53 protein-coding genes and 1 tRNA gene (1 of these 54 running past the window's edge) are annotated in these 57671 nt (G+C 39.1%); 26 read left to right on the plus strand and 28 right to left on the minus strand.

All coding sequences use genetic code 11. The features are described 5' to 3' along the window. Nucleotides 1-242: 242 nt before the first annotated feature. Together QNI15_RS25155 and QNI15_RS25160 are read left to right on the plus strand one after the other, a co-directional pair. Nucleotides 243-554: a hypothetical protein gene (locus QNI15_RS25155; protein WP_314000205.1), complete on the plus strand. Its 312-nt coding sequence runs from the start codon at nucleotides 243-245 to the stop codon at nucleotides 552-554. A gap of 39 nt (nucleotides 555-593) precedes the next feature. Beyond that, nucleotides 594-1325: a hypothetical protein gene (locus QNI15_RS25160; protein ID WP_314034340.1), complete on the plus strand. Its 732-nt coding sequence runs from the start codon at nucleotides 594-596 to the stop codon at nucleotides 1323-1325. Between the two features lie 205 nt (nucleotides 1326-1530). On the opposite strand, the gene QNI15_RS25165 is transcribed toward QNI15_RS25160, so the two are convergent. Further along, nucleotides 1531-2037, minus strand: a complete 507-nt coding sequence (locus QNI15_RS25165) for a hypothetical protein (protein WP_314000200.1) — start codon at nucleotides 2035-2037, stop codon at nucleotides 1531-1533. Between the two features lie 484 nt (nucleotides 2038-2521). On the opposite strand from QNI15_RS25165, the gene QNI15_RS25170 reads away from it, so the two are divergent. Beyond that, nucleotides 2522-3094, plus strand: a complete 573-nt coding sequence (locus QNI15_RS25170; RefSeq protein ID WP_314034342.1) for a hypothetical protein — start codon at nucleotides 2522-2524, stop codon at nucleotides 3092-3094. Nucleotides 3095-3109: 15 nt separating this feature from the next. Here QNI15_RS25170 and QNI15_RS25175 read toward each other — a convergent pair whose 3' ends face one another. The 3 genes from QNI15_RS25175 to QNI15_RS25185 all read right to left on the minus strand — a co-directional run bounded on the left by QNI15_RS25175 (nucleotide 3110) and on the right by QNI15_RS25185 (nucleotide 6666). Further along, complete coding sequence (locus QNI15_RS25175) at nucleotides 3110-4969, minus strand: ABC transporter ATP-binding protein (protein WP_314000195.1); 1860 nt, start codon at nucleotides 4967-4969, stop codon at nucleotides 3110-3112. A 156-nt stretch (nucleotides 4970-5125) separates the two neighbouring features. After that, on the minus strand, nucleotides 5126-5524 hold the full coding sequence (locus QNI15_RS25180; protein ID WP_314034343.1) for an NUDIX hydrolase: 399 nt from the start codon (nucleotides 5522-5524) through the stop codon (nucleotides 5126-5128). Nucleotides 5525-5643: 119 nt separating this feature from the next. Next, a complete protein-coding gene (locus tag QNI15_RS25185) occupies nucleotides 5644-6666 on the minus strand; it encodes a hypothetical protein (protein WP_314000191.1) in 1023 nt (340 codons plus the stop codon). Between the two features lie 278 nt (nucleotides 6667-6944). On the opposite strand from QNI15_RS25185, the gene QNI15_RS25190 reads away from it, so the two are divergent. Continuing rightward, nucleotides 6945-8804 carry a M61 family metallopeptidase gene (locus QNI15_RS25190; RefSeq protein ID WP_314034344.1) on the plus strand — a complete coding sequence of 620 codons (1860 nt, stop codon included), beginning with the start codon at nucleotides 6945-6947 and terminating at the stop codon, nucleotides 8802-8804. A gap of 41 nt (nucleotides 8805-8845) precedes the next feature. Here the strand turns inward: QNI15_RS25190 and QNI15_RS25195 are convergent, their stop codons facing one another. Both QNI15_RS25195 and QNI15_RS25200 read right to left on the minus strand, forming a co-directional pair. After that, entirely contained in the window at nucleotides 8846-9517 is a 672-nt protein-coding gene (locus QNI15_RS25195; protein ID WP_314000187.1) for a DUF2306 domain-containing protein, read from the minus strand. A 140-nt stretch (nucleotides 9518-9657) separates the two neighbouring features. Further along, complete coding sequence (locus QNI15_RS25200) at nucleotides 9658-10491, minus strand: LytR/AlgR family response regulator transcription factor (protein WP_314034346.1); 834 nt, start codon at nucleotides 10489-10491, stop codon at nucleotides 9658-9660. A 305-nt stretch (nucleotides 10492-10796) separates the two neighbouring features. On the opposite strand from QNI15_RS25200, the gene QNI15_RS25205 reads away from it, so the two are divergent. Then, on the plus strand, nucleotides 10797-11732 hold the full coding sequence (locus QNI15_RS25205) for an alpha/beta hydrolase (protein WP_314000182.1): 936 nt from the start codon (nucleotides 10797-10799) through the stop codon (nucleotides 11730-11732). A gap of 205 nt (nucleotides 11733-11937) precedes the next feature. Continuing rightward, nucleotides 11938-12951, plus strand: a complete 1014-nt coding sequence (locus QNI15_RS25210) for a hypothetical protein (protein WP_314034348.1) — start codon at nucleotides 11938-11940, stop codon at nucleotides 12949-12951. A 100-nt stretch (nucleotides 12952-13051) separates the two neighbouring features. On the opposite strand, the gene QNI15_RS25215 is transcribed toward QNI15_RS25210, so the two are convergent. Next, nucleotides 13052-14137 (minus strand): fatty acid desaturase family protein, encoded by a 1086-nt coding sequence (locus tag QNI15_RS25215; RefSeq protein WP_314034350.1) that lies wholly within the window; start codon nucleotides 14135-14137, stop codon nucleotides 13052-13054. A 472-nt stretch (nucleotides 14138-14609) separates the two neighbouring features. On the opposite strand from QNI15_RS25215, the gene QNI15_RS25220 reads away from it, so the two are divergent. Both QNI15_RS25220 and QNI15_RS25225 read left to right on the plus strand, forming a co-directional pair. After that, on the plus strand, nucleotides 14610-14876 hold the full coding sequence (locus tag QNI15_RS25220; RefSeq protein WP_314000177.1) for a hypothetical protein: 267 nt from the start codon (nucleotides 14610-14612) through the stop codon (nucleotides 14874-14876). A gap of 71 nt (nucleotides 14877-14947) precedes the next feature. Next, a complete protein-coding gene (locus tag QNI15_RS25225) occupies nucleotides 14948-16117 on the plus strand; it encodes an acyltransferase family protein (protein WP_314000175.1) in 1170 nt (389 codons plus the stop codon). A gap of 53 nt (nucleotides 16118-16170) precedes the next feature. Here the strand turns inward: QNI15_RS25225 and hemE are convergent, their stop codons facing one another. Further along, complete coding sequence (hemE, locus tag QNI15_RS25230; RefSeq protein WP_314000173.1) at nucleotides 16171-17199, minus strand: uroporphyrinogen decarboxylase; 1029 nt, start codon at nucleotides 17197-17199, stop codon at nucleotides 16171-16173. 258 nt (nucleotides 17200-17457) lie between these two features. On the opposite strand from hemE, the gene QNI15_RS25235 reads away from it, so the two are divergent. Continuing rightward, on the plus strand, nucleotides 17458-20541 hold the full coding sequence (locus tag QNI15_RS25235) for a PVC-type heme-binding CxxCH protein (RefSeq protein ID WP_314000171.1): 3084 nt from the start codon (nucleotides 17458-17460) through the stop codon (nucleotides 20539-20541). 152 nt (nucleotides 20542-20693) lie between these two features. Beyond that, the gene (locus QNI15_RS25240) at nucleotides 20694-21821 is read left to right on the plus strand and encodes a glycosyltransferase family 4 protein (RefSeq protein WP_314034352.1); all 1128 of its coding nucleotides are present in this window, start codon (nucleotides 20694-20696) and stop codon (nucleotides 21819-21821) included. Nucleotides 21822-21835: 14 nt separating this feature from the next. On the opposite strand, the gene recF is transcribed toward QNI15_RS25240, so the two are convergent. Continuing rightward, entirely contained in the window at nucleotides 21836-22939 is a 1104-nt protein-coding gene (gene recF / locus QNI15_RS25245) for a DNA replication/repair protein RecF (protein ID WP_314000167.1), read from the minus strand. A 392-nt stretch (nucleotides 22940-23331) separates the two neighbouring features. Here recF and pdhA point away from each other — a divergent pair, with 392 nt between their 5' ends. Further along, complete coding sequence (pdhA, locus tag QNI15_RS25250) at nucleotides 23332-24378, plus strand: pyruvate dehydrogenase (acetyl-transferring) E1 component subunit alpha (RefSeq protein WP_313983810.1); 1047 nt, start codon at nucleotides 23332-23334, stop codon at nucleotides 24376-24378. A gap of 287 nt (nucleotides 24379-24665) precedes the next feature. Further along, nucleotides 24666-26639, plus strand: a complete 1974-nt coding sequence (locus QNI15_RS25255; RefSeq protein ID WP_314034354.1) for an alginate lyase family protein — start codon at nucleotides 24666-24668, stop codon at nucleotides 26637-26639. 36 nt (nucleotides 26640-26675) lie between these two features. Here QNI15_RS25255 and QNI15_RS25260 read toward each other — a convergent pair whose 3' ends face one another. After that, nucleotides 26676-26849: a DUF3606 domain-containing protein gene (locus tag QNI15_RS25260; protein WP_314000163.1), complete on the minus strand. Its 174-nt coding sequence runs from the start codon at nucleotides 26847-26849 to the stop codon at nucleotides 26676-26678. 294 nt (nucleotides 26850-27143) lie between these two features. Between QNI15_RS25260 and QNI15_RS25265 the strand changes: the two genes are divergently transcribed. Together QNI15_RS25265 and QNI15_RS25270 are read left to right on the plus strand one after the other, a co-directional pair. Then, nucleotides 27144-28859: an IlvD/Edd family dehydratase gene (locus QNI15_RS25265; protein ID WP_314000161.1), complete on the plus strand. Its 1716-nt coding sequence runs from the start codon at nucleotides 27144-27146 to the stop codon at nucleotides 28857-28859. A 43-nt stretch (nucleotides 28860-28902) separates the two neighbouring features. Further along, the gene (locus QNI15_RS25270; RefSeq protein WP_314000159.1) at nucleotides 28903-29196 is read left to right on the plus strand and encodes a putative quinol monooxygenase; all 294 of its coding nucleotides are present in this window, start codon (nucleotides 28903-28905) and stop codon (nucleotides 29194-29196) included. Nucleotides 29197-29214: 18 nt separating this feature from the next. On the opposite strand, the gene QNI15_RS25275 is transcribed toward QNI15_RS25270, so the two are convergent. From QNI15_RS25275 to hisG, 5 genes are all read right to left on the minus strand, one after another. Then, entirely contained in the window at nucleotides 29215-31479 is a 2265-nt protein-coding gene (locus tag QNI15_RS25275) for a SulP family inorganic anion transporter (RefSeq protein ID WP_314000157.1), read from the minus strand. Between the two features lie 151 nt (nucleotides 31480-31630). After that, nucleotides 31631-32428 (minus strand): hypothetical protein, encoded by a 798-nt coding sequence (locus tag QNI15_RS25280; RefSeq protein WP_314000156.1) that lies wholly within the window; start codon nucleotides 32426-32428, stop codon nucleotides 31631-31633. Nucleotides 32429-32893: 465 nt separating this feature from the next. After that, a complete protein-coding gene (gene hisD, locus QNI15_RS25285; protein ID WP_314034356.1) occupies nucleotides 32894-34177 on the minus strand; it encodes a histidinol dehydrogenase in 1284 nt (427 codons plus the stop codon). Nucleotides 34178-34223: 46 nt separating this feature from the next. Further along, entirely contained in the window at nucleotides 34224-34784 is a 561-nt protein-coding gene (locus tag QNI15_RS25290; protein ID WP_314034358.1) for a hypothetical protein, read from the minus strand. A gap of 63 nt (nucleotides 34785-34847) precedes the next feature. Beyond that, nucleotides 34848-35708 (minus strand): ATP phosphoribosyltransferase, encoded by an 861-nt coding sequence (gene hisG / locus QNI15_RS25295; protein ID WP_313983467.1) that lies wholly within the window; start codon nucleotides 35706-35708, stop codon nucleotides 34848-34850. Between the two features lie 231 nt (nucleotides 35709-35939). On the opposite strand from hisG, the gene QNI15_RS25300 reads away from it, so the two are divergent. Beyond that, nucleotides 35940-36425, plus strand: coding sequence for a regulatory protein RecX (locus QNI15_RS25300; RefSeq protein ID WP_314034360.1), 486 nt, complete (start codon nucleotides 35940-35942; stop codon nucleotides 36423-36425). 268 nt (nucleotides 36426-36693) lie between these two features. Here the strand turns inward: QNI15_RS25300 and QNI15_RS25305 are convergent, their stop codons facing one another. The 4 genes from QNI15_RS25305 to QNI15_RS25320 form a co-directional block, all read right to left on the minus strand. After that, the gene (locus QNI15_RS25305) at nucleotides 36694-37341 is read right to left on the minus strand and encodes a DUF4230 domain-containing protein (RefSeq protein WP_313983462.1); all 648 of its coding nucleotides are present in this window, start codon (nucleotides 37339-37341) and stop codon (nucleotides 36694-36696) included. Nucleotides 37342-37479: 138 nt separating this feature from the next. Further along, the gene (locus QNI15_RS25310) at nucleotides 37480-37914 is read right to left on the minus strand and encodes a hypothetical protein (protein WP_313983459.1); all 435 of its coding nucleotides are present in this window, start codon (nucleotides 37912-37914) and stop codon (nucleotides 37480-37482) included. Between the two features lie 514 nt (nucleotides 37915-38428). Then, a complete protein-coding gene (locus QNI15_RS25315; protein WP_314034362.1) occupies nucleotides 38429-39013 on the minus strand; it encodes a hypothetical protein in 585 nt (194 codons plus the stop codon). A 64-nt stretch (nucleotides 39014-39077) separates the two neighbouring features. Continuing rightward, nucleotides 39078-40013, minus strand: a complete 936-nt coding sequence (locus tag QNI15_RS25320) for a M90 family metallopeptidase (RefSeq protein ID WP_314034364.1) — start codon at nucleotides 40011-40013, stop codon at nucleotides 39078-39080. 126 nt (nucleotides 40014-40139) lie between these two features. Here QNI15_RS25320 and QNI15_RS25325 point away from each other — a divergent pair, with 126 nt between their 5' ends. The 3 genes from QNI15_RS25325 (at nucleotide 40140) to QNI15_RS25335 (ending at nucleotide 41409) form a co-directional block, all read left to right on the plus strand. Next, the gene (locus tag QNI15_RS25325; RefSeq protein ID WP_314034366.1) at nucleotides 40140-40613 is read left to right on the plus strand and encodes an RNA polymerase sigma factor; all 474 of its coding nucleotides are present in this window, start codon (nucleotides 40140-40142) and stop codon (nucleotides 40611-40613) included. A 4-nt stretch (nucleotides 40614-40617) separates the two neighbouring features. Next, a complete protein-coding gene (locus QNI15_RS25330) occupies nucleotides 40618-41166 on the plus strand; it encodes a hypothetical protein (protein ID WP_314034368.1) in 549 nt (182 codons plus the stop codon). Between the two features lie 93 nt (nucleotides 41167-41259). Then, nucleotides 41260-41409 carry a hypothetical protein gene (locus QNI15_RS25335; protein ID WP_314034370.1) on the plus strand — a complete coding sequence of 50 codons (150 nt, stop codon included), beginning with the start codon at nucleotides 41260-41262 and terminating at the stop codon, nucleotides 41407-41409. Between the two features lie 43 nt (nucleotides 41410-41452). Here the strand turns inward: QNI15_RS25335 and QNI15_RS25340 are convergent. The 5 genes from QNI15_RS25340 to QNI15_RS25360 all read right to left on the minus strand — a co-directional run bounded on the left by QNI15_RS25340 (nucleotide 41453) and on the right by QNI15_RS25360 (nucleotide 45706). After that, nucleotides 41453-41535, minus strand: a tRNA-Leu gene (locus QNI15_RS25340). A 123-nt stretch (nucleotides 41536-41658) separates the two neighbouring features. Next, on the minus strand, nucleotides 41659-42756 hold the full coding sequence (gene ychF / locus QNI15_RS25345) for a redox-regulated ATPase YchF (RefSeq protein WP_314034372.1): 1098 nt from the start codon (nucleotides 42754-42756) through the stop codon (nucleotides 41659-41661). Nucleotides 42757-42829: 73 nt separating this feature from the next. Next, the gene (locus QNI15_RS25350; RefSeq protein ID WP_314034374.1) at nucleotides 42830-43348 is read right to left on the minus strand and encodes a hypothetical protein; all 519 of its coding nucleotides are present in this window, start codon (nucleotides 43346-43348) and stop codon (nucleotides 42830-42832) included. A gap of 95 nt (nucleotides 43349-43443) precedes the next feature. Next, the gene (locus QNI15_RS25355; protein WP_313983378.1) at nucleotides 43444-44367 is read right to left on the minus strand and encodes a PfkB family carbohydrate kinase; all 924 of its coding nucleotides are present in this window, start codon (nucleotides 44365-44367) and stop codon (nucleotides 43444-43446) included. 115 nt (nucleotides 44368-44482) lie between these two features. Then, the gene (locus QNI15_RS25360) at nucleotides 44483-45706 is read right to left on the minus strand and encodes a hypothetical protein (protein ID WP_314034376.1); all 1224 of its coding nucleotides are present in this window, start codon (nucleotides 45704-45706) and stop codon (nucleotides 44483-44485) included. Between the two features lie 173 nt (nucleotides 45707-45879). Here QNI15_RS25360 and QNI15_RS25365 point away from each other — a divergent pair, with 173 nt between their 5' ends. Further along, nucleotides 45880-46254, plus strand: a complete 375-nt coding sequence (locus QNI15_RS25365) for a VOC family protein (RefSeq protein ID WP_314000131.1) — start codon at nucleotides 45880-45882, stop codon at nucleotides 46252-46254. An 81-nt stretch (nucleotides 46255-46335) separates the two neighbouring features. Here the strand turns inward: QNI15_RS25365 and QNI15_RS25370 are convergent, their stop codons facing one another. Continuing rightward, on the minus strand, nucleotides 46336-47802 hold the full coding sequence (locus QNI15_RS25370; RefSeq protein ID WP_314034378.1) for an alpha-L-fucosidase: 1467 nt from the start codon (nucleotides 47800-47802) through the stop codon (nucleotides 46336-46338). Between the two features lie 321 nt (nucleotides 47803-48123). On the opposite strand from QNI15_RS25370, the gene QNI15_RS25375 reads away from it, so the two are divergent. Next, nucleotides 48124-49011, plus strand: a complete 888-nt coding sequence (locus QNI15_RS25375; protein ID WP_314034380.1) for an ATP-grasp domain-containing protein — start codon at nucleotides 48124-48126, stop codon at nucleotides 49009-49011. Here the strand turns inward: QNI15_RS25375 and cydB are convergent. Both cydB and QNI15_RS25385 read right to left on the minus strand, forming a co-directional pair. Beyond that, complete coding sequence (gene cydB, locus QNI15_RS25380; protein WP_314034382.1) at nucleotides 49008-50042, minus strand: cytochrome d ubiquinol oxidase subunit II; 1035 nt, start codon at nucleotides 50040-50042, stop codon at nucleotides 49008-49010. The two genes, QNI15_RS25375 and cydB, sit on opposite strands and share 4 nt — an antisense overlap. Nucleotides 50043-50079: 37 nt before the next feature. Continuing rightward, a complete protein-coding gene (locus QNI15_RS25385; RefSeq protein WP_314034384.1) occupies nucleotides 50080-51459 on the minus strand; it encodes a cytochrome ubiquinol oxidase subunit I in 1380 nt (459 codons plus the stop codon). A gap of 466 nt (nucleotides 51460-51925) precedes the next feature. Between QNI15_RS25385 and QNI15_RS25390 the strand changes: the two genes are divergently transcribed. The 3 genes from QNI15_RS25390 (at nucleotide 51926) to ytxJ (ending at nucleotide 53827) form a co-directional block, all read left to right on the plus strand. Next, a complete protein-coding gene (locus tag QNI15_RS25390) occupies nucleotides 51926-52288 on the plus strand; it encodes a hypothetical protein (RefSeq protein ID WP_313983361.1) in 363 nt (120 codons plus the stop codon). A gap of 81 nt (nucleotides 52289-52369) precedes the next feature. After that, nucleotides 52370-53293: a hypothetical protein gene (locus tag QNI15_RS25395; RefSeq protein ID WP_314034386.1), complete on the plus strand. Its 924-nt coding sequence runs from the start codon at nucleotides 52370-52372 to the stop codon at nucleotides 53291-53293. A gap of 183 nt (nucleotides 53294-53476) precedes the next feature. Beyond that, nucleotides 53477-53827, plus strand: a complete 351-nt coding sequence (gene ytxJ, locus QNI15_RS25400) for a bacillithiol system redox-active protein YtxJ (RefSeq protein WP_314034388.1) — start codon at nucleotides 53477-53479, stop codon at nucleotides 53825-53827. Nucleotides 53828-53877: 50 nt separating this feature from the next. On the opposite strand, the gene QNI15_RS25405 is transcribed toward ytxJ, so the two are convergent. After that, the gene (locus QNI15_RS25405) at nucleotides 53878-54285 is read right to left on the minus strand and encodes an OsmC family protein (protein WP_314034390.1); all 408 of its coding nucleotides are present in this window, start codon (nucleotides 54283-54285) and stop codon (nucleotides 53878-53880) included. Between the two features lie 300 nt (nucleotides 54286-54585). Here QNI15_RS25405 and QNI15_RS25410 point away from each other — a divergent pair, with 300 nt between their 5' ends. From QNI15_RS25410 to QNI15_RS25420, 3 genes are all read left to right on the plus strand, one after another. Beyond that, nucleotides 54586-55311 carry a hypothetical protein gene (locus QNI15_RS25410; RefSeq protein WP_314034392.1) on the plus strand — a complete coding sequence of 242 codons (726 nt, stop codon included), beginning with the start codon at nucleotides 54586-54588 and terminating at the stop codon, nucleotides 55309-55311. 133 nt (nucleotides 55312-55444) lie between these two features. Further along, nucleotides 55445-56323, plus strand: a complete 879-nt coding sequence (gene lipA / locus QNI15_RS25415) for a lipoyl synthase (protein WP_314034394.1) — start codon at nucleotides 55445-55447, stop codon at nucleotides 56321-56323. A 316-nt stretch (nucleotides 56324-56639) separates the two neighbouring features. After that, nucleotides 56640-57671, plus strand: the 5' portion of a protein-coding gene (locus QNI15_RS25420; protein ID WP_314034396.1) for a vWA domain-containing protein. The gene runs 243 nt beyond the window's last position; the window shows 1032 of its 1275 coding nt (coding positions 1-1032); it begins with the start codon at nucleotides 56640-56642; its stop codon lies off the right edge, out of view.

The following is a 57671-nucleotide window of genomic DNA, read 5'->3' on the forward strand; positions in this document are numbered from 1 at the left end:
TCGGCTCTGATTGACAGCCCGTTTTCAGCCGATACAGAATCGCTTCTACTATCTGGGTTAACAATTCTATACTGCATTCTTTCCCTCTGGTGCCTACACTTAAATTTGCAACTATATAGGTGCGTATCGTATCTTTCGAAAGGATTTCCATTTAGAGTGATATTTTTTGGTTCGCATCTCAAAATTCACTCTTTTTCGGGAATCCTTTCCTTTTACTAAACAACTTCTTAGATAAATACTACATGACGTCTAAACAAATAAAAAATATACATTTAACAAGTGCTACAAAGGATAGCCTGTTGGGGTATTTCGATTTCAAAGGAGTACCTGTCTTAGTATTCAGTAATAAGGTGACCCCGTTATTTACTAAAACGAATCAGCAAAAGAAACTTAATTTTGTAGAAGAGATAATGGCAGTACCAACAGATAAAGAGGATGAAAATAAAATATCTCCCCCTCCTTCAAATTTTGAACCTACAATCTGGTATTATACCTTAAAAGTCAGAAAAATCATTTTTAATAAAGTAATCTTGGATACAAGAACACTAGAATAAAGCCAATTTCTGAGAAATAAGTACTTAAGTTGATAAAAAATGGATTATTATGATAGATATAAGAATGGACAATGTATTGAGGTCTGGAGTGAGTTAACAGAAATGCAAACATATTCTGTTGAACAACAAAAACAGATCGTTAACATACTGCAACTGATGTTTGATAGGGTAGAATATAACCTTAGTGCCATTGTTTCCCTTTTACCTGTGTTTGGCTATACATTTCATGATTTTGGAATACCTTCTTATCACGAAGCAACGCCCTATGAAATTGTTCAAAACTCAGGTACAAGAGAAGTTATGGAGTTAAACAATTTACTTAAACCCTATGGCAAACTACCAGTAGTTGTCCAATCGTTTTATAGAAGAATTAAGAGTATAGATCTGCGGGGATCATTTACCAGTTGGCAAGAGGCTCCTTTACTTGATGCGTTATATATTGAACCTGTCAAACATCTTATTTTACTTAATAACCTATCTGAGGGTGGGCTTAATCAGGATGAGGACAACAATTATTATATGCTATTTTCGCTGGATGAGTACATGAAAGAAGGAGTGAGTGGAGATGCATATGCGATATACCTAGATAAAGAAATCAAATTGGATAACTATCTCCTCAATTATCCATTAGAATGTACATTTGTAGAGTACTTACGAGATTGCTTTAAGTGGGGCGGACTGCCTGGACTGGCGAACATACAGGAGAAAGATATTCCCTCTGATATACTTACAGGTATATACTCTATTTCGGAGCGTCTTCTTCCTATTTAAACATGTATGCTGAGCTATACAAATAAGCAACTACTCATTATGGTTCATCCTGATAATACTGTTAACCATCTGTAACAAATAATGCTATATAGTGTGGAATAGAATCTCATAAAACTACTGTCAGAGTTCCTATTCCTACCCATCATGTTTTGGACAGGCTCTTGAAATTCTACTAAACTACAGATTTTGTACTAGCATTTCTATACTACTTGTTCTTTTCTTCTAGTTTGCCTAAGGATTGTCTTCTTATTAATTCTGCAATGCTTGTTCCATTATAGGTATGATCGTCGTACTCAATAAATGTTTCATCTTGATAATTGACTTTTAAGACTATGCTTAAATTCTCTTCGCCGTTTTGTGTGAAGTATATGTTAAGCCAATGTATAGGTCGAATGTTGTCAATGTATTTTGCAGGAGCAGATTGTAATATAGTACAAAAAGTTTCTATCGCTTTTTTATCAACTATTGTAAGTTTTGCATCATGGCTGAAACGCCACTCTTTATCACTCCATTTCCAACTGCCTTCGCGAATCTCGATTTTGCTTATTGACTTTGTGTTTACCAATGGTTTCTTTAAAGTGTCAAACCAGACTTCTCTAAAGTATAAAGTGTAAGAAGCTGTAATCACAAATAGTCCATTTGACACAATAAAAAGAATAATAAGCGTCTTGCGTTGTTTTTTATCAGTAAAAAGTTGTTTCCAGGTTACCATTCACTAAGATTGTTAATGCTAAATGTAGTGATCTTTTTCTAAGGTTTTTATCATTAAAAATATAAAAGCTTTTGTTTATCTTATTGCTCAACATTGTTTATTCAGCGTCAAAAGTAGGCTTTCATAATTAATAAATATCAATAGATTATGCTCAAAAGTTAAAAATAACTTCATAAATATTTAAATTCACATAAACACCTATTATTGACAACCTGGTATTGTTTGGCCAGGAGAATCTGATTGGTTCAACACTGGAAATTAGGAAACACAGGAGCAAGTGTTTGCCCAATGCTGTCAACGTAAAGAAGAAATACTCTAAAACGTACTCTCTTGCTGCCTTTCTGGAGGATTTCTATCGCTCAAAAAATAAAAGAGAAGAGGTAATCTCTTAGGTTGACAGATTTGAGCAGACATTCAATACTGATAACATAAGAAATTTTCGCTATTTTCGCCTTTCTAAAAAACGTTGGCTACAAACAAAACAATGAAATCCCTATCATTTAGTATAATTCCTACCCTTTTACTCCTAATAACCAGTTGTAACCAAAAACAGAATTACCAGTATGATACGTTTACAGTAGACACCACTTTAAGTAAGCAACTTGTTTTTCGCCTTATGGATAATGAATATGAGCTAACAAATCCATTTGATAAAGATACAATACCTCGTAAAACCACTTCTACTGTAACAATAGCAGTACTAAAAGACTCTCACGATCGGATGTATACAATGGACAAGCTAAGATGTAAAGCTAGCCTCAAAAAAGATACCCTGCGGATTACAATCGGGTATGCAGATGGTTTTACTGGAGCAGGTATCAGTATAAGAGCAGCCGGAAATACATTTACTACATTACCGTACCAATTTTATGATGTGATTACTGGCGAGAAAGAACCTATTATCCATATTGAAAAACAAAAACTGATGCTCAATAAAGCAGTCTACCAAGTAGGCGACAGTCTATACGGCCACCTTTACTTACGAACCATAGATACAGACTGCGTCAAAAAATATGCATCAGGCTTTTTCAGAACAGTTGTAACAAAAGAAGAATAAAGGGTAAAATGAATTTTATTGATACCCCCTCGCCTGTAATCTAAATAGCTCAGCATATCGACCATCGACTTGCAGCAGTTCCTCATGACTACCAATCTCCAGTAGTTCGCCATTGTCCAGCACCAGAATCCGATCAGCCATACGAACCGTAGAGAAGCGGTGTGATATCAGTACAGCCGTTTTCCCCTGAGTGAGTTCAGCAAAACGTTGAAACACTTCGTATTCGGCACGGGCATCCAGAGCGGCAGTCGGTTCGTCGAGAATCAGAACCTGTGCATCACGCATGTAGGCACGTCCCAACGCAACTTTCTGCCATTCCCCTCCTGATAACTCCACTCCATCACCGAAGCTACGTCCCAGCATCTGGTCATAACGAGCAGGTAGCTTTTCGATCACATGATTCGCCAGACTTTGCTGTGCTGAGGACTCAATGCGCGACAGGTTTTCTTTGTCTCCGATCTTGCCAATTGCAATGTTGGTTCCCGCAGTCATCTTAAATCGTACAAAGTCCTGAAAAATTACGCCTATATTTTCACGCAAGTCTTTCAGATCATATTCCCGCAGATCGCGGCCATCCAGTAAAATCCGTCCTTCTGTCGGATCATACAGACGCGCCAGCAACTTTACCAGTGTTGTTTTTCCAGCTCCATTCTCCCCTACCAAAGCCAGCTTCTCTCCCGGATGTAAGGTAAAACTCAGGTGTCGGTTTGCCCATCGTTCGGAGTTATGATACCGAAAGCCAACATTCTCAAAAACAAATCCCTGTTGAATTGGTCGGGGGAAAGGCAAGGCTTTCTCAAGAGAAGCAATATTGGGCTTTATATCAAAATATTCAAACAAATCACGTAAATACAGAGCTCCCTGTGATACACTGGAAAATCGGGACAAGATGCCTTCCAACAGACTTCGCAGTTGTCTGAAAGACCCTGCCAGAAAAGTCAGATCCCCGATAGAGATCTTCCCTCCTATAGTCCGCCAGATAATGAGCACATATGCCGAATAATAACCGATTGTTCCAATTCCGGAAAGCAAACTACCCCACGAAGCCCTTCGGATAGACAAACGTTTATTCTGTGTATAAAACTGCCAGGATAGTTCTTTAAACCGATTAATCAGAAAATCGGATAGTCCAAATATCTTTACCTCCTTTGCGGATTCATCACTAGCTCCCATATAGCGTAGATAATCCAGTTCCCGACGTTCAGGAGTCCACCCTCTCACCAGCGAATAACTCTTCTCATTGAAATAGTTCTCACCCAAAAAAGAAGGAATTACAGCCAAGAGCAAAACCACAATCAGCCAGGGATTAAATGCAATCAGTCCACCTGCCAGAAAGAACATCGTAATTGTATCCTGTACCTGTCCAAGCACCTGAGATAACAGTACAGTACGACCAATAGTCTGCTGACGAGCCCTCTCCAACTTGTCATAAAATGTAGGATCTTCAAACTGTTCCAGGTCCAGTGTGGCTGCATGCTCCATAATCTGGACAGAGGTCTTGTTGGCAAACAAATCACCCAGCAAACTATCTATCAAGGCAATGGATCTACCTAAGCCATCTGACAGGATAGCTAGTCCCAGCTCAGCACTGATAAGCCACCATAAATGTTCATGATCTGAACCATGGGATTGTTTGGTCTGAAGAATCACCTCATCAATAATCAACTTTCCAATATAGAGTATTAGTACAGGTATAGCAGCCCGAAAAATACGTAAGATTACATTGGCAATAAATAAAGAGGGAGAGGCATCCCAAACCATGTGAAAGAAAGCAGGCAGGTTGCGTAAAGCACCTAGCCGTTCCCGTAAAGTTACTTTCTCATCAGTTTCATTACCTGGTCTGCCACTACGACCAGTACTAGAGCGAATCGCCATGTATAAAAATCTACTACGTTAAAACCCGATTGGATGTACGAATAATGACACACCATAGGTGTAACAAATTTTCCAGGAAAAAGATCATACACAAAAAAGGTCTGAACAGATGTCCAGACCAGCAAGATATTCTTGACCATTGTACTCTATAAAATATCAGGAAAGCAAATCCTTCTCTTTCAAAAAGTCAAATATAAGTTTATCCACTTCTGAAATTTTGTCCTTATCGCTATAATTTAACCAGGTTATTTCTTCAATTTCAGAGGCAGCACTTATCTCTCCAGTATATTCTGCCATATAACAGGTCATTTGTACCATAGTTCCTTCCGGATGCCCGTGTGCCTGCGCCTGAAATACTCCTACTAATTGCAGCGTATCGTTAGTCAGGTTAATACACAACTCCTCATTGATTTCTCTGCACAAAGCTTCTACATCAGTTTCACCAAGTTCTCTTTTTCCTCCGGGAATATAGTATTTGTCCTTGCCATAGGTTCTGGTAGAAAGGATAGATTTATTTTTTAACTCAATCCAGGCAAGTTTGTCAATTGTTTTCATGTAGTTAACAGGTGAAATAGTTTGATACCAATATAAAGCAAAATAGTAAAAAGACTGTTAGTCAAGTACACGAAAAAAGCCCGACTTGTAGCCAGGCTCCTGTATTAAATAGATAATAATTATTTAATGTCATTTAGTTTTGCTCTTACCTGCTCCACTACCTTCTTTTGTTTTTCAATCTCTTCCTGTGCTTTTTTCTGTTCTTTTAGATTGGCTTCTATTTCTTTAGGGATTCGCTCTCTGTCTGCTGCATTCTTTGCCAGCTTGTTTTGCAGGTCTGTTTTTTGACGACCGTTCTTTTCCTGATCTTTGTGCAGGCTCTCTCCATTTTTGATGGCTTTATCCCTTTCTTTCTCACGTGCCTTCAACTCTTTTTCAGAAGCTTGAATTTCTACAGGCATATCTTTTTTCTTCTTTCCTACATAAACTACCCCAGCTGAATCCAGTGAGGACTTTACAGAAGTCATAACTGTCTGCTGTTTTGTATAGGCATCTGCAGTCTGTTTTTGCTCGTCCTTGTTCAGGAGAATGTCACGAACCAACTGGATAGAATCATTATGATTCTTTACCATCTGCTCATCATAATTGATCTTGTCTTTTTTGTTCTCCTCCAGATCTTTTTGTAAACCTTCTCCTTTGCGCACCAGTTGTTCATTGGTACGAATCCTCTTATCGAGTTCTTTCTGTGCTACTTCCACCTCACGATTCACTTGTTCGCGATACATTCTTACACCAAAGTCGTGCAACAAGTCTACAGCTGAGGAATATTTGGAATGTGCAGGATCTGTAATAAAGGCAGCATCGTCTTTTAAGGAATAGAAAATAGTTGTAGCCCCATCACTACTGGTAACTTTGCTGGTAATAGCTATGGGAGCAAATGAAAGATTTGGCATCTTGCCTACAGCAACGGAATATACATTCTTGCTGCCTTTGGGAGTTTCAACCTTGCCATATTCTTTCAAAAATTCTTTCCAGCCTTTGGTCACATATTTTTCATCAATATACAATACAGTTTGCACGCCTTTTGCTTCATTACTGATAATAAATTCAGTAGCAGGCTTTACTGTAACTGTCTGAGCCTGCACGGTAAACAAGGCACCTAACAAGAGTAAGCTCGTGCTCAGCGTAAAAAAGATTTTCATAGTGGATACATTTAAACGAATAACTATTTTTAGAACATTCAAAAGTATAAATTTTTATTCAGGTTCGTCGTTATTATCATAATATCCGTATATATTTCTGATCACCGCTTATCCGGGGTCACGTCCGTTTATTGCAATGCCTTACTATAAATTATAATTATTCTCTAATTTGCAATATTGCACACAAATTGTACCATTAAAGTCTCTACGTTATCGTTGTAGTATTTTAATTTTTGACAAAACATTCTCATTTTAATCATTTCTTGAATTTGTTCTCAATGAAAAAAATTCTGTTCAGTTGGGTAATGAGCCTGACAATCGTTGTTACGGCATGGGCAGTGGAGCCACCCAAAACTCCTTTTTATCAGTTTACGATTGACCTTACCAAAGTAAAGCAAGATAAGGTAGGTGTTAATCTTATTGTTGCACCCCAAACCAAAAAAGAAGTTATCTACTACCTTCCCAAGATAGTGCCTGGTACTTATGCAAACTATGATTTTGGCCGATTTGTTTCTGAATTTCAGGCAAGAGACAAGCAAGGCAAACCGCTACAAATAGAAAAGGTAGATGAAAACAGCTGGAAGATTAAGCAAGCCAATCTGTTACATCGTATCAGCTATACAGTAGAAGATACTTGGGACACAGATCTTGAAGGTGAGTTTGTATTTGAGCCAGGTGGGACAAACATTGAAGAAGAAAAAAACTTTGTTTTAAATACACATGGCTTCTTTGGCTATCTTGACGACCAGAAACGTGTATCATACGAAGTGAACGTAGTGAAACCTGCAGGTTTTTATGGATCTACACCCTTGAACACATCCAAGGTAACAGGAAATACAGATACATATCTGCTTAATTCATATAATGAACTGGTAGATTCCCCCATGATGTATAACAAACCTGATACTACTATACTGAAGGTTGGAGGAGCAGATATTCTGATTTCTATTTATTCACCCAACAAAGTAGTATCTGCTAAAGAAGTAGGAACAAACATTGGTCCTATGCTGGAAGCGCAAAAGCAGTATCTGGGTGGTAAATTGCCTATTAAGAAATATGCTTTCCTGATTTATCTGTTTGACAAACAACCTAAGTCCGGCAAACTGGGAGCACTGGAACACTCCTATTCTTCTCTATACTGCCTACCTGAATATAGTGCAGCAGAATTGTCTCAGACCATTCGGGATGTGGCTTCACATGAGTTCTTCCATATTCTGGCACCGTTAAGCATTCACTCAGAGCAAATTCACTATTTTGACTTCAACAAACCTCAAATGTCCAAGCATTTGTGGCTCTACGAAGGAATGACTGAATATTTTGCAGGCCATATGCAGGTAAAAGAAGGTTTGATTGATTTGCCTAAATATGCTGAAATGATACGTGATAAGTTTTATGCTGCAGATCAATACAATGATTCTCTTCCGTTTACAACCATGAGCAAAGGCTGTCTGGATGTATACAAAGACCAGTACGACAACGTGTATCAGAAAGGTGCGTTGATAAACCTTTGTCTGGATATCAAATTGCGCCAACTATCAGGTGGGAAGTATGGGGTACAAAACTTAATGGCAGATCTGGCTAAAAACTATGGCAAAGACAAGCCATTCAAAGATGAAGAGTTATTTAGTGTTATTACCAAACTTACCTATCCTGAAATCGAAACATTCTTTAAACGGTATGTGGATGGTCCGGAACGTTTGCCTCTGGAAGAATGCTTTGCTGCTGTAGGTATCACATACAAAGCCAATGGAGGTAAAATCAAAACCATATCTATGGGTAACATAGAAATGGGCTTCAATGCTGCTACCAAACGTCTGGTGATTGCCAGTACCTCGAAGATGAATGATTTTGGCAAAAAAATGGGCTATCAGGAAAAGGATGAAATTGTCTCTATCAATGGCAACAATGTAACTATCGAAAATGTACAGCAGGTATTTACAGAGTTCAGAGAAAAGACCAAAGAAGGAGATAACCTGGAAATGGTAGTAGCTCGTCAAGGTGCAGATGGAAAAGAACAACAGGTGAAGCTACAGGGCAAAGTACAGGCTGTAGAAGTAGAACAAAAACATTTGTTTGAACCAATGGCTAATCCTACACCTGAACAAATTGCTCTACGAAAAGCGTGGATTAATCAATAAGATATAATAAAAGTCCTTGGTGATATCACCAAGGGCTTTTATTATGCTAACTTCATCTTTTTACGATAGTACCGAGTCCAGATACCAATTCCTATTCCTCCTATGACTCCGGGAGCTATCCAGGCTACTAATGGAGGGATAAACTCTACCTTGGAAGCATTTACTACACAAAAGGCTGTTAAGGTTGCCAGATAAGCCCCCATAATACGACCCATGTGTAGGAAAAACCAAGCCATTTTCTCCGGAATGGCCTTCTTGCGGTATACCTGTAGATCATGTGAGGCAATACGAGCATAAAAAACGCCAAAGACTGCATAAAGTATGGCAAAGGATGTATTTCCTCCTGTAAAGTTCCAGACAGCAAGCCCTATCATACATACACCTGCCAGAAGACCTATTCCTGAAATAATCCAATCGCCCAGTGTAGGAAGAATCTCTTTTTTCTGTTTGGTCGCCTGTATACCTGTATAAGTCAGATAAAAGCTGAATATTCCGATAAACGCTAAGAATAGCAGAAATGGACGATATGGTTTAATTATGTAGGTTACCAGAGCCGAAGCAGAAACCATATACATAGCCCATACATAAATACGTCCTGCATTGATATGTAACTTACCTCCTTTTTTAGCAAACATTGGAATCAATCCGACAGTAAGGGCGGTAAAACCTGCCAGAATGTGAATATAAAGTGTTAGTTTTTGCAAAGCTTCCATGTGAACAAAATGTGTTTTTTGGTTTGGTCTCTGCAAAAGTAGAAGGAGGATTGGGAGCCCGCAATAGCAAAGGGATAAGCAGGCAGGCTTTGGGACAATTGACACGAAATGGGACTAAAAACAAGCTTTTGGGACGTTTGTCAAACCTTTTGAAGTACTTCCAGTACTTGTTTGGCATATTTTCGCGCTACAGGTATAGCTTCTTCCTGTCCAGAAAGATGAAGTTTGTATCCTTGTGCATTCCCTGAAATACGTGTTACCTGTTCCAGATTTACAATATACGAACGGTGACATCGGATGATATCCGAAACAGACACCTGTGACTCAAGACGGGTAAGACTACTCCGGATTAGCTCTTTGGTGATTCGTCCCTCTGTTTGTATACACACCGTACAATAATTATCCGCACTTTCTATATATAATAGCTGAGAGGACTTTACTACTAACCGATCTTTTTCATTCTCTGCAATTAATTCCACTACGGAGAATTCTGGATAAACAGGGGAATGTATCTCAACAGGTTTGGAATAATGTCTCAGCCGGACAATGTAATTTGCCAGAACAAAGCCTGTTGTTGGAAAAATACCAATGGAGAAAGTAGTAATAGCGGTAACCAGGAAGTTATGAAACCGGAATGTTGCGGTATCCAGTATCCACATATTATAAAGGTAATTTCCTATGGTAACACTAAGTAGAATAAAAACTACCCAACCTATTTCTTTCCAAACTTTCCAGCTTTTCTCATTAAAAAATGAATTCCATTGCAAACGAATTCCATAAAAATCAATCAACAATACGAGTATTGTTACCAGACCATATCCGGCAATCTTGAGAACCTTGTACTCAGTATTCCATTGGTAAATTCCAAAAGGCTGAAAGAACACTAAAAATCCCGCCACAAACAATCCCGCCAACACAATTCCTATACTATCTCTTTTTGTTACTTCCCGAAAAGGATATGGTTGATTTAACATACATCAGGTACTAGCTAAACAATTTCCACAAAAAACACCACGAAGATAAGGTGAATCAAGGATTCTTACTCATTGATGAAATCACATTGACAAACTTTTAACCTATTCACTAACTTAACGCTCTATGAATCAATGCAATTCAATAGAAAAAATCAGATAACAAGGATTTTTACATTCCACAACTTTAGGACTCTTCTCTCCTATTATATAACAAATTCCAGTTTACTTTTTGATAAACTAAAGGAACCATTGTATCTTTTGCCTCCTATCCTATCTATCAGATCACTTTTATACCTGATGAACGTATGCAACTAAAACATTTTATCAGTTTATCTTTTTTATGTATTGTGACCACTACACTTTTTGCTCAAACTCCTGCTACAACCGTGTCAGCTACAGTTCCTGAACCTATATTACTCTGGCCTGAAGGCGCTCCGGGAGCCTTGGGAGATACTGATGAAGACAAGCCAGCCATTTATCCCTTTCCCGCTCCCAAAGAAACAGCTACCGGGGCAGCAGTGCTAATCTGCCCTGGAGGCGGTTATATTAATCGTGCCATGGAACATGAAGGCTATGACCTTGCCCGTTGGTTTAATCAAATGGGTATTACAGCTTTTGTACTCCGATATCGGGTTAATAATGCAGAACACAAGAAATATGGCTACCCACATGCTTTCCATGATGCTACCAGAGCCATGCGAACCATACGCAGTCGGGCTAAAGAGTGGAGTATCGACCCTGACAAGATTGGGTTAATGGGTTTTTCAGCAGGCGGACACCTGGCATCGATGCTCGGCACACACTTTGATAATGGAAATTCCAAAGCCAAAAATGTGTTAGATAAAACCTCTTCACGTCCCAGCTTCCTAATGCTGATTTATCCGGTTATCTCCTTCACAACTCCTTATACCCACCGTGGATCAAGAGATATGCAGATTGGTCCGGACTTGGATTCAACACTGGCCGAATACATGTCTACCGAAAATCATGTGACCAGCTTTACCCCTCCTACCTTTCTGATGTATACAGATGATGATCCGGTACTGGCAGATAATGCAGTCTTATTCTACATGGGTTTACGTAAAGCGAAAGTCCCTGCCGAACTACATATATATGAAAAGGGTGGACATGGATATGGTATGGCGAATGGTATAGGCAAAGCACCTAACAACCCTATTCTGGCTACATGGACAGACCGTCTCAAAGACTGGCTTAAAAATAGAGGTGTTGTCAAAAAATAGTAAATTCTATAGGAACTGTATTATAAAATGTGAGTAATCAGGCAGTTGCCTGAACTACTCGCATTTTTTTATTTTTCAATAAGATTTCCGAAAAGCACTCGATTGTTATTCTGTCACTTTATAAGGACTATCCGTTTTTCTATCGTATTTTTGACGACTAATTGTCCGATTGCTATTCTCCTACAAAGAGTTTTATATGATAAAAATGTCTGTAAAAACAATCCTCCTGCTAGTAGTTATATTAGCAGCCTCCTGCAAAAAAGATGATGAGTCCATAAAGAAAATTGAACCTACTGTATATGTTGGAGGAGATGGACAATTTGGGAATCATTCTCAGATAAAATACTGGAAAGATGGTTTAGAAGTCCCTATGAGTACAGATGCATATGGAGGTATTAGTCTGTCAATGTTTGTTGATGGCAAAGATGTCTATGTTGCAGGGCAAGGGCTTACAGGTTATAGTTTAGGTGCTAAATATTGGAAAAATCAAACAGCTGTGAACTTAACAGAAGAGCATTCTTCTATTCTTAACGATATAGTAGGAATTGCAAGGGATATTTATGTCTTTAACAAAGATGTATATGTAGCAGGTTATGAATGGAATGGAACGGAGAATGTCGCCGCCTATTGGAAGAACGGAGAATCTGTCCACCTCAGTAGCGACCCACATTCTGAGGCAACCTCAATTTTTGTGACAGAGACAGATGTATATATAGCAGGTAATGAATGGAACGGAAAAAACAGTGTAGCAAGATACTGGAAGAATAGAAAAGTTGTGAACCTAACAGATGAACCTAGCAGTGCTCAAGCTATTACTGTTGTAGATAATAATGTATATGTACTTGTTAACAGCTACGACAAAGGAATCAGTTACTGGAAAAATGGAACTCAGATAAAAGTGACTAGTGGAGAGCCTAAAACCATTGCCTATGATTTTTTTGTGTCAGGCTCTGATGTATATATAGTTGGAGGAGAGTGGAATGGAGAAGATTATTTAGGCAAATACTGGAAGAATGGTGTTGGAACAGATATTAGAGATAAAGATAGTTATGCAATTACAACCTGTATTTATGTACTGGATGACGATATATATATAGGTGGATATTTATCTCCATATGGTAAGCCCGCTACTGCAGTTTACTGGAAAAACGGAGTGATGACTAAATTAACAAATGGTACCAGCTCTTCTTTTGCATCAGACATTTGTGTTATCAAATAATGGTATAACATTATATAGCGACTTACTAAATTAGTTGAGTAAAAAACAAAGCCCTTCCGGATATACCAGAAGGGCTTTGTTTTGCCTTTACAGTTTGTTTTCAAACTAATACAGCTGCAGGCTGTTTTCCCAATTCTTTCATCATGCGTACATGTGAAGCCAGTGCCCCACTCATGGTAGAAAACTCATGATAGGGTAAATTATACTCCTCACAGGTAGCTTTCACAATATGGCTAATTGCTGGATAATGTATGTGGCTAATGCGAGGGAATAAATGGTGCTCTACCTGATAATTCAATCCACCAACAAACCAGGATACGATCTTATTACCTCTAGCAAAGTTTGCAGTTGTACGAATTTGGTGTACAGCCCACTCATTTTCTATCTGAAGAGGTTCTGTACCTGCAAATTCAAATTCTGTATGTTCAACAACGTGAGCTAACTGGAACACTACCGCCAATGTAAGTCCCATAGTGATGTGCATAAAAGTAAATCCGATGGCCCAAGCTTGCCAACCCACTAAATATACAGGAACACCAATATAGAATATAGCATACAGGACTTTGCTTACCCAGAAAATGATATGTTCATTTCTGTCCATTTTCTGAAGTGGAGTGGTAAATACTTTCTGTTTAAAGTATTTATTGAAATCCATCAGAAATATCCAGGCAAACGAACTGATGCCATAGACCAGAAACACATAAAAATGTTGGAAACGATGTGCCGGAACCCAAGTTTGTGTATGACATTGACGCATCAGGGGGCTTTTAGCGATATCATCATCTACCCCATCTACATTGGTGTAGGTATGATGAACAATGTTGTGCTTGAACTTCCAGATAAAAGCGTTGCCTCCTAAAGCATTTAGCGTTAGACCTAAAAGATCATTTACCCACTTCTTGCTTGAATAACTTCCATGGCAGGCATCGTGCATGATATTGAATCCAATACTTGCCAGTACAAACCCCAGCAAAGCACTCAAAGCTATACCTGGTAAAATGGACATTGGAACGGTCAGCAATAGTAAATACAAAAATATTGCAGACGGAATTAGCACTGCCGTTTTTAAGTAAAGCTTCCAGTTTCCGTTTTTTTTAATATTGTTTTCAGAGAAATACTGATCAACAGAAGATTGGAGGGCACGATAGAAACTAGTGTTTTTACGACTGAATGTGACTTTGGGCATGAAACCGAGTTAAACCTGAAAGATAGAGAAGAATTAAATTTTAATAACTAGTGGTTGTTTTGCTAACGCATAAATTACCTACAAGGTATATCTTTATTGCCACATATTTTAAAAAAATCAAAAATTATCTGGCTTATGTTCAAAAAAATCAATTTGGTACTAAAATCTATTGCGGTTATTCTTGACCAATCATACCCAATAACAGGTATCGTACAGAATTTATTGCCCAAATAAAGATATTTTTCTTGTAGCTTATTACCACATTATGCTTTCAGAACTTGTGTATGATTACAGTAAGAGTAAAATACGGAAAAAGAAGGTAAATGGTTTTGGTAACACTCAATTAAATAATTTTATTTATGCGAAATGCAAAACTATAGATGCTAATGTACGTATACTATCAATACCCACTTCAACAGGTGATAAAGATAAAGTATACGTTTTGTGTTAATCAAGTTAAACTCCTCAACTGATGCAGATTCATACACTTACTATCTCCAATACAGAGGGTGGTCTGACAGACCTTCACATTTGCACAGATCCAGGTATGCCAGCAACAGCAGGATTATGGATTACAGATGTGAACTATATAATGCTTGGTAATGATCGATGGCTCGAGTGGAATGAGATCTATGGTCATAGTGAAAAGCAAAAAAGTTTCCTTGCAAAAGTAGAAAAACACTCCTTACAAGACATTACTTCCAATATAAGCATGACATCACCATTGAGAAACCGCTAAAATTTCAGAGAAGATAGGTAGAAAACAAGCTAGAAAGTAGTAAATTTTCGAATTGAAAAAACTTACTATTTATGCAAACCCTTACTTCTACTTCTGAACCTTTAGTAAACAAACCTTCTTCTCCGCGATTTCTCTCTCTGGATGTCTTTCGTGGTATGACTGTTGCCGGAATGATTCTGGTAAACAATCCCGGAAGCTGGGAATATGTATATGCCCCATTAAGACATGCATCCTGGAATGGCTGTACACCTACTGATCTTGTTTTTCCATTTTTTCTCTTTGCAGTAGGCAATGCCCTGAGTTTTGCTATTGGGAAATATGTGTCAGAAGGTACTGGCAAAGTGCTACAAAAGATCTTTACACGTACTCTGCTGATTTTTGGGATAGGACTACTACTTAACTGGTTTCCGTTCTTCAAGTTACAGGATGGAGAATGGGTTTTCAAAACATTTGACAAACTACGGATTTTTGGTGTATTGCAGCGAATTGCACTTGCCTACATGGGCGGAGCATTGGTTGTTGCATTTTTTAAACCCAAACAATCGTTTGCTATAGCTTGCGGGCTCCTGATTGGATACTGGCTTATTTTGCTCGGCTTTGGGGATCTGACGCTGGAAGGAAATGCTGTGCTGAAACTGGACAAATGGTTACTTGGAGAAGATCATTTGTACCATGGGTATTACAGCGAAGTTCTGAAACAAAACATTGCGTTTGATCCGGAAGGATTACTTAGTTTTATACCTGCTATCGCATCTGTGATATTTGGTTTTCTGGTAGGTAGATTCATCAAAGAGAAAGGCAACACATATGAAATGCTTTCCAATCTGTTTGTATTCGGTAGTCTGGCTATATTTATAGCCCTGTGCTGGAATATGGTGTTTCCAATTAACAAACCCATTTGGAGCAGTTCTTATGTATTTCATACAACAGGATTGGCTATGATACTACTGGGAGTTATTATTTATCTGGTTGATCTAAAAGGATACAAAGGATGGACTAACTTCTTTGTGGTCTTTGGTAAAAATCCACTTTTCATTTATGTCTTGTCAGGAATTATTCCCAAACTTATGTCATTGGTTCCTGTTGGAGACACTAATTTGTCCGGGTGGCTTTATAGTGGAATACTCCAACCTATAGCTGGTGATTACAATGGATCTTTACTATTTGCTATTCTAAATGTACTCTTCCTCTGGTTTATAGGTCTGATGCTGGATAGGAAGAAGATTTATATTCGTGTATAAATGATCCAACACATTAGTAATGAAAAAGCCCTGTTTGTAACAGGGCTTTTTCATTAGTGACTATAGGCTTTTACTGTTTCAATGAAACAACGAACTTTATCCGGATCTGTGTCGGGATAAACACCATGTCCCAGATTAGCAATATGACGTTGAGGGCCAAAAGCTTTCAGCATATTCTTTACTTCTTTCTCTATTGTCTGATAGTCTGCATACAATACACATGGATCAAGGTTTCCCTGAAGTGTTTTATCAGGCCCTACCAGTTGCCGAGACTCTGCAGGGTCCATTGTCCAGTCTAGTCCTATGGTATCACATTCTAGCTGGGCTATCTCGGTACGGGCAAACCATGCATCTTTGGCAAAAACCGTTTTTGGAACTTCCTGAATAGCTGCACAAATCTGTTTCAGATAAGGTAGAGAGAAGGTACGGTATTGTTCCGGACTCAGAATGCCTGCCCATGAATCAAAGATTTGTATCAGATCAGCTCCTGCTGTAATCTGCCCTTTCAGGTAAGCAATGGTACTGTCTGTAATCTTTTGAAGCAGTGTATGTGATAATTGAGAATCAGTGTACAACATCCGTTTTGCTTTGGAAAACGTCTTGGAACCACTCCCTTCAATCATATACGCAAATATTGTCCATGGAGCACCTGCAAATCCAATTAATGGGACCCGATTATTCAAGTCACGTTTGGTAATCCGGATGGCTTCCAGTACATATCCCAGATCCGTTTCTGCATCAGACACTTTCAGTCTGTCTACATCAGCCTGAGTCTGTACAGGATTTGGAAACCAGGGTCCTCGTTTCTCTATCATTTCATAGGGCAACCCCATAGCTTCGGGAATCACCAGTATATCAGAAAAAATAATAGCTGCATCTACTCCCAGAATATCTACTGGCTGTATAGTTACTTCTGCTGCAAGTTCTGGAGTAGTAGCCAGGCTAATAAAACTACCTGCTTTTTCACGTACAGCCCGGTATTCGGCCAGTATTCGACCTGCCTGACGCATCAGCCACACAGGAGTACGTTCTGTTTTTTCACCACGGGCCGCCCGTAGTAATAAATCATTTTTCAATGTCATATGGCAAAGGTAATAAGAAGAGCGAATAAGGCAGAATGCGAACAAAAGAAAAAATAGAATCCAACTAGTTATATTCTTTTACCTTCAGACAAGATCTATTATTGTCATATAAACAAGTATTTGCCGATTACTCTTAAACAAATCCCATTAATGCTTTAATATGTACAATAAAATACATTAAATTTACATCTCTTTGTAGAATCCCAGTTCTGATTCTTTGACCTATTATATACTTTTCTGTATCCTTAGTTATCACTTATGAAAATCACCAAAATTCATGGTGTTTCTGCTGGCTTGTTAGGAATGTTGCTGTTTGCAAGTGCCTATCAGACAAATACTACCACCCGACCACCAGAAACTGTACTGGATAGCTTGTATCGCCAGCTAACAGATGAGCAGAAACGACTTCCTGAAAATGCATTACTAGGCCTTAAAATAGCCGATGGCCTGGATGCTACCTTGTTTGCATCGGAACCTACTATCACCAACCCAACCAATATAGATGTAGACGCAAAGGGACGTGTCTGGGTATGTGAAGCGTATAACTACAGGCCTGCCATCAATGGTAATCCTAGTCACAAGGAAGGCGACCGCATTATGATTCTGGAAGACACCAATGGTGATGGGAAATCAGATGTTAGCAAGGTCTTTTACCAGGGACCTGAAATTAATGCGCCACTGGGTATCTGGGTAATGGGTAATAAAGTATTGGTTTCCCAAAGTCCATATGTCTATTTGTTTACAGATGAGAATGGTGATGATAAAGCAGATAAAAAAGAGATTGTTTTTGAAGGCATAAGTGGCGAACAGCACGATCATGGGATGCATGCTTTTGTATTTGGTCCTGATGGAAAATTCTATTTTAACTTTGGAAATGAAGGACAACAGTTAAAGGATAAAGAAAACCGATTTATCAAAGATATAGAAGGCAATGAGATCGCTGTAAAAAACTATAAACAAGGTGTAGTATTTCGCTGTGATCCTGACTTTAAAAATCTGGAGGTACTGGGACAAAATTTCCGGAATAATTATGAAGTAGCCGTAGATTCCTATGGTACTCTCTGGCAATCAGACAATGACGATGATGGAAATAAAGGTGTTCGTATTAATTATGTAATGGAATATGGAAACTATGGTTATACAGATGAAATCACAGGAGCAGGATGGCAAGCCAATCGTACGAATATTGAACCAGAAATCCCTCGCCGTCACTGGCACCTCAATGATCCGGGTGTAGTACCTAATTTATTACAAACAGGTGCTGGCTCTCCTACAGGAATGGTGGTATATGAAGGCACATTACTTCCTGAACCATTCCGCAACCAGATGATTCACTGCGATGCAGGTCCTAATGTAGTTCGTTCGTATCCTGTTTCTAAAGATGGTGCTGGTTATAAAGCATCTATTGTAAATATAATGGAAGGTGTACGAGATCAATGGTTTCGGCCATCTGACGTATGCGTAGCTCCTGATGGTTCATTATTAGTTGCCGACTGGTATGACCCGGGTGTAGGTGGACATCAGGCTGGAGATCAGAATCGTGGACGAATTTTTAGAGTTGCCCCATCCAACACACCCTATAAGATCCCTACTTATAATCTAAGTACAATAGAAGACGCATTGAAAGCATTGGAAAACCCAAACCTTTCTGTGCGCTATCAGGCATGGAATGCTATACATAACATGGGTACCAAGGCAGAAAAAGCACTTTCTAAATATTATAAAGCAAACATTCAGAATCCACGTCTGCAAGCACGTGCATTATGGTTGCTAACCAAGATAGATGGTAAAGGCAAAAAATATGTAGAAACGGCATTAAAAGATGCCAATCCGGATATTCGAATTACAGCCTTACGTGCTGCACGCGAGTTGAAACTGGATATTATACCATATGTAAAACAACTAATCAGTGATCCGGATGCTCAGGTACGCAGAGAATGTGTGATTGCACTCCATCATAACTCCAGTACGGATGCACCTGCTTTATGGGCAAAGCTGGCACAACAATATGATGGAAAAGACCGCTGGTATCTGGAGGCTTTGGGCATTGGTGCGGATAAACAATGGGATAGCTATTTTTCAGCCTGGTTAAAAGTAGCAGGAACAGATGCGGACGTGACCGCAAGTCCTGCCAACCGGGATATTATCTGGCGTGCACGTACAGGGCAGGCTGTACCTCTTCTTGCCAAGCTTGCCTCTGAGTCTTCTACAGATATTAGTCAACGTTTACGTTATTTCCGGGCATTTGACTTCATTCCAGATGTCAATGCCAAATCGATAGCACTGCTGAAAATGCTGGAAGGAAGTAACTCAGACCAGACTCAGGTTAACAAATTAGCACTCAATCACCTGGACCCAGCATCTGTCCGTCGTTCTGAAACAGCAATGAATGCTCTCAGAAATGTACTGACATCCATACAGGGTACACAGGAATATCTGGAACTAGTAAGCAGATATGAATTGGAAGAAGAAAATGATCGCTTACTGAAAATGGCGTTGGAAAAAAATGGGGATCGTCTGGGCAGAGATGCTGCTGGACTACTGCTAAAACAGAATGGCGGCACCAAAGTACGGGAGATCATCAATGGTAAAGATGAAAAACAGGCAGTAGCGATGCTGACTGCTTTACGATCAGTAGGTAGTAAAGAATCCCTCCAAATTCTGGAAGGAACGGCTTTTAACTCTAAAAATTCTTTGTCTCTAAGAAGAGAAGCAGCTGGCCGTATCGGCAATAGCTGGGATGGAGAAGAACGGGTATTGACACTGTTAAAAGAAGGTAAAGTACCTGAAGAACTAAAAGCTTCCCTTGTCAATAGTGTAAGCGGAGCCTGGAGGAAAAGTGTGAGAACTGAAGCAGCCAGCTATCTGGGAAAAACAGCTACAGTACAAAAACATCCTGCACTGGATCAGATGCTGACTATGAAGGGTGATGCGACGAATGGTGTTACCGTATTTAAAAATAATTGTTCGGTTTGCCATCAGGTCAAAGGAGAAGGTATGGACTTTGGACCAAAACTAACTGAGATTGGCAGCAAGTTGCCCAGAGAGGCTCAATATATTTCTATCATGCATCCGGATGCCGGAATCAGCTTTGGTTATGAAGGATATGAGATAAAGCTTAAAGATGGGAGTACCATAGCTGGCATCATTGCCAGCAAAACAGAAACAGATCTCCAACTGAAAATGCCGGGAGGAATAATAAGCAATTATAAGATGGCTAAAGTTGCCTCTATCAAACAAATGGAGAGTTCGATGATGCCCTCAGGACTAGCAGATAATATGACTACACAGGAACTGGTAGATCTAGTTGCTTATCTGGTATCATTAAAGAAAGCAAACTAGTACATAAAACACTATTATCTTTTTTCGATGCCCTGAATAGAACTTTTATTCAGGGCATCGGTCATTTAAGAGAAGGTAACAAGCCATCAGGAAACATCTTATGATAAATTTTATTCATATTTGCAGAGAACTCTAGCCTGTTATGTCTCTATATGATTACTAAGAAACGTATTACCTACATTGTATCTAATATCAACAAAGCATTGGCTTTTGAATGGGTAGTACAGTATCTGAGCAAAGATAAGTTTGAACTGAGTTTTATTTTGCTTAATCCGGGAGATTCTGTCCTGGAACGTTTTCTTATTGAGCACAAAACACCTTTTATTCGCATTTCCTATCATGGAAAAAAAGATTTACCAGGAGCGATATCTCAGATTCGACAATTTTTAAAGAAGAATCAAACAGAGGTAGTGCATTGTCACTTGTTTGATGCAAATGTTGCGGGACTCATTGCAGCCAGATTAACAGGAATAAAGAAACGCATCTTCACCCGTCATCATGCTACATTTCACCACCAATACTTTCCCCGTGCAGTTTGGTATGATCGCTTTATCAACCGGATGGCATCAGATATTATAGCTATTAGCGAGAATGTAAGACATGTACTAATTAAAAAAGAGAAGGTCAACTCTAACAAAATCACGTTAATACATCATGGTTTTGAACTGGAGAAGTTTAGAGAAATATCAGAAGAAAAAGTAAATAAGTTAAAGGATAGATATAAAACACTGGGTAAGTATCCTGTAATTGGAGTAATATCCAGATATTTTGAATTAAAGGGTATTCAATATATTATTCCAGCCTTTAAATCACTGCTTGACTCCTATCCCAATGCACATCTGGTACTAGCTAATGCTACTGGAAATTATAAACAGGAAATCGAACAGTTATTACAAACGCTTCCACCCAATAGCTATACAGAGATACCATTTGAAGAGGATCTGTTTTCTCTCTATCAAACTTTTGACATTTTTATCCATGTATCTATTAATACAGATATTGAAGCATTTGGACAAACCTATGTAGAAGCTTTGGCTGCAGGAATTCCATCTATATTTACACTTTCCGGAGTAGCTGCAGAATTTATTCAAGATGGTAAAAATGCATTGGTAGTTCCTTTTAAAAATAGCGATGCTATTACAGATGCATGTAAAAAAATATTAGCTGACTCCAACCTTCAGAATACGCTGATTGAAAACGGAATAAAAAGTGTAGAGGAGCAATTTGCTTTAAAACACATGATCTCCAAACTAGAGAGTCTCTACTTAGAAAATTCCTGATAAGCCGGTGCACTTTACTTCTCAATCTCAAACATTCGCACATCGGTAGCCAGTGAAGCAAAGATCTGGCGACTTCGTTCAGGACGGGCGTCTGTGATAAATAGCTGTCCAAATGTCTGATTCGTAATCATTTCAATGAGTTTATTGATCCGAAGGTCATCCAGTTTATCAAATATGTCGTCCAGCAATAAGAGAGGTTTTGAGCCTTTTTCTTTTTGCAGGATCTCAAACTGGGCCAACTTTAAGGCAATGACAAAAGACTTTTGCTGGCCCTGAGATCCAAATTTCTTTAGTGCATAACGACTTATCTCAAATACAAAATCATCTTTATGTACGCCTTTGGTTGTACGCTGTAGTTGCAGATCCCGTTTCATAGCAAAGGAGTAATCATATTTAAAGCTGCTTTCAAATAACTCCGATTCATAAATAAGATCTACTTCTTCACGGCTTTCGCTGATAAACGCATAATATTTTTGCACCAGTGGTACAAAACTCTGGATAAACTGATGGCGTTTCTGATGTATCACATCTCCTAAAGGCAGAAGCTGAGTATCAAATGTTTCCAGCAAGTCTTTGTCAAAATAGTTGCGTTCATAAAATTGTTTAAGCAAACTATTCCGGTGCTTCATTACACTGTTGTACTGCATCAAGGTATCAAGATACTTATGATCCAGTTGAGACAGCATATTATCAAAAAACTTACGACGTAACTCACTGGTGTCTCGTATAAGATCTGTGTCATCAGGGGAGATAAGTACAACAGGGAATCTTCCAATATGCTCGCTCAACCGCTCATAGGCCTTTTTATCCAGCATCACTACTTTTCGGCTTCCGATTTTCAGACTACAGGTTACCTGCTGCCCTCTGGCAGAGGTCTCACCAGAAGGTATTTCTTTAAACACACCATCAATCATAAAAAACTCTGCACCATGCCGGATACATTGTGCATCTGTCTGACTAAAAGCACTTTTAGTTAGTGCCAACATATAAATGGCATCTAGCAGACTGGTTTTTCCACTTCCATTTATACCAACTATACCGTTGACCGAAGGGCTAAGGGTAAGAGAGAGTTCTTCGTGATTCTTAAAATTAAGTAGCTGTATTCGCTCAAGGTACATATTCCAAACTATAGGTTCTGAGTCAGAAGAGATGTCCTGTACATCCCTGTTGCTGAATAGGTTTCCAAAATACTATCTTTTTCTTTATCCCACTTCTTCTCGTGTACACTTTTGTCTTTTTTCTATCATCTTTCGCGTATAAACATTTTTTGTGTATTTTCGCAGGGCTATTGGAAATCGGTGTCAGGTTTCCACAAAAAGCCTCTATTTCTCCTGAAATACCCTTTTTAAAACAGTGTACCAAATTACCTGCTTTAAACTAGTAAAGGAGTGATTCCATTTAGTTAGTAATTTGCACAATTTGCTCATCTACTTATTTATTAAATATGGCAGTTAAAGAAACAAAGGCAGCGAAAGCTAAAACAAACGAAGCATCCAAGAAAAAAGACCCTTTGGCAACAGTAAGTGAAGGGGCTGCAAAAGCAAAAAGCAATGGTGCAAAAAAAGCAAAAGCGTCATACCCCCGGGAAACATATATGTACTGGTATGAAAGCATGCAGTTGATGCGGAAGTTTGAAGAAAAAGCAGGGCAGTTGTACGGACAACAAAAGATTCGTGGATTTTGTCATTTGTATATTGGTCAGGAAGCATGTGCGGCAGGAGCAGTATCTGCTTTAGAAAAAGGAGACAAATACATTACAGCCTATCGTGACCATGCTCATCCGCTGGCATTGGGAACAAGCCCTAATGCAGTAATGGCGGAGTTGTTTGCAAAGGCTACTGGTATTTCTAAAGGAAAAGGTGGTTCTATGCACATATTTGATAAAAGTGTAGGATTTGTGGGTGGACATGGTATTGTAGGTGGACAGATTCCTTTAGGTGCAGGTATTGCATTTGCAGAAAAATATCAGGGAACTAAAAACCTGTGTATCTGCTATATGGGAGATGGTGCTGTACGTCAGGGAGCTTTGCATGAGGCATTTAATATGGCAATGTTGTGGAAATTACCTGTTATTTTCTGTATTGAAAATAATGGATATGCAATGGGTACTTCTGTATCCCGTACTTCTAATGTAACAGATCTTTACACATTGGGTGAAGCCTATGATATGCCGGCTGAGCCAGTAAACGGTATGGATGTAGAAGCTGTACATGATGCGATTTCCCGTGCTGCTGATCGTGCCCGTAATGGCGAAGGTCCGACATTGCTGGAGCTACGTACCTATCGTTACAAAGGACACTCTATGTCTGATCCTCAGAAATACCGTACTCGGGAAGAAGTAGAACAGTGGCGTTTACAAGATCCTATTGAACTAGTAAAGAAAACCATTCTGGATAACAAAATGGCAACAGAAGAGGATCTGAATGCGATTGATGAGAAGATCAAAGAACAGGTTGATGAATCTGTACGTTTTGCAGAAGAGTCACCCTATCCAGATCCATCCGAAGCATTCAAAGATGTATATGCAGAGCCAAACTATCCATTTATAATGGACTAAGAATACTTGGGTTAAGAATCGGAAAGCCTCCAGCAATGGAGGCTTTTTTAATTGGTAATCATTGAGATTTGAGAGAACTTGTAGTTTTTGATAATCAAAGTAACATATAGTGATGCATAGTAGATAAACGAAGCATAGAATACTACAGTAGATATACAATTTGGGAAGTCATACAGGATACAATTTATTTTGTGCTATTATTTCCTGAACTTTGTTGACTCTTTTACAACTCAACAGGAAAAGAGACCTTATTTCTGATTTAAAGAATCATCTATACCTTTTACTCATTGAAAAAAGTTATTCTTCTTTCCCGGCTTATTCGTCAGATGGGCTGGAAAGCTTTTCTATTTCGTGTTTCGTACGAACTAAAGAAACGCAGTGGTCTTTTACAAAAAGCCTTTCCAACTCAAGTTCCTTTTACTGCATTTACTACATTGGAAAGCTGGAAAGTGCAACCCGTACATTTTTTCTTTCCTTCCAGAGAAGCATTAACACAAGCCCCAAAAGATGTTGTTTTAGATGAAAGCACACTGGAATTGCTTTCGGTAGAGAATGAACTAATCAATACAGGCCATATTCCTTTTTTTAATGCAAGTTTCCAATACCTGGGAAAAGACTATAACTGGCTAACTCATCCAGAAACAAAGTATCAGTATTCACCTATACAACACTGGTCTACCATACGGGAACTTGACCCTAAGATTGGCGATATCAAGTTTGTATGGGAAAAATCACGCTTTGCCTACTTGTATCCTGTGATCCGATATGATTTTCATACACAGACAGATCGGGCTGCATTTGTTTTCCATGAAATAGAAGACTGGATTGAAAAAAATCCTCTGAACTGTGGACCTAACTATGTATGTAGCCAGGAAACTTCTCTACGGATTCTAAACTGGACGTTTGCTCTTCATTATTACAAAAACTCTCCTGAACTTACCGAAGATCGGTTTCAAACCATTATTCATTCTATTTACTGGCAAGCCCAGCATGTGGCAGCAAATATAGATTTTTCCAGAATTGCTGTCCGGAACAATCACGCCATCACAGAATGTCTGGGACTATACCTGGTAGGCTTGCTTTATCCTTTCTTTCCGGAAAGTGCAGACTGGAAAAAAAATGGAAAGCAGTGGCTTACTGAGGAAGGTTTATATCAGATCTATGAAGATGGGTCGTATCTACAGTTCTCTATGAACTATCATCGGGTAACAATGCAACTGTTTACCTGGGCATTTATTCTGGCAGAACGCAACGGAGATCGTTTTGAGGATAAACTGTATGATAGAGTATATAAATCGCTGAATCTATTGTATCAACACCAGGATACTGTTACCGGGCACTTACCCAACTATGGAGCAAATGATGGCGCATTATTCTTCAGACTCAATTCATGTACCTATCGAGATTATCGTCCTCAGTTAAATGCCCTGTACTACTTCTTCCATCAAAAGCCTTTGTATACGAATGGTATCTGGAATGAAGATGTATTCTGGTATGGACTCCAAGTACAAAGAAAACAAACATTTTCTTTTCCTGCATTTCCCAAAGACCAAAGTTTTGCATCGCCATTGGCTCTGGACAAAAATTCTGGCAGACAAACAGGCTTCTATGTACTGCGTGATCCTGATAAGTTTGTATTTGTTCGGTGTGGTAATCACCCTGACCGTCCATCACAAGCGGATAATTTACATGTAGATATTTGGTATAAGGGTATTAATCTGATGCGAGATGCAGGATCGTACAAGTACAATACAGAACCAGGTTTGTTAAAATATTTTATGGGAACAGCCTCTCACAATACCATTCAGTTAGGTGATCAGGATCAGATGTTAAAAGGAGGACGCTTTATATGGTATTACTGGAGTCAGTCTGCAGGAGCAACGTTAACAGACCAAGGAGATCATATTGTATTTGAAGGGAAAGTGCATGTATATCAACAAGTTCATTCAAAGATCTTTCACCATCGTAAGATCGTCCAGTATAAGAATGAACTTCGTTGGGAGATAGAAGATACCTTACTTCTGCCAGAAGAGATCAAACAGAAGAACCTTCCAATATATCAGCGCTGGCATCCACATCCGGATTTCGAGACTCAGGGTTGGAAGATTGTGTGTGCAGATAAGAATGGGAATTCTATTGCTCTCCAAACCAAAGATGGCTGGTATTCTTCTTTTTATGGAGTCAAAGAACCTGTAACTGAATGGTATTACGAAAACAAAGAAGGGTATTTTAAGACAACAATTTTTCATGTAAAGTCCTAATCCTCTGCCCAGGATTAGGCTTTTTGTCTAACAGGACTACATTATACCTCTCTTAAGATAATCTCTTACCGCATCAGGAGAAGTACCTACTTTGTCAACTGCTATTTGCAACTTCTCATAGTTGCACCCTAATTCTACACACCACTTGATGACCTGCCAGGTGTTGGATAGATCAATATCACTTGAAATGAATGGGCGAATTCTATTCATAGCTTTTTTCATGATTGATAACACCTCTGTTTTTGTAGATTAAAAATGAGCATCAAACAAGCACATTTTCAATGCCTTGTCAATACCCCTAAAGGGGTATTTTCTTATTTTCGCCTTATTAAAGCGTTATTATCATATTTATTTGTTACACCTAGTCTATATGCAATCAAAAAACATTGTACTTTGTAATTCTCCCATAGAATATTTCCAATAATTCTATCTATACTTGTATCTATCGACATATATGTGATCCATTATTATTCACTTTTCAATCTTTATTGCATTACCTGAATTATGGAAAAGAAACTTCGTTCTCAGCAGTGGTTTGGAAAAAAAGGCAAAGATGGTTTTATATACCGGGCTTGGATGAAAAATCAGGGTATCCCACATGATGAATTTGAAGGAAAACCTGTAATTGGCATCTGTAATACCTGGTCTGAGTTGACCCCATGCAATGGACATTTTCGGGAGTTGGCAGAATCTGTTAAAAAAGGCGTATGGGAAGCAGGCGGTTTTCCTCTAGAATTTCCAGTAACCTCATTGGGAGAAACGCTTATTAAACCAACGGCTATGCTTTACCGGAACCTGGCCAGCATGGATGTAGAAGAATCCATTCGTGCCAATCCAATAGATGGTGTGGTACTTATGTGTGGTTGTGACAAGACTACTCCTTCGCAGATTATGGGTGCCTGTAGTGTAGATATCCCCACATTGGTAATATCAGGAGGCCCTATGATGAAAGGACGTTGGAGAGGTAAATATATTGGAACTTCGGATGTATGGCATATGGCCGAACAGTACAAAACCGGAGATCTGTCACAGGAAGAGTTTGTCGAGGCCGAAGCTTGCATGGCTCGTACACCAGGGCACTGCGCTGTAATGGGTACAGCCTCTACAATGGCATCTATGGTTGAGGCGCTGGGTTTATCTCTGCCAAATAATGCATCCATTCCGGCTGCCGACTCCCGCAGAAAGGTATTGGCGCACTTATCTGGCCGACGCATTGTAGACATGGTTCGGGAAGAAATGTACCTGTCTAAGATACTTACCCGCGAAGCATTTGAAAATGCCATTATTGTCAATGCCGCTATCGGCGGTTCAACCAACTTTGTGATACACCTACTGGCAATTGCCGGACGTATTGGAGTAGACTTAAAACTGGATGACTTTGATGCATTGTCACATGATATTCCATTGATTGCCAATATTCAGCCTTCCGGAGAACATTTTATGGAAGACCTGTATTATTCTGGAGGACTCCCTGCGGTGATTAAAGAGCTGGAATCACTAATTCGAAAAGATGTGCTGACAGTGAATGGCAAAACAATGTGGGAAAACTGTAACGCAGCCCCTTGTTATGACCGGGATGTAGTTGGCACACTGGAAAATCCTTTTAAACCTCAGTCAGGAATGGCAGTAGTGAAAGGTAACCTGGCAATCAATGGAGCTGTAATTAAACCATCGGCTGCCACTCCTGCCCTGATGACTCATCGGGGTAAAGCAGTAGTGTTCGAAAACATTGAAGACTATCATGCCCGTGTAGACGACCCAGATCTAGATATTGATGCAAACTCGATTATGGTGTTAAAAAACGTAGGTCCGAAAGGTTATCCGGGTATGGCAGAAGTAGGAAATATGACTCTACCCAAGAAGCTACTCGAACAAGGCGTCACAGATATGGTACGCATTTCGGATGGTCGCATGAGTGGTACAGGATATGGTACCGTTGTATTACATGTTTCTCCAGAAGCTTCGGCAGGTGGTACACTGGCATTGGTACAAAATGGAGATTGGATCTCACTGGATGTACCAAATCGTAGCCTTCATCTGGAAGTATCCGATGAGGAGCTGGCAGAACGTCGCCGGGAATGGGAATCGCAATTACGTGCTCAACCACCTCGGGGCTACGTAAATCTGTATATTCAGCATGTAGAGCAAGCACATTTGGGAGCAGATATGGATTTTCTGAAAGGTAAGTCGGGTAGTGTGGTTACACGTGATTCTCATTAATCTGTATCATCAAATAGTCAACCACTTTAGATTAATCTCTCTTATGCTGGTTCGTATTGTACGTATGACATTCCAGACAGACAAGGTTGCAGACTTCCATACTATTTTCCGGCAGTCGCAACCTGTCATTCGCAGTTTTCCGGGCTGCTTACATGTGGAATTATTGCAGGATACAGCCAACCCGCTTATTTATAGCACATTGAGTCACTGGGAAAATGCGGCAGCACTGGAAGCTTACAGGCAATCTGATTTTTTTAGAGAAACCTGGAGCAAGACAAAAGCACTATTTTCAGACAAACCTCTTGCATTTTCGTTACACCCGGTTACAATAACCTGAAATATAGGTGGGCAGTAATTATTGCCCACTATTTTCCTCTTCCTTAAAATCCAGCTTGTAGATATGGCCATATTCATGAAAGATATCTTCTGGACGTATTTGCAGGTCTTTCACAATACCTTCACGGATGTCATACACCCAACCATGCACCCGTAACCGGGCATTGGAACTCCAGGCTTTTTGTACAACAGAGGTTTTATGGATATTATAGACCTGCTCGCGAATATTTAATTCTACCATCCGTTTAAACTTCTCATCCAGCTCAGTAATAGCATCAAGTTCTGCCCTATGCAGTCGGTATACATCTTTGATATTTAGCAGCCACTTGTCTATCAAGCCATGATATGTGTTTTCCAGTGCAGCTTTTACGCCACCACAGCCATAATGTCCACAGACAATAATATGTTCGACTTTCAGTACCTCCACTGCATACTGCAACACCGACATAAAATTTAAGTCTGTATTTACTACCAGATTGGCAACATTCCGGTGAATAAACATTTCGCCAGGTTGTGTGCCTGTTATTTCATTGGGATGCACCCGACTATCGGAACAGCTGATAAAGAAGAACCTGGGCTGTTGGCCTTTAGCCATATCTTCAAAAAAGTCAGGGTCCATATTTAACTTTTCGGCAACCCATTTCTTATTATTAACCAACAACTGCTGATATGTATTCTGAACATGGTTATGCTCATGATTGTGATTTTCAGGAAGCTTTATATTATATGTCCGATTAATCTGGTTCACAAAACCTAAAGTAATATTTTTAGCTTTGGCAGTTTCCCGAAAATCTTTGATTACCTCCAATACATCATGATCAATAAAGGTAGACTTTGTCCCATCAATCTCAACAGTACTGTCATCGGGCAGATTTTCCAGAATCTCGGCAATACTGGCTTTATTCAAAAATGAAACATGCTCGCTCAAATCAATATGTATATGTCTGTTTTTCTGATTGATCTTTGTTGTCAGAAAATACGAAGTTTTCAGATTCTCTCTCAGAATAAAAAAGATACCTACAATCATACCAATACCAATTCCTATTAGCAGATCAGTAAAAATAACGGCTACCACTGTCACAACAAAGGGTAGGAATTGGGATAATCCCAGTTTATACATTTCCTGAAAGATTTCCCATTTAGCCAGCTTATATCCTACAAAAATGAGAATGACAGCTAATGAAGCTAATGGAATGTAGTTCATGAACCGGGCAAAGAACAAAACACTCAGCAAAAGAAGTACTCCGTGAATAATAGCTGATAACTTGGATTTGGCTCCTGATAAGATATTGGTGGAGCTACGAACAATAACTGATGTAACCGGAATCCCACCAATGAGTCCAGCCACTAAATTTCCTACTCCTTGCGCCTTTAACTCTCGATTGGCAGGGGTACGTCGTTTGAGAGGATCTAGCTTATCTGTTGCTTCTATATTTAGAAGAGTTTCCAGGCTGGCAACAATAGCAATTGTAATAGCAGTAATATACACTTTGGGATTAGCTATTTGTGAGAAATCCGGAAATACTAGCAGATTTGGCACATCCTGCAAACCTTTGATCACAGGTAAACTTACCATGTGAAGGGGTTGAAGAGCTAAAGCAGGAATATATACTGAAAAAATAATATTAAGCATTGTCCCAACAAGAACCACTACCAAAGAGGCAGGAATAAACTGCAGACTACGTATGCGTTTTCCCAGTATGTCCCAGGAAAGCAAGGCTACAATGGAAACAATACTAATCAGCACCGCACCAAACTGGGGATCGCCAATGGCATTCGCAATTTCAGTAAGCGTATTCTCACCATCCAGCTGAAAAAATTCAAATTCACCTTCTGCATCTTTGTCATCACCTAATGCATGTGGAATTTGTTTCAGGATCAGGATAATCCCAATTGCAGCAAGCATCCCCCTGATAACAGCACTGGGAAAGAATAAACTAATGACTCCTGCACGAAGAAAACCCAGTATAATTTGTAAAATGCCTGCAATAACCACTGCCAGTAGAAATGTTTCAAAATGATTATCGACTCTGTGTATACCGCTTAATACAATAACAGTAAGTCCAGCAGCAGGTCCGCTGATGCTCAGGGAAGATCCGCTCAGTGAACCAACCACAAGACCGCCAATAATTCCGGAGAGAACCCCTGAGAACAAGGGGGCTCCAGAAGCAAGCGCGATCCCTAAACACAATGGTAATGCAACTAAAAATACGACTAGCCCTGAACGGAAGTCGTCCCTGAAATGTGCGAACAAATCAGGTGCACCTGCTTGATTATTTTTCATTTGACCGGGGATAACTAATTAGTCAAATTTACAAGAAAAAATAGGCTAAAACCAAGCTTAATGATGAAAGGATGACTAGTCTTTCGAAAGAAAGAAGAAAGGCACTTTCACACAGAAAATGAACAACTTACTTTCATTTACCCCCTTAGATCTATCTAAACATTTGCTGAATATCAGACTGTATGTCGAACAAATCACTCATAGTATATAATCCAACAGACGCTGTTAAATGTTCGTTTGCAGGTGTGTTTTCAATACATGCGCCAATCAACTGAATTTGATTGGCAAGATCTGGCATATACTTCATTCCATAGATAGCAAAACGGGTAATTCTCTCTTTGCCATCATTGTATCTCTGCCCTTTTGCCGTTCGATTGTCCAGATCTTGAATTATGGGAACACGATCAAACTCTCCTTCATAAAATTCAATAATTGGAGCTTCGTTAGGTCCTGTTAGCTTATGTATATATGCTGCGTAAAACTTTCCGTTCAATTGTATAGATACTACATCTTTTGGTCTGTAAAAGGTGATACTCTCAGGCATCGCAGGTTTACGTTTTAACGCAACAGGGGCAGCACTTATCACCTTTTTAATCTCTTCTGACTTTCTGAAAAAGTCATCACTCAATACAACCTCCTGATTCAATTGATCAATCGCCTGGATGGCATTTTGAGTCAGTACTGGATCAGCAAAACCATACTTATGGAGTGTAACGGCTAAAGCAAGAACAGCCTTCTGCTTATAATGTTCTGATACTTCTTTGCTATCAGCATGTAGTATACAATTCCAGCGCAATAAAAGCTTTGGGAGAATATAGGCAAGATGACTTTGTTGGTTTCCCTGTTTATCATAAGCCATGGCATACCAGGTTAGCCTTGAAATGTCATCGTCAATAGATTGTACCAGATATTTAGCTGCTAGTTTGTCTAGGATTTGCTGATGTGTCATACTAATTTTATTTACTTTCCTTCAAGTCCAAAGAAGAGTGGTTCTGTTAAATTAAATATGGGGATGGCAAAAGTATCAATTCTTTTGACAGCACAACTTTCTATTGATGCAAAACAGCTGACAATAATCAGCAGTCTGATATGCTAAAAAGATGATCAGAATTCCGATAGTTTGAAAAAATGACCGGAACTCCAGTCAAGCAAAAGTTTGAACTAAATTCCGGTCAAACTCAAAAGTGACCATTATTCGAATAATTTTTGAAAATGATCGGTATTCCATTCAAACGCAAAAATGATTTAAATAATGGTCAAAAACACCTTTGATTAGCAACCTATATCCTATTGCTAAGTAGCTCCCTCTGAACAGAATTCCGATCATTTTGTAAAGTCCTCCGAATAAAAAAATATCCATGCTGTTCAGAACAGCATGGATACAAACTAAGTATGAATATGCTAACTATTTTTATCAGATCAAGGATGCCAGACGAATGCTTACTGCATTTTTATGAGCCATCAGTTCTTCTGCCTCTGCCATCTGTTCTACAATAGGTCCTACCTGCTGAATACCACTAGCTGTAATCTGCTGGAAGGTAATTTTTTTCACAAAGCTATCTACTGATACGCCACTGTATGCACGGGCATATCCATTGGTAGGTAGTGTATGGTTAGTACCAGACGCATAATCTCCTGCTGCTTCGGGTGTATAGTGTCCCATAAATACAGAACCGGCATTGGTTACCAGTGGAGCAAGGCTTTCAGCCCGGTCTGTAGCCAGAATCAGGTGTTCAGCGGCATACTGATTGAGTAACTCAATCGCTTCAGCTTCACCCTTTACCAGAATAGCTTTGCTGTGTTGCAGTGTTTGTGCTGCCATTGCCATTCGGGGAAGTTGTTTTACTTGCTCTTCTATCTGCTTCTGAGCCTCCTGAATTAACTTTTCACTCACAGACACCAGAAATACGTGGCTGTCTACTCCATGTTCAGCCTGAGACAACAGGTCAGCAGCTACAAAGGCAGGATTAGCCGTATCATCTGCATATACAGCCACCTCAGATGGTCCCGCAGGCATATCAATAGAGATACCTTCCTGAGAAACGATCTGTTTGGCAGCAGTAACATACTGATTACCCGGCCCGAATATCTTGTATACTTTCGGTACCGACTGTGTACCATAGGCCATAGCACCAATAGCCTGTGCCCCTCCTACTTTAAAGATTTTATGAATACCAACCAGATGGGCAGTATACAAAATGGCAGGATGCACTTTTCCTTCTTTATTAGCAGGGGTGCAAAGTACAACCTCTTTACATCCAGCTATCTGAGCAGGAACACCCAACATCAATACAGTTGAAAACAAAGGTGCTGTACCTCCAGGTATATATAGGCCTACTTTATCAATTGCCACACTTTTACGCCAGCAAGTTACTCCTGGCATAGTTTCGATAGGCTCGGGTTGTTGCAGTTGTGCCTGATGGAAAGTAGTAATATTGTTTCGGGCAGCCTGGATAGCAGCTTTTAATTCCTCTGATAATACTTGTTCTGCTTCCTGTATCTCTACTTCGGAAACCTGTAATTGTGAAAGGCTTACCTTGTCAAACTGTTCTGTAAAACGAACTAGCGCAACATCTCCTTCCTGACGAACCTGATCAAGAATAGGAACAACCCTCTGCCGGATATCTGCTGCACTGGCAACCGGACGAATAATCAGTTCAGGCCAGACAGAGACAGAAGGATAAGATATAAACTGCATAACGTAAATCGGTATAAATGTATTGAATGTCCCTCTTTGAAAACACTTACGGATTCCAGGACTTGGGAAGAGGAGTAGTCTCTAAATAATATCGGCAGGGCTGATACTTGTGAATAAAGGTAAGCATGTCATTGACACGTTCTTCTATTTCTACATAATAGTCAGAATGAAGCTTCTCTGCTTTATTTACAATTATCCTTGCTCTTTTTACTACATATTCAGCAAAGTTATCAGCACGTTTTGACTTCTTTTCCAGCATATCTTTTTGCCGGGTAAACGGCTCATTGATTAATGCCAGTAACAGAACAACTTCACCAAACTTATCTTTCGTCACCTTTTCATGTCGGGTGATCTGACCACTTTTTTCACGCATAGCCATCATCAGCCAACCCGGTGTGTCATAGTGTTCATTCGAAGCCATTTCTATGATTTGCTGAAGCAATTCATTCCGTCTGTCCAATGTATCATTATCATCCCCGAGCAACTGATGTTCCAGTTTTTCAGTAAGCAAGGTATCTTTGGAAATAAGCCGGATCAGCAACTTGTCTTTTTCTTTCTGAGGCATTTCCAGAATTGCCTTCTCTACATGTTTAGCAATCTTTGGCATAGTTTGTAAATGGTAATGAAACAAAATATACTAAATGTATGCCATTGGGAAATAGTGTACCCGTTACATAATCATTTTTTCAATCGGAACTACCAGAATACCCTGTGCACCTGCCGCTCTCAGATTATCAATGATATCCCAAAAAGCATTTTCATTGATTACAGAATGAATAGAAACCCAGCCTTCTTCTGCCAAGGGCACAATCGTAGGACTTTTCATTCCTGGTAAGATAGATGTAATCTTAGCAACTGCATCCTTAGGTGCATTGAGCAAAATGTATTTGTTATTTTTGGCAGCCTGTACTGATTTAATACGGAATATTAGCTTATCCAGAATTTGTTGCCGGGCAGGACTCAAATTAGGATGCGCAATCAATACAGCCTCAGAGCGGAATATTACTTCCACTTCCTTCAAACCATTGCTCATCAGGGTGCTACCTGAACTTACAATATCACAGATGGCATCAGTCAGTCCGATGCTGGGAGCAATCTCTACCGAACCACTGATTTCATGGATATCTGCTTCAATTTTATGTTCCTGCAAAAAGTTTGACAGGATTCGAGGATAGGATGTAGCAATTCGTTTTTGATGTAGATCAGTAAGCTGCCGATAATCGTCCCCACGTGGTACAGCTAAAGACAAACGGCATTTGCTGAACCCCAGACGATGGACAAGGTCTACCTTTTGATGAGTTTCAATCAGAACATTTTCTCCCACAATACCAATATCCGCCACACCATCCGCTACATAACCAGGGATATCATCATCTCGAAGGGAAAGAAACTCGGCAGGAAAGTTAGCAGCTTCTGATTTTAGCTTGCCAGTTCCGTTGTTAAATTGAATGCCACACTCCCGAATCAGATTGAGAGAGTCTTCACTAAGCCGTCCTGACTTCTGGATGGCAATACGGATCATTTCAGACATATTCAGATAAAGAGTTAGCAGTAAGCAGTTTGTCAGTAGGTGTTAAGTTGTTGCGAGAGATTTCTTCCCAAGCCTGCTTACTGGCCAGTACCTACTGTTTTGAGCCCGCAAAGGTAAACAAAGAAATGGTTGTGTGTAAATTCTGATAAAATAATATCTTTGTTAGGTCGTCATTCCTCAGCAAACGTTTAAAGTAATTACCCATAGACGATAAAACTGAATTATAGTATCATGCCAGCTAAACAACCCAAGTTTTATTCTCCTGCCGATGCCTATGTAAAAGCTACAGCCTTTTGTGCCTACCAGGAACGTACACAGCAGGAGGTAAGAGAGAAACTATATACCTATGGATTGGAAGAAGACGAAGTAGAGGAAATCATTGTCAGACTGCTTCAGGAGAACTTTGTAAATGAGGAACGATTCGCCAAAACCTTTGCAGGCGGTAAATTTCGTCTGAAGAAATGGGGACGCATTAAAATACGTCTGGAACTTAAAGCACGTGGCTTATCAGCTTATTGTATTCAGAAAGGAATGGATGAGATAGACCCGGAAATTTATTGGGATACCCTACTGGAACTTGCTGATAAGAAAAATGCATCAGAAAAAGAGCCCAATCCTCTTGTTCGCAAACAGAAAGTAGCCCGATTTCTTTTGGGTAAGGGATACGAGCAAGATCTGGTATGGGAAGCTGTGAATTCTGTAAATGAGGAAGAGTGATTACCCTCTTTATTTTTTGTCCTATAAAAGACATACGCCCTTTTGGAAAAATCACACTCTCCTCTGTCCTTTTGAAAGAATCTCTTGACAAATAGAGCCGCGTTTGGTTTCTGAAAAGATTTTTTCCAGATACAAAGGCCGCCGGTCTTGCCACGAGATTCTTTCAGAAGGACAAAAAAAGGGGATAGCGATTGTTTCGAGAAGATAGCGAGGAATGGTTTCTTTTAGAGGTTAAGTTTACTAAACGCCTTACCTTGACTACATTATTCTAACGTCCCAACTCATCAAATCTACCTTTTAACCGATAGCGGATAAATACCTTTTTACCAGATGATTTTTCCAGAAGGGGTTGAAGTATCCGGGATGCATTGGTACGAGTTTGTTCCAATATTCCCATATCCAAGGCAGATTGTTTGATCTGAACTTCTGCTTTTTTATATGCTTCATTGATCATAACCGCTTGTTCATCTACATTCTTTACATCATATACCTTAGACTGGTCATGATTGATACGATAGTAACATAACTCCGGCTCTGGCAGAAAAGCAATTAATGTATCTCCTTCTGTCACCAGATCGGAACCCTTAATCTTTGTCAGGTCAATACAGCCAACAGCTTCACCTTTCACGATTAAGACAACCTTGGCATTTTCGAGAGGTATGGTCAACGGTATCCATTCTTTGATAGCCTTGTTTTCTATTAACTCACGTTTCTTCTCGTATTCGAGAATATCCTTGAAGTTGTAACGTACCAGTTCCAGTTTACCAATCCGATTGATTTCCTGCAAGACAGTAGTATGTGAGATCTGTGTTTCGGCAGGGGGTAGTTCCGGATGATAAAAGAATTTGATATAAATAGCGATACTTCCTGCAATAATCAGTATCAGAATAAATAGACGAGAAATAATACGGATCATGCTAATGAAATGATCAAATACAATACCAAATGTATAGAATTATAATAAAAAACCCGCAAGGATGGTGGTAATCCTGCGGGCGCGTAGCGGCATATTGGAGTGGGGCCGCCACTTTACGTATCTATCAATAGGTATCATTTACTCCTGGATATACAGCCACTTGACTGCATTTACCAGAGAGGTAAATAATTCGATTTGTACAGTAGGAGGTATAACAAGAGAGTTATTGGCATTAAATAAACGCCATTCCTGCTCTGGAGGAGTCAATTGAGCTATATATCGTAAACCTTGTTCATTAGCAGTCGGCAACCATTCATTCACCAGCCAACGATTAATTTCAGGTAATAACGGGCTATATTTAATAGCATAGCTGTCAATAATCAAACGCGAACAGTGGTTCTGCTCAATAAATTCCAGGCACTCTCCAAATCCTTTGCGGGCTTCAATAAAGGTTAATTGATTTGCACAACTTACAAATAACCATTGATTGACCTTGTCGTAATAGACGACAATATTATCAGTATCAAACTTTAATTTCATATTTCCGTAACTGGTAGCTTTAGAGGTTTTCATAGTTACTCATTAATACTATATTCCTACCATTATTTACTAACAATTAGATTAACCCTGTGTTTCCTTAGATAAACGCAAATTCTACAGGCATTAACTTATATGCGATATCTTTTTTACAGATATCTTTCTAACACAAATAGCATACCAGCCTTATACTCTTTCAAGTTGGTGTGCTATGAAATATTTATTGCAAAATACCTGTTTGAAATAGTTTACCTTTTCAAATAACCTTCACTAATAGTATATGAACGTCAGAACACATTGTGGATGAAGTCATTAGCGCTACCAATATCTTTCAACATGCTACAGTTATGGAACAATTTACTCTTTTATTTATTGCTATAATTTTTTTAGGAATGGGACTTGCTACACACCTCACAGAGAAAAAGCATAGCTCACATTAATTGGTTTTACGACTAGGTTTAAAATGCCAAAAGGCTCTCTTACTTATAAGAGAGCCTTTTTATTGGTAGAAGATACAGAAGAACTGATCTTCAATCTCAGACTTGGAACTTTATGATTTTTCTTTCTGCCTTACTCTTTTCAAGAGTTGCAGATATATTTCCACTTCATCCTTCTTTAACCCTATTTTTCTTAAATCATTACGTAGACTAGGAGAATTATTATTAATTTTTGAATAGTCAATATATATCAATTTCCCTAACTTTTGTGAGGCAAAGTCCCAATAGATATTTCCTGACTTTATAGTATATAAAGGAGGATTTTTCGTTTCAGCAGTTGTGTCTCTCTTGGCATTACATTCAACAACTTGCTTTCCATTAATAAGATACGCTGTATCAGTATAGATTGCTGCTATTGAATCTAATTTCCAAAGTTCAATATTGTTACTATTATAAATAGTCATAATATTGAAGTCGCAAGGCCCTTTAAATCTTTCTTTAAATTCAAGAGTGGCTATAAATGTATTTTTTGCATTCTGTAAGTGTTTATAATATACACCAACAGGAGACAAACATTCTTCCATGTAGTCTTTGAAAAGTAAATCAAGAGGATAATTGATTATCCGAGGCTTTACAGTTTGACAATTTACATTAGATGCAAAAGCCATCCATGAAAGTAAAATAAGTAAGATTTTCATATTATCTCTTAGTATAGCCAAAAAGCTTATATAGTTTCAAGAATAAGTAAATTTTCCAACTGTACTATAAAATACCACCCTGATGAAAGATGGATAGTAAATAAGTATACAATTTCGGATGTCTTTCATGAAACTTTACTGGATTATTGAAGAAATACTCACTTACTACAGCCAAAAATTCAGCATTGTTTGTCAGGCCGTATGGATTGATATCCGAATGCCCTTTCTGAATACTATCAATCTCCTGTTTGACGGCTTGCAGCCATCCACTTGTATAAGAATGATTTAGGAATATTTCAGGTAAACCATCCACTGCTCCATCTTCTTTATCAAGCAAATGTACAAACTCATGAATGCCAACATTATTTTTATTGACGGTACCATTAAATCCTGCTATCAGATCAGGCTTTGATAAAATCATACTATGCTCCATGAACCGATTGCCGACCATACCCGTAATACGCTGTTCATGCCCCTCGTAACGTGTTGTCTGAAAGGATTCGTCGAAAGAATTAGGATAGATTAATATTTCGTGAATAGAACGATAATCATAGAAAGGAAACGCAAATGTAGGAATTATAGCACTGGCAGCTACCAATAGTTTAATTGTATCGTCAATCTCAGTATCTATTCCTTCAATCTTCTTTTCTGCCAGAAAAAACTGAACCCGTGTATTAAATATTTCTTTTTCCGGTTCTGTGAGGTTCTGATAATAGGTAGAATGGTCTTCCAGATAGTGCTTCCATGCTTCTGGAAAAGGAGTATTAATCAGCTTTAGCCGTCTATAATACTTCTTATTGTATTGCCAGTGTACCATACCAATACATATCCAAAGCAACAAACAAATACTTGTAGCAATCCCAAGCTTTTCTGCAGGACTGATGATATATAATAAGCCTGCGGTAAGAAAAGCAAACAGCCCTGTCCAAAGCTGACTACTAAGTAACTTTTTCCGATAAGTAGATTGATATGTGATTGTATGATCTGAAGGGATAATCATAGAATGGTGTAAGTTGGTCGCAAGTAGCTTTATTTCAATTATTTTTTGCCAATGTGTAAGTTTTGGATTTTAAAAACAACTTATTCTGTAAAATACAATAAGATGATAGTTGAACTCCACTAATCAATGGAAAAGGTATTCTTAAAAGCTATTCATGAACACCAGAACCTTATTTATAAGATATGCCGTTTGTATCGCGATACAAAGGAAGATCAGAAAGATTTATTTCAGGAGATTGTGTTTCAACTCTGGAAGGCCTTTCCTCACTTTCGGGGTGAGTCTAAAATTACTACCTGGATGTATCGCATAGCATTAAACACTGCTATACTGGAATTCCGGAAATCAAAACCTCATATTTCGTATTCAGACCAACTGCCAGACAAAGTATCTGTACCAGGTCGGTCAGAAGAACTGGATCAGGAAGAACAAATGTATCAATTGTTTAGGCGCCTGAATGTTTCTGAACGAGCCATACTTACTTTGTATCTGGAAGAATATTCCTACAAAGAAATCGCAGACATTACCGGAATTACCGAAAACTATGTAGGTGTAAAAATCAATCGTATCAAAGAAAAACTTAAATCACTCTCAAACAGATAACTCTATGGATTTCGAATCACTAAAATCAAATTGGGAAAAATCTCAAGGCAGCCCCAAACAGGAATCAGAACTAAAACAAATGACCCATATCAATCAACATCCGGCCTTAAAAAAGATACGAGTGAGACTGATATTGGAAGCAGGACTTCTGGTATTTATATTATTTATCTACAGAGACTGGTTTGACGGAGCCCACAAACCGCTCTATATTAATATACTTTTGGGAATCAGTATTTTTCTGTTTATTCTCAATGATGTGTTGAGCTATCTGGCGATAAGGAATCCTGTTGTGTCAAGTACTATAAAAACATCTGTAGAAAAACATATTGTTACATTAAGGCGACTCTCTGTCTTTTCATTGCTTGCTTCTGCTATTTACAGTGCGTTCCTTTTGAGTTTTCTTACTTCTACTATTCACTTTACTACTATCAAATACTTTATGCTGGCGGGTATTATTTGTACGATGCTAATTCTGCTTTACGCTTCTTATTGGCACTGGAAGAAGCGAATTCGTAGTTTCGCTGAGGTTATTAAGGAGTTTACAGACGTATAAAGACCTTCTGATTTCGTTTTCTTACAATTTTAGGATAAGTCTGGCTACTACTTTTGATGCATACTTTAATATTCACTCAAAACACACATCAAAATGGAACGGACAACACATGTAACGTTTGACAAGTCAGCATATAACCCTGTTATATTCAAAACATACAAGCTTGTCAAGAAACTAACCAAGTACACTATCTACATTACAATGTTGTATTTTATGTTTGAAGGATTTATGGCATGGAAGTAGATAAACAAAAAGGCGATCTTTAAAAGATCGCCTTTTTGTTTAGTACCCGAGGCCGGAATCGAACCGGCACTCCGTGAAGGAACACGATTTTGAGTCGTGCGCGTCTACCAGTTCCGCCACTCGGGCTTGTAAATTTGGAAACGGACTGCAAAGGTAGAGAATTCTATTTTCAGAGCAAGCATTTGCGTTAAAAAATATTTATCAGAATTATATTACACTGATACTCAACCTTTTCAGTTCATATTCTACTTAGACGTTAAAGCGGAAGTGCATGATATCGCCGTCTGCTACCACATATTCTTTACCTTCCACAGATATTTTTCCAGCTTCACGACAGGCCGCTTCAGACTTGTATTTTTCATAATCAGCGATCTTGATTACTTCTGCACGAATAAATCCTCTCTCAAAATCTGAGTGAATCACACCGGCTGCCTGGGGTGCTTTCCAGCCTTTACGGATAGTCCAGGCACGTACTTCTTTCACACCAGCTGTGAAATAGGTAATCAGATCCAACAATGCATACCCTGCACGTATCATCTGATCCAACCCTGACTCCTTCAATCCATACTCACTCAGAAACATTTCCTTCTCTTCCTGATCTGTAATCTCAGCAATTTGGGCTTCCAGAGCTGCACAAATACGTAATACCTGAGCACCTTCTGGTTTTACAGCTTCGCGTAAGGCCTTCACATAATCATTGTCTTCATGCAGATTGTTTTCATCCACATTAGCAATGTATAACATTGGTTTTAATGTTAGCAAAAACAAATCGGCAACGGCTTCTCTCTCTTCTTCTGTTGCGTCCATGGTACGGGCATTCTTGCCTTGTTCCAGGTGAGCTTTATATCGTTGTAAGGCTGCCAGTTCTGATTTTGATTTGGCATCCCCGGCTTTGGCAGCACGTTCTACCTTAGATAGCTTCTTCTCTACCGAATCCAGATCCTTTAACTGCAATTCGAATTCAATCACTTCTTTATCTGAAGCAGGGTTGACAGGACCTGAAGAACGTACAATATTCGGATCATCAAAGCAACGAATTACATGTACGGTTGCATCTACTTCCCGAATGTTGGTAAGAAAGGCATTCCCACGACCACCACCTTTGCTAGCACCTTTTACCAGACCTGCAATATCTACAAACTCAATAGTAGCAGGTACCACACGCTGAGGATTCACAATACCTTCTAATATCTGTAACCGTTGGTCAGGTACATCTACGATACCGATATTGGGATCAATGGTAGCAAACTCGTAATTGGCTGCCACATTCTGAATATTGGTCAAAGCTGAAAAAAGAGTAGATTTTCCAACATTAGGTAGACCTACGATCCCACATTGAAGACCCATGGAGAAATATAAATTAATAAGTGAATAGTAAATGTTAAAAATGCGGGGGCGAAGTTAATAAAATAAATCAGAATTATTGTCCTTTCACCATTCGCAGTAATTTGGTGGCTCTGCTTTTAAACGCTGGTTTCTCATACGGCAAGTGATCTTCTACCAGCAGACAAAGCTCCTGTTGCAGTTCTTCGTATTGTTGGCAGATATTAGCAGCTACAGTAATAGCAAAAGCCCGGATTGCACTGGGTTGAGACCGATCTTTGAGAATAACAAAGCAGAAATCAATAATTTCACCTTCCAGTTCTTCAGGGATAGTTATATTCTGCAACAATCGTAATACATTCCGGGTTACGGCAGGGTGTATATCTTTTTGTTGTGCTATCGTAATGATCTGTGATAAATAGGGTTGTATCAAATCCGGGTACTCCTCTACACAATACGAAACAGGCCATGCAGCTCTCTGACTCAGGCGATATTCTCCACTTAAAAACAGCTCTATCAGCTCAGAAAATCGTTGCGAGTCATAGGAAATGTATTTTGCTATTGCCAGTGTGTTTTCTTTGCTATGTTCCTTTAGTAATTGTTCTTTCAGATTCATTGACTACTAGTGTATTCATTTGTAACAGGTATGACTGTCAATATAAATAAAAAGCCCTGTCTGTAGCAGACAGGGCTTGCGTATCATCAGAAATATTACGCCATTGTGATTTCAAACTGCACCAGATCAACAAACTCCTGCACTCTGCTATCCAGTTCGTTCTTATCCAGATTTACGATCCGCTCTGTACCAAACTTCTCCACACAGAAAGAAGCCAAAGCCGAAGCATAGATAATACCCCGTTTCATGTTGTCAAAAGAAATATCACCTGTGCTAGCCAGATACCCAATGAAACCACCTGCAAACGTATCACCAGCTCCTGTTGGGTCAAATACTTCTTCCAGAGGAAGTGCTGGGGCAAAAAACACCTGATCTTTTTTAAACAGATAAGCTCCATGCTCACCTTTTTTAATAATCAGATACTTAGGCCCTAATGTTAAGATTTTAGAAGCAGCTTTACGCAATGAGTATTCTCCTGACAACTGGCGAGCTTCCTCGTCATTAATAGACAACACATCCACATGGTTGATCACATCCATCAGTTCATCCCATGCAGTATTCATCCAGAAGTTCATCGTATCCATCATAATTAACTTTGGACGGCGTTTCAAACGCTGAATAACCTGCTTCTGAACAGCAGGAGTCAGATTCCCCAGCATCAAAAACTCACAGTCCTGATAAGATTCCGGAATAACAGGATCAAATGTTGCCAATACATTCAACTCAGTTACCAGTGTATCACGGCTATTCATATCGTTGTGGTAACGACCTGACCAGAAAAACGATTTTTCACCAGCTTTGATCTGCAAACCTTCTGTGCTGATACCATGCTCCTGAAGCATAGTAATATCAGAAGTAGCAAAGTCATCTCCAACCACTGCCACCAGTTTCACATCTTTTGTAAAATAAGAAGCCGCCAATGTTATATATGTAGCAGAGCCACCAATGATTTTATCTGTTTTTCCAAAAGGTGTTTCGAGGGCATCAAATGCCACCGTTCCCACTGCGATTAAGCTCATTTCGTTGATAGTTAATTGTTTAGATGGTATATATTCTATAAAGACTCAAAAGTAGTACTTTTTTCCAGGAATTAATTCTGAAAAGAGGTCAGGAGTAAACACCTGGCTGTAATTTTCAAGATGGATTCGTCTTGGCTGGTCCTTTTTTGAGAATCGGATGCCGCTCAAAAGGCTTGGATTCATCAAATAGCTTTCGGTAAGTAGCATGCACCTTTATGATTTTGCCACCCATTAATTCAACCACTTTCATCATAGGTGGGTTAAAATCTCCTATCCAGTTCATCTCCAGATCGTCGTATCGGTCATAATGATCCTGAATAAGGTCTCTGGCAGCCATTACAATAGCTGCATCAACAGCTTTTCCCTGATGCTCAGGTACAACTCCAAAAACTACTCCAAACATTTTCCGGGATGTACCACGCCACTGGTGCCACAGAAACTTAATCTTAGCAAGCAAATCAAATTTTCCGTTCATATGGCGGAAAATCTGATTCATTTCGGGTAGCATCACAAAAAAGCCAATAGGCTCTCCTTTATAATAACCAAACCAGATCAGTTTTTCATCGATAATTGGCTTGAGTTGTTTCATTATGGATCTGCTTTGTTCGTAACTCATCTCACCCTCACCTGCTTTAATTTCTCCCCATGATCTATTAAATATAACCCGAAAATCCTCTGTATATTTCTCCAGGTTATTCTTTTTAATATGGTCAAATGTATAATCAGGGTTACTACGAACACGATCTGCACGAGCAAATACTGCAGGATGCAAAGGAGCCTTTACTGTGCGGTAATATGTATATTGATTAAAAAATACTTGAAAACCATACGCTTCAAAGAGTTCTTTGTAATAGGGCATATGGTAAAACATACCATAGTTTGGAGGTAAGAAACCATCAACCAGCAGTCCCCACCACTGATCTCTTTCTCCAAAGTTGATAGGACCATCCATGGCTTCCATACCTCGTGCTTCAAGCCACTGCTTGCAGGCATCAAACAATGTAAAAGCAGCTTTCTGGTCATTGATACATTCAAAGAACCCCATTCCCCCAGTAGGCTGGTCCTTTCTTATTGTTCCATCAGGAAGAGTCCACGTCTTAACCGTTGACTCCCGATCAATAAAAGCGGCTACGCGCCCAATTACTTTACCGCTACTATCCTGCAACAACCAACGTATACATTCTCCATGTTTGAAAAACGGATTCTTTGCAGGGTCAAACACCTTTTCAATGTCCTGATCCAATGGCCGAATCCAGTTAGGTTCGTTTTTATAGATACGAACAGGCAATTCCAGAAATTCTTTGCGGTGTGCAGGAGTTGTAACTTCGATTAGTTGCATAAGTTGGAATGTACATCTTGAAGCGGCAAAAATAGTATCTTTTTTTTGACAAAGGTGTGCTTCTTTTGTAGAAGTCTAGTAAAGTTAATCTTAATTCAACTCCTTTTTTGCCTTTGTAAATGGGTTCGTGTATTTTCGAGGTCTTATTTTTACCATACCAGATTAGACTTTGTATGAATATACAGTTACTCAATCATGTGGCAGTACATGTCGCAGATGTAAAGACAAGCATCTCATTTTATCGTGATATTCTGGGATTACCTCAATTACCCAGGCCAGCTTTTGATTTTCCAGGTGCCTGGTTTCGTATTGGAACAACACAGGAAATACACCTAATTGGCAATCGTACAGAGGCCGTACATTCGCATTCAAGAGGAACTCATTTTGCCTTACAGGTAGATAACATAAAAGCCGTTGAAGCTGAGCTAAAAGCAAAAAATGCAACATTTACAGGCCCTAAACAACGTCCTGACGGCAACTGGCAGATTTTTATTGTAGATCCGGATGGACATTGGATTGAACTATGTGAAATTCGGAATACAATCTAGATTATTTGCAATCTTCACTACCAACAAAAAAGCAACAGATTCAGAATCTATTGCTTTTTTGTATTTATTTATCTAACCGCCTCATTTAAATTCATCTACTCCTGTATCTTTTGCAGAGGCTTTGTATATGCCAATCTCTGAAATTAACAGGGGAGTACCTGCTGTTCCAATTGTCATCCTGACTTGTGTAGCAGTTACAGGCTTTATACGCAACAATCGCTTATATCCGATTGTAGTTCCTTTTGCCACGAACTCCCATTTACCATCTACAAAAGCCTCAACAGTAAATGTATTCACTCTTTGTCCAAATTCAATAGGTTCAGCTAGGGAAATCCGATCAAAAGTAGTTGCTCTTCCAAATGGAATAGTAATCATAGCCTGACTTACTCCATCTTCTGTTGCCCAGAACGTTTTGGAGCTTCCATCTGTCGTATTCTGTGCCAGATACTCTTTGCTACGGAAATGATCTGCCTTAGCACTTTTATTCAAAGCCAGATTGGTTCTAAAAGTCTCAGTTACTACTGTTCGAAATTCTTTTAACCGCTCCACGTCATTCTCATGGATCAGTCCCCGACGATCCGGAGGTAAATTAAGAAGCAATACTGCATTCCTCCCTACTGATTTATAATAGATATCCAGCAAATGTTCCAATGATTTTACCTTACTGTCTTCTGACGCATGATAAAACCAGCCTGGACGAATCGACACATCACACTCACCTACTAACCAATCTTTGCCATCAGCCTGACCAGTATTCAGGAATTTGTATCCGGGTGAGTTAGCCTGTCCGATCCCTATTGAGCTTTTATCCAGTAATGACCAGTTCGTTTCACCGGCAAAGCCCTTCTCATTACCCATCCAGCGTACATCAGGACCTGCATCTGAGAAGATTACAGCTTTAGGCTGAAGTTCACGTATGATAGCTCTATACCCTTCAAAATCATACTCCATATTTTTTGCATTCTCTCCTTTGGCTCCGTCCATCCATACTTCACTGATCTCACCATAGTTTGTCAGCAATTCACGTAGTTGATTTTTGTAATAATCATTGTATGTACTCGTTCCATAAGCAGGTTCATGACGATCCCAAGGAGACAAATATATCCCAAACTTAATTCCAGCTTCCTTACAAGCCTCTGATAGTTCTTTTACAATATCCCCTTTTCCCCCTTTGTATGGGCTATTCTTGATAGAGTGTTCGGTATACTTGCTTGGCCATAAACAAAATCCATCGTGATGCTTTGCAGTCAGAATAATTTGTTTGAGACTACCATCTTTACAAGCTTTTACCCATTGCTTTACATCTAATTCAGATGGGTTAAAGATTTTAGGGCTTTCAGTTCCATCTCCCCACTCTTTATCAGTAAAGGCATTAACAGTATAGTGAATGAAGGCGATGGTTTCAAGCTGCTGATAAGCAAGTTGTCTGGGTTGAGGTGTAACAGCCAATGGTGTTACAGCTTTAGGAGCATTCTGAGCCTGAACTACCAAAGGTGCAACTAATAAAAGTAATTGTGTCAGGCGCAGAGAAATGCAGTTTTTTTGCATAAAAACTAACTATTGAATAATAAAACAAGAATATAATGTAGCATTGCGTTGCCTTTTCAAAGGAAATTTAAAATGTGGAATTTTGAGAGGCATTGTTCATATATTTTTTTTACTACAGATTTTAAAAAGCAATTATTCCATAAGACAATCCATCTTTCTACATATACCAAAGTAATATAGAAAACGTAATTATTACGTTTTCCTATTGCATGCAGATCATATACACTATTTTGCAAAATACAACTTACTATCAAAGCCTTATAAGATCATCCTGGTAGAACTTCCAGTAATCTATATGCCAAAATTTCTTTTCCAATTTGTATGATAATCATTTCTGAATCGTCACCTCAATTACCTCCTTCGGCCAGTGCCAATGATATACGTAAAGTTACCCAGACAGCTGAACTAGTTGGCATCCAAAGCTATTACATCCCACAAAGCTTTGATAATATTTCTATAGAAGATGCATTCTCACATATACCAGAGATGGTAAAAGAGGAAATAGCATTCTGGATAGGCTATGTTCCTGACCCTGAACACTACAGAAATGTATATCAGGAACTTCTCAAAAAAAATATCCGATTAGTTAACTCCCCTGAAGATTTTCAACAAGCAGAAGAATTTGACAGATATTATCCCTACATAGAACATATGACCTGTAAAAGTCTGGTGGCTACATCTGTATCTGAAGCAAAAATGATGGCACAAAAAATAGGTTATCCGGTATTTATCAAAGGTACTATCCAATCGTTTAAAAAATGGGGATGGAAATCATGTGTAGCTTATGAGGAATCCGCTCTGGAGAATATAGTTTCCAACTTATATAAAAGTACATCCCGCTCACTAGGAAAAGTCATTATCCGGGAAGTAATGCAACTAAGACATGTAGAAAAAACAGGTACTGACTTTCCCAAAGGAAGAGAATACCGGGTATTTCTTCTAAATAACCAGGTGATAGACTATAGCTATTATTGGGACAACGACGACCTATTACGTACAGTTTCCAAAGCAGAAGAAACGATTATACTTGATACGGCCACGCAAGCATCTGTACAAATAGGTGTGCCCTATATTGCAGTAGATATAGGGCAAAAAGAGTCGGGTGAATGGACATTGATAGAAGTAGGTGATGCACAGTTTTCGGGTATCTGTGCTATTTCACCTGTCAAACTCTGGCAAAGAATTTTGCAATTAGAAACTGTTAACTAATAGCTATGCTCATCCAACTTTACCTTACCTCTGAATGTCCAGAAAACAAATGTGGTATAGGTTGCAACCAATGGTACACCAATAACTGCAAATAGTAACATGATTTTCAGAGATTTTGCAGAAGAGGCAGCTTTATACACAGTCAGATTATAAGCTGGCGACACTGTAGAAATCACAATATTGGGGTATAGGCCAATAGCAATCAGTATTAACAATAGACTCACTGTAACAGATGATGAAATAAAGGCGAAGCGATATTTCCGCTTTGTAATCTGTCGGGTAATATTCGCCACTGATAGAATGGCAACAAGAGGGATACTAAACAATTGAGGATGTTGTTTGAAGTCTTCAGAGAGATGAGTCGCATACAACAAGGTTGCCAGTGTAGTAACAGCATAACAGATTACAAAAAAGATGGTTGTATTCTTCACCATAATAGTAAGTTTAGTATACAAACGGTTTTCAGTCTTCATTGTAAGATAAATAGCCCCATGCATCATAAACAAGGCAACTGTTGTAACAGCTACTATACAGGCATAGGGATTTATAAACGCTAACCAACTCCCTGTAAAATCTCCATTTTGATCAATTGGAATGCCTTGGATTACATTTCCTAGTACTAATCCTAATAGGAAGGCTATCATAATACTGGATATACAATAGTTAATATCCCAAAGCTGTCTCCACCAGTGCATAGGTTCTTTACTTCGAAATTCAATAGAAATAGCCCGAAAAATCAACATCACCAGAAACAACATGAAGGGAATGTAAAAGGCCGAAAATACAGATGCATATACCAAAGGAAAACCAGCAAACAGAGCTCCTCCTCCTATTACAATCCAAACCTCATTCCCATCCCACACAGGTCCAACAGCATTCAGAACAATCCGACGACTCTCTTCTTTATTAAAGAATAAATGTAATGCTCCTGCTCCTAAATCAAATCCATCCAGAATAGCATAGCCACTAAAAAGTCCACCTACAACCAAAAACCACCAGGTTGGCAGATCGAGTCCTAAAATCGTTTCCATATTTATCCGGTTAAAAATCTAAAGTCAGATAGTCTTACTAATGTGCCATTAATGGGTTATCGCGTTTGCTTGCATCTGGAATATCCTCCTGTGCCTCTTCATCATAAGGCCCATGTTGTATCTTTTTATTCAACAGATAGATAAACAAGATAAAGAGCAGAACATACACTACAGTAAATAGTATTAGGGAAAATATAACCTGATTGGCAGTTACAGCTTTGGATAGTGCATCTGAAGTACGCAACAGACCATACACTACCCAGGGTTGGCGCCCTACCTCAGCTGAATACCAACCTACCTGATTTCCAATCTGAGGCAGTAAAACAGAGAACGCAAAGACAATCATTAACCAACGTTGTGTAAAAAGTTTGTTTCTCCAGAGAAGCCATGCAGCCAACAAAGTCAAACCAATAAGTATCATCCCAATAGCAACCATTAGATGGTAAGTCTGAAAAACGAAGTTTACAGCCGTTGGGCGATCTTCTTCTTTAAAATGTCGAAGTCCTTTGACAGGCGTTGTAAAATCCTGATGAATCAGAAAAGTCAATCCTTTGGGAATGCTAAGGCCTGACACCTCTTCTGTCTTTTGATTTACCCAACCCACCAGATACATATCTGCAACCTCCAGACTATCATAATGTCCTTCGAAAGCAGCCAACTTTGCAGGCTGGTTTTGTGCTACTCCATCTGCTGAACGATGTCCAGTAAACAACTGTAACAGAGAAGCTATTCCAGCTACGACCAAACCAATCTTAAAAGAAGCTCTGGAAAGTTCAACATACCGATTGTTGAGTATATAAAAGGCACTTACACTTAAGACCAGAAATGACCCTGCTAAAAAAGAACCATTAATCACATGTGACAACCTATCTACAGAGGAAGGATTAAAAACCATAGCCCAGAAATCTGTAATTTCAGCACGGGCATTTAACCCCTCTCCAACAATATGATATCCTGCCGGAGTTTGTTGCCACGAATTGGCTACTACAATCCAGATAGCAGAAAACATAGACCCCAGCGCTACCATAATAGTAGAAAAGAAATGAACCCGGGAACTCACACGATTCCAACCAAAGATCAGAATTCCCAAAAAACCAGATTCCAGAGCAAAAGCGAATATACCTTCAGCTGCCAGTGCACTACCAAAGATATCGCCCACATACCGTGAATAGGTAGCCCAGTTTGTTCCAAACTCAAATTCCATAACTATCCCAGTGGCGACTCCAATCCCAAAAATCAAGGCAAAGATCTTAATCCAGAAACGGGTCATCTGTTCATACATCAACTTTCCTGTTTTTAAATACAGTCCCTCCATAATGACCAAACATACTCCCAGACCAATACTTAATGGTGGATAGATATAATGAAAAGCTATAGTAAAGGCAAATTGCAGACGGGAGAGAAATTCGACATCCATGAGGCATACAGGTTAAAGTGATACCGTAGATTCAGGATAAAAGAGGATCTATAAGGTGGGCGAAAGTTAGAGGGTTTGCCTTTTCCTCCCAATATTTTTTTACTTTTTTTCATAAGCTCATCCTTACATTTCACCCTCATTTCTTACCCGAAGAAGGAATCAAAGAAAATACGAAAAAAAACCTATTATTTTCAATTACCTTGCAATCAGTAAAATAGCGTTTATACGCTAAAACTGGTTCGGTTTTTGTCAAGCAAACAGGTAGGAAAATGAACTACTCCCAGGAATACAGAAAAATAGGCTAGCTATGTATAAAAAGATAGTGGTGTGTTATTCTGTAGTGCAAGGGGGGTGATCAGATGTCGGGAAAAATGCTGTTTAACCAATATCTTACTAAAAACAACGTTATACAATCAAATAAAATACATATTTTCATCCTTTTGATTGTCAAACTATTAAATACTATATGAAAGTTTTACAACTACAAAAGATAGTATGGGGTATGGTTCTGCTGACCACTCTGCTAGCTTCCTGCTCACGCAAAAGCTATTGTCCTGTCTATTGGGAAGGTTCGGATGGAGGTGGTTCCGGAGCGGCTGTTTCTGGTGGCGCAGATAAAACAGACTGGAAAATTGAAACCAATGCCACCAAACCTGCTGATGGCGGAGGTGGTAATGATGCCAGTATGTCAGCAGGTTCCGGCGATCCTGAAACTACTTCTGAATTCCCGATGGTACGTGTGAAACGGGATAAAAATGGCATTATATCCAAAAAGCCAATGCAACGAAATAAAGTAAAACGAACCGACCCCCGGAAGAAAGGTTCTTAAGTATACGTATTGCCAGCATATGGCCTCAAGATATATCTGTCCATGAAGCATTTTTTCGCAAAAAGATATTGGCATTCTACCATGAACCGAAGCCTCAAAATAGGTTTCGGAATCATTTTATATACAGTTTTCTTTACTAGTGAAGTACAGGCTCAATTGGTCCGAGTACCAACCAAAGCAGAGACTCGTAGCAAACAAAAAGAGTATTCAGGAAAAAAAGGCGAAAAGGCAACTCGTTCTTCGCAACCAGCTCCCAGCAATAATGCCATGGGAAAACGGATGTTTCGACAGAGTGTGCAACGCAATTCAGATAAGAAAGCTATGTTAGTACCTGTGCGTCGTCCTCAGGATGCAACAGATGTCAATAACCCAAGAAGCCTTAATCTGAATAAACAACCCGCGGAAATTCCTCTGAGAAGTAAAAATCCAATGGGGATGGCTATGTACAAACGTTCAGTCAAAGCCAACTCGAAAGCAAAGGGAATGCTTGTGCCTGGACCTGCCTATCGGGAAAAGATGATGGAAAAGCGTAATGCCGAGTTTAGTGGTTTCAGAGGTGAAAACCGAACACTGGCAAAGCCTTACCGTGAGAAAATGTACAAAAAACGTGCTGAAGACTTCAACAACTTTAGAGGCGAGAATCGTACATTAGCGATGCCTTATCGCAAGAAGATGTACAAGAAGAGAGCAGAAGACCTGTCATCTTATCGTGGTGGACATACCTTACGGATAGAGTATCGCAAGAAAATGTATAAGAAGAAGTCCAAAGAACTGTCTTCTTACAAAGGTGATATTGTAGTACGCAAACGTCCGAAAGGCACTTATCCAAATCTGAAATATCGTGGTGGATACAAGAACAGCTCGTTTGAGAAAAAAGAGAAATATCGTAAAAAGATACTCAAGCGTATGGGTAAAAAGAAATATGTGCCATCTTATATGAAGAAGAAAGACGAAAAACCAAGATATGACAGTCGGGAATCTGAAATTTGGGATAAGCCAAGATAGATAATAAAATACAATAGCACAGATCGCTCTGTGCTATTGTATTTTAAAGAGACTTATAGATTATTTATAACACAAATGACCACTATGATGTGTTGATTTAAATGGAATCAATTTTGCAAATTATGGGTTTTGCCTATAACCGGATTACAAAATTGTATTATATATTTATTGGGAATTATCTATATGAACTGGATTCAGCTAACAGAAGAGAAACAATTACAGGAAATTGAACAGGTATCACATCAGCAACCTGTTGTTATATTCAAACATAGTACCCGCTGCTCCATCAGCGCAACGGCCTTAGGGCGTCTGGAACGCAACTGGAATGAAGGAGAAATGCAAGCTGTAAAGGCCTATTACCTTGACTTGATTTCATTCCGGACTTTATCTACACGCATTGCACACACATTTGATGTAGAACACCAATCGCCTCAGCTGTTAGTTATTCAAAAAGGAGAATGTGTATATAACGCCTCTCACTGGGATATAGCGTATGCAGACATAAAGAAGCAGCTTGAGAGTTCGCATATTTAATAGAAAAGCCCCTGCTGAACAGGGGCTTTTCTATTAAATAACCAGTTGGTTTAAAACTCAAATGTCACTAGTTGTTCAATATCCGGATGCAGACTTAAGGCAACAGGACATGTACGGGCAGCATTTTGTAACTTTTGCTTTTGTGCTTCAGACAGTTCTACATTACTTTTTATTTTAAAATTCACCTCAATTTTGTAGATACGACGAGGATCAGCAGCCATTGTCTTAGTAACTTCAAATGCAGTACCAGTCAGATCAAGATTCTCCCGCTCTGCTACAATACCCATAATAGTCATCATACAACTTCCTAAAGAAGCAGAAGTCAGATCTGTAGGAGAAAAAGCTTCTCCCTTTCCATGATTATCCAGGGGTGCATCTGTGATAATAGTATTTCCGGATGCGACATGTTTGGCCTGCGTACGCAAATGACCCAGATATTCCGTCGAAACTGTTGGCATATTTGTATATAGCTTGTAAATATAAAAACTGAATAAATAGTAAATTACTACCTTGCAAAGGTATCATTATTTCTTTTTATGTATTGTCAACTTCTTTTTACAACAATATATTTTTTACATTCGATCAATCGTTACTATATGTAAAAGAGGTATAGGATAATTGCTAAAGATACAGCACAAAATTCAGCATTTGAGTTTCTTTACTAATTATGTTATATAACTTCATATCTAAAACTGAATCTATATTTTTGTGTTGCCTGTAAAATTGACTACTTTTAATTCAAAAAAACTTCTGAAGTGGTGAAAAGAATTATATACTGCATTTTTTTAATCTGTTTGCTTCCAACAATAAGCTGGGCTCAGGAAAGTGATGAAGATGATGAATATCAGACAGATTTTTTATATGGAATCAACTTCAATACCAATGGTGGCTTAATTGGAGGGCTAGTCTTACGTTATTCTACTGTTATTGACAGTAAGATGAAGCAAACCTTTGGATTGGAAATTGTCAACGTCAAACACCCAAAGGAAATTCGTTCCCAAAGTGCAACCAACGGAAATACGTATATTTATGGTAAAAGCAATTATCTGTTTGCCATAAGACCACAATATGGACGTGAATTGCTTCTTTTCCGAAAAGCCCCAGAAGAAGGAGTTCGAATCAGTGCTATCGGAGCTATCGGTCCATCTTTCGGTATTGTAAAGCCATACTTTATTGCTCTTGATGATGGATTTGGGAATGTAACAATTGAACAGTTTGACCCAGGCAATATTAGACATAGTCAACAAAATATATTGGGCTCAGCAGCATTTACCCGTCTGACTGGCACTAAAATAGCCATGGGAATCCACGCAAAAGCTGGACTTAGTTTTGAAATTGGTGGATTCAGATCAAGTGCTACAGGTTTTGAAGTAGGTGCATTAGTGGAAGCGTATACAAAAAAAGTTATCATTGTTCCTCTTGCTGAGAACCGGAGTGTCTTTACCTCTATTTACCTTAATATTTTCTTCAAAAGTAAGCGATAAATCTATTTACTTTGCATTTGGATACAGTATCCAGAATAGGAGTTTTCGATCAGCATAGTTCCAGGCTGAACTATTTTGTGATAGGAATCCTTTTCTAATAAATATTTACTCAAGATCCAATTTTACATCTGATATGATTGAGTTACCAGTGATTTCTTCCGAGAAAACACGTAAACCTGATTGGCTTCGGGTAAAACTACCTGTTGGGGAAAGCTATCGTAAAGTACGTCAACTGGTAGATGATCACAAACTGCATACGATCTGCCAGAGTGGAAACTGTCCCAATATGGGCGAATGCTGGGGTGCAGGTACTGCTACCTTTATGATTCTGGGCAATGTCTGTACGCGAAGCTGTTCGTTTTGTGCTGTTGCTACAGGTCGCCCTAACGAATATGACATAGACGAACCACGCCGTGTTGCGGAAGCGATTAAGTTAATGGGAGTAAAACATGCCGTTATCACTTCAGTAAACAGAGATGAGCTAAAAGATCGTGGTGCAGAAATATGGTATCAGACAGTAATCCAGGTAAAAGAACTTTCTCCTGAAACAACCATAGAAACACTGATTCCGGATGTAAAAGGAAACTGGGATGCCCTATATCGTATGATTGAAGGTGGACAGGAAGTAGTGTCTCATAACATGGAGACAGTAGAGCGCCTGTACCGTAATGTACGCCCTCAAGCCAAATACATTCGTAGTCTGGAACAAATCAAACGTACCAAAGAGCAGGGCAAACGTACCAAGTCTGGTATTATGTTAGGATTTGGAGAAACTCCAGATGAAATCTATAAAGCAATGGATGACTTGGCTGCACATGGTTTGGATATTCTGACACTGGGTCAGTATCTGCAACCTACCAAGATGCACCATGAGGTAATTGAATTCATTCGTCCTGAACAATTTGCTCATTACAAAGAAGAAGGTCTGAAGCGTGGATTAAAGTATGTAGAATCAGGCCCGTTGGTGCGTTCCAGCTATCATGCAGAACGCCATGTAAACGTACCAATCTGATTTTCAGAATAGATAATTGCCAAATCCCTGAATAAGTTTTTAGTATACTTATTCAGGGATTTTTTGTTTTCAACAAGCACCCATAAGCTTGTTAATGCCTTACTAACTAATCTTACAAAATCCGGTTTACCATTACCTGTTTTTTCCATTAATGAATAAACAATCCTTATATCTTATGGTACACCCTGATCAGGTACTGTCTAGACTTCTTTATAAGCTCAGACTTCCAGTCTCTTTATTGTGCCTTGTGGGAACTGGTTTTATTGCCAGTTCTTTTAATCAAAAGTCAATACCTCCACCTAAAAAACCAGAATCTATGGCTGTAGACAATGTATTGCAATGGAAAGTAGTAGCAGACAATTTATATTATGTAAAAGAACGCAAAGAGCTTTATCTGTATGTAGACCTGAAAGCATCCAAAGCACAGAAAAAAAGTGACCGAACACCACTCAATCTTTCTTTGGTTCTGGACCGGAGTGGCTCGATGAATGGAGACAAGATTAAATATGCACGTGAAGCCTGTAAGTTTGTAGTTGACAATCTGGAACCAAGCGATAATCTATCTATTGTTGTGTATGATGATCAGGTCGATGTACTCACAGCCTCTGCCCCTGTTAAAGATAAAGCAACTCTGAAAAAACTGATAGACAATGTACATGACAGAGGTTCTACCAATCTAAGTGGTGGTATGCTGGAAGGTTATGCTCAGGTACACAAAACCCAACAAAGGAATTATGTAAACAGGGTATTATTACTATCTGATGGACTCGCCAATCAGGGTATTACAGACGAAAAAGTACTACAGCAACTAGCCCGACAAAAAAATAATGAAGATAATATGACACTATCCGCCTTTGGTGTAGGAGCTGATTTTAATGAACTGCTCATGACTAATCTAGCTGAATATGGAAGTGGGAATTATTATTTCATTGATTCTCCAGATAAGATACCCTCCATTTTTGCCAAGGAACTACACGGATTATTGTCGGTAGTAGCCCAGAACACCTTATTACGGATCAAATTTCCAAGCCGGAACCTGTCTGTCAACAAGATGTTTGGCTATCAGGGTCAAGTAAAAGGTGATGAACTTGTTTTTGATCTGAAAGATGTATTTTCAGAAGAGCAGAAGGCTATCCTGATTAAGTTTACAGTAACAGAACCACTCACAGAAGATGCTATATTTACTTCCACATTGACTTATGATGATGCCGTTACGTTTCAGCGTGTCAATGCCTCAGAAAATACCAGATTAAAGGTGACCACAGATAAGACATTGTTTGACCGTTCGTTTGACAAAGACGTATTGCAGAATATTGTTTTATTTGAAACGAATGAAAGACTGGAAAAT

Origin of the sequence: Xanthocytophaga flava, assembly GCF_030068545.1 — a bacterium.
Lineage (GTDB): Bacteria > Bacteroidota > Bacteroidia > Cytophagales > 172606-1 > Xanthocytophaga > Xanthocytophaga flava.

Coding starts and splice junctions, on each gene's coding strand:
- QNI15_RS25155 (WP_314000205.1), top strand. CDS start 243: ATGACGTCTAAACAAATAAAAAATATACATTTAACAAGTGCTACAAAG.
- QNI15_RS25160 (WP_314034340.1), top strand. CDS start 594: ATGGATTATTATGATAGATATAAGAATGGACAATGTATTGAGGTCTGG.
- QNI15_RS25165 (WP_314000200.1), bottom strand. CDS start 2,037: ATGGTAACCTGGAAACAACTTTTTACTGATAAAAAACAACGCAAGACG.
- QNI15_RS25170 (WP_314034342.1), top strand. CDS start 2,522: ATGAAATCCCTATCATTTAGTATAATTCCTACCCTTTTACTCCTAATA.
- QNI15_RS25175 (WP_314000195.1), bottom strand. CDS start 4,969: ATGGCGATTCGCTCTAGTACTGGTCGTAGTGGCAGACCAGGTAATGAA.
- QNI15_RS25180 (WP_314034343.1), bottom strand. CDS start 5,524: ATGAAAACAATTGACAAACTTGCCTGGATTGAGTTAAAAAATAAATCT.
- QNI15_RS25185 (WP_314000191.1), bottom strand. CDS start 6,666: ATGAAAATCTTTTTTACGCTGAGCACGAGCTTACTCTTGTTAGGTGCC.
- QNI15_RS25190 (WP_314034344.1), top strand. CDS start 6,945: ATGAAAAAAATTCTGTTCAGTTGGGTAATGAGCCTGACAATCGTTGTT.
- QNI15_RS25195 (WP_314000187.1), bottom strand. CDS start 9,517: ATGGAAGCTTTGCAAAAACTAACACTTTATATTCACATTCTGGCAGGT.
- QNI15_RS25200 (WP_314034346.1), bottom strand. CDS start 10,491: ATGTTAAATCAACCATATCCTTTTCGGGAAGTAACAAAAAGAGATAGT.
- QNI15_RS25205 (WP_314000182.1), top strand. CDS start 10,797: ATGCAACTAAAACATTTTATCAGTTTATCTTTTTTATGTATTGTGACC.
- QNI15_RS25210 (WP_314034348.1), top strand. CDS start 11,938: ATGTCTGTAAAAACAATCCTCCTGCTAGTAGTTATATTAGCAGCCTCC.
- QNI15_RS25215 (WP_314034350.1), bottom strand. CDS start 14,137: ATGCCCAAAGTCACATTCAGTCGTAAAAACACTAGTTTCTATCGTGCC.
- QNI15_RS25220 (WP_314000177.1), top strand. CDS start 14,610: ATGCAGATTCATACACTTACTATCTCCAATACAGAGGGTGGTCTGACA.
- QNI15_RS25225 (WP_314000175.1), top strand. CDS start 14,948: ATGCAAACCCTTACTTCTACTTCTGAACCTTTAGTAAACAAACCTTCT.
- hemE (WP_314000173.1), bottom strand. CDS start 17,199: ATGACATTGAAAAATGATTTATTACTACGGGCGGCCCGTGGTGAAAAA.
- QNI15_RS25235 (WP_314000171.1), top strand. CDS start 17,458: ATGAAAATCACCAAAATTCATGGTGTTTCTGCTGGCTTGTTAGGAATG.
- QNI15_RS25240 (WP_314034352.1), top strand. CDS start 20,694: ATGATTACTAAGAAACGTATTACCTACATTGTATCTAATATCAACAAA.
- recF (WP_314000167.1), bottom strand. CDS start 22,939: ATGTACCTTGAGCGAATACAGCTACTTAATTTTAAGAATCACGAAGAA.
- QNI15_RS25260 (WP_314000163.1), bottom strand. CDS start 26,849: ATGAATAGAATTCGCCCATTCATTTCAAGTGATATTGATCTATCCAAC.
- QNI15_RS25265 (WP_314000161.1), top strand. CDS start 27,144: ATGGAAAAGAAACTTCGTTCTCAGCAGTGGTTTGGAAAAAAAGGCAAA.
- QNI15_RS25270 (WP_314000159.1), top strand. CDS start 28,903: ATGCTGGTTCGTATTGTACGTATGACATTCCAGACAGACAAGGTTGCA.
- QNI15_RS25275 (WP_314000157.1), bottom strand. CDS start 31,479: ATGAAAAATAATCAAGCAGGTGCACCTGATTTGTTCGCACATTTCAGG.
- QNI15_RS25280 (WP_314000156.1), bottom strand. CDS start 32,428: ATGACACATCAGCAAATCCTAGACAAACTAGCAGCTAAATATCTGGTA.
- hisD (WP_314034356.1), bottom strand. CDS start 34,177: ATGCAGTTTATATCTTATCCTTCTGTCTCTGTCTGGCCTGAACTGATT.
- QNI15_RS25290 (WP_314034358.1), bottom strand. CDS start 34,784: ATGCCAAAGATTGCTAAACATGTAGAGAAGGCAATTCTGGAAATGCCT.
- hisG (WP_313983467.1), bottom strand. CDS start 35,708: ATGTCTGAAATGATCCGTATTGCCATCCAGAAGTCAGGACGGCTTAGT.
- QNI15_RS25300 (WP_314034360.1), top strand. CDS start 35,940: ATGCCAGCTAAACAACCCAAGTTTTATTCTCCTGCCGATGCCTATGTA.
- QNI15_RS25305 (WP_313983462.1), bottom strand. CDS start 37,341: ATGATCCGTATTATTTCTCGTCTATTTATTCTGATACTGATTATTGCA.
- QNI15_RS25310 (WP_313983459.1), bottom strand. CDS start 37,914: ATGAAAACCTCTAAAGCTACCAGTTACGGAAATATGAAATTAAAGTTT.
- QNI15_RS25315 (WP_314034362.1), bottom strand. CDS start 39,013: ATGAAAATCTTACTTATTTTACTTTCATGGATGGCTTTTGCATCTAAT.
- QNI15_RS25320 (WP_314034364.1), bottom strand. CDS start 40,013: ATGATTATCCCTTCAGATCATACAATCACATATCAATCTACTTATCGG.
- QNI15_RS25325 (WP_314034366.1), top strand. CDS start 40,140: ATGGAAAAGGTATTCTTAAAAGCTATTCATGAACACCAGAACCTTATT.
- QNI15_RS25330 (WP_314034368.1), top strand. CDS start 40,618: ATGGATTTCGAATCACTAAAATCAAATTGGGAAAAATCTCAAGGCAGC.
- QNI15_RS25335 (WP_314034370.1), top strand. CDS start 41,260: ATGGAACGGACAACACATGTAACGTTTGACAAGTCAGCATATAACCCT.
- ychF (WP_314034372.1), bottom strand. CDS start 42,756: ATGGGTCTTCAATGTGGGATCGTAGGTCTACCTAATGTTGGAAAATCT.
- QNI15_RS25350 (WP_314034374.1), bottom strand. CDS start 43,348: ATGAATCTGAAAGAACAATTACTAAAGGAACATAGCAAAGAAAACACA.
- QNI15_RS25355 (WP_313983378.1), bottom strand. CDS start 44,367: ATGAGCTTAATCGCAGTGGGAACGGTGGCATTTGATGCCCTCGAAACA.
- QNI15_RS25360 (WP_314034376.1), bottom strand. CDS start 45,706: ATGCAACTAATCGAAGTTACAACTCCTGCACACCGCAAAGAATTTCTG.
- QNI15_RS25365 (WP_314000131.1), top strand. CDS start 45,880: ATGAATATACAGTTACTCAATCATGTGGCAGTACATGTCGCAGATGTA.
- QNI15_RS25370 (WP_314034378.1), bottom strand. CDS start 47,802: ATGCAAAAAAACTGCATTTCTCTGCGCCTGACACAATTACTTTTATTA.
- QNI15_RS25375 (WP_314034380.1), top strand. CDS start 48,124: ATGATAATCATTTCTGAATCGTCACCTCAATTACCTCCTTCGGCCAGT.
- cydB (WP_314034382.1), bottom strand. CDS start 50,042: ATGGAAACGATTTTAGGACTCGATCTGCCAACCTGGTGGTTTTTGGTT.
- QNI15_RS25385 (WP_314034384.1), bottom strand. CDS start 51,459: ATGGATGTCGAATTTCTCTCCCGTCTGCAATTTGCCTTTACTATAGCT.
- QNI15_RS25390 (WP_313983361.1), top strand. CDS start 51,926: ATGAAAGTTTTACAACTACAAAAGATAGTATGGGGTATGGTTCTGCTG.
- QNI15_RS25395 (WP_314034386.1), top strand. CDS start 52,370: ATGAACCGAAGCCTCAAAATAGGTTTCGGAATCATTTTATATACAGTT.
- ytxJ (WP_314034388.1), top strand. CDS start 53,477: ATGAACTGGATTCAGCTAACAGAAGAGAAACAATTACAGGAAATTGAA.
- QNI15_RS25405 (WP_314034390.1), bottom strand. CDS start 54,285: ATGCCAACAGTTTCGACGGAATATCTGGGTCATTTGCGTACGCAGGCC.
- lipA (WP_314034394.1), top strand. CDS start 55,445: ATGATTGAGTTACCAGTGATTTCTTCCGAGAAAACACGTAAACCTGAT.